A 56189-nucleotide genomic window follows, 5' to 3' on the forward strand; every position below is an offset into this window, starting at 1 on the left:
ACTATCTGTGGCGATCGATTTTCGACAGCTGCCCGTTCGATAGCGACCGACTGAACTACTGCTGGCGTGAAGCCTTCGCTTCGCGCACATCGCTACCCTCCCGAATCATATCTGGACATTCGGGACAGACTCGAACCGTTTCCATGTCGGCCGGAGCGAACACTCGGACATACTGCTCGGTGACGAACGCGCCACAATTCAGACAGTCAGGCATAGTAGAGTCGGTTAACCCTTGGAACTTCATTCTATCGCCCTCACTTCGAAATCTGCGTTGCGGACGACTATTCGAGACGCTGGGAGAGCGTGGGTGAGATGAATGATTTCTGGGTTCTCTCGTGTACAATGCCTCCTTCGCGCAGTTTTCGACGAGTTTGGAGGGTGAATCGTGCTGGATAGCACACTCGTTATCCGTCTATCGGTATATTTTACTACTAGAATAACCACCTTCGAGATATGTATGATCTGACTGGCTTCCAGCGGGATCTGCTGTACGTTGCTGCCAGCGAGGACGAACCGCATGGTCTTGCGCTCAAAGACGAACTCGAACAATATTACGAGAGTCAAATCCACCACGGACGGCTCTATCCGAATCTCGATACGCTCGTTGAGGAAGGGTTGATCGAAAAGGGCCAGCTCGACCGGCGGACGAACTACTATCAGGTGACGCAACGAGGTCATCGAGAGATAGAGGCCCGCCGCGAGTGGGAAGACCAATACGTCTCGCCGGAGGTCTGATTGCCCATGTGTAGTGTTTCAGTTCCTCGGCCGTGCGCTTTCGGAAGCAACTCCTCGGGAGTAATACTGATCGGCGATGGCGGTGAGGACGTCTAATGGTTGAGATACCCGATCGACTGGCGTGTCTGTTCACCGATTCAGTCACCGAGACGGGCGATTCCTACACGATTGAGGTTCCAAAGGAGGAGCTCGACGTGGGAGCGATTACGGCCGGCGAGACCTATCGAGTGGTGATCCTCGAGGATGCAGCGCCCGCGGGAAGCGACGATCAGCAGGAGCAATCGACGAACTCGCCAGCCTCAGCGACTTCGAAGCCACCAGTGTCTGAGGGAGCGATCCGCGAGGTGACCATCGAGTCGCTGGGCGATCAGGGTGATGGGATAGCGAAAACCGATCGTGGGTATGTGCTGATCGTTCCGGGAGCGCGTCCCGGCGACGAAGTGACTGTCGAGATCACAGAAGTCCGCGAGAACGTCGCGTTCGCAGAGGTTCGATCAGGCCGAGATCAGGGTGAGACATCTGACGATCAGTGACTCTCTTTCAACCGAAGCGGGCAGTATTTGTCGAGAGAAACCACCTGACGCAGGTACATTTATCACTGTGTCTGTACTGTGTTCGCTTGGGATAACTCATGGCCAGCACGTCAGACGACCCTCGAAATTTCACACTGCGCGAGGAGAGCGGCGAGGAAACGAGCGTTTTCACCGGACAGATGCCCCGACAGGCGGCACTCAAAGCCGCTCGCAAACTCGATCCAGCTGATAGCGAAGCCCAAGCGAGCCGAGAGGAGTTTCGCCTGCGGGAGAAAGGAACGAAGAAACTCCACATCTACGAGGGGTGGGCGTGGCACGAACAAGCACCGGAGGACAGGCCCGACTGGATGCCCGAGACGATAACCCAAGCGAACGTCTCGAAAGAGGGCATCGAGTATCTCGACGAGCTGTAGTTCGCGGGGGCAGATACAGATTCATATGCAGGCGGGTGAAACACTGCGTATGGACGAAGAGCGGCGGATACCGCCGTTCGCCGAAGATATTCTCACCGTGTTGACCGACGCGGCTGGTGGGACCGGCGAGGAGCTTCCGAGGGACGAGGCCATCGAAGTGATTACTGACAACGAGCGCTTCGACAAAGCCGACGCCGAAGCGGCAGTTGAGTCGCTTCAGAGCCGTGGATATGTCTATTACGTTGGAGAGTATATCCGGATCACGCCGACTGACTGAAGCAATTCGCCACAACCAGCAGAGAGATTCGTCCAAATTTCCACTTTCAGTACGGTTGGGAAGGTTCTATAACCGGCTAGAAGGTATCCACAGTGAGGACGGAACTGATCCGGAGCTTGAATGCACGCTGTCACACGGTTGTATGATATGATACAGACGATCAAACGGCTGCTCTCGCCCTCGACAGCCGAGTCGGTCGTCGAGTGTCGGAACTGTGGTGCGAGCGTCGACCCTGACAGCGAATGCTGCCCACGGTGCGGGTCGAGTGAGATCGCATCCTACGAGATCGGCGCCTGAGCCGAGGAGTTCCACCGGTTCGTGGTGTGCCCGTCCAAACGACGTGTCGTGGTAGGTGTAGTGTGGGAGTGAGACAGATCACAGGAGCCCGCTTTTCTCCAGAAATCCGGTGTATGGCCCATGGTTGTTTTCAGGTCTGCTCTCTGAGAGGATACATGGCAATCCCGTTCGGCGCGACGTGGGGGACACTGATCGAGCGGTGTGAGGAACTGCCCGCCGACGCGACGTTGATCACGCCGTTGGCGTCGAAGCGATTCCGGATCACCGACATCCAGGATCAGCGCGTCATCATCGAAGACGTCGATTCGGGTGACTCACAACCGCTGCAACGCGAGCAATTCGAAGCGCTCGCCGAGCACACTCGCGAGGCAATCGATGGCTACGAACTCTCCCGGCTGCCGACGCAAGCCGAACCGTACGCAGCGGTGCTCGCACTCCACCCGCGCTACGTACTTGATGAACGCGAGAACACGTTGAGCGAACTTGAGGAGGCTGACGAGAGTGCCGTGCTGGACGATGCACCACACTTGTCGATGAGTGCAGGCGCGGACGATGAACAGGACAGCGAGCGCGAAGAACCCGAGATCGACGTCTACTCGGACATGCTGCTGTTGATCGACGCACTCGAACGCGAGGACATGAGCGCTCTCGAAAGCGTCGAGACGCCCGTGCTGGTGAACCTCTACACGCTGCTGTCGGACGTCCAGCGTAACGCCAACGACCTCCGCAAAGACGTCGCCGACGTGCTCTTGGAACGCGTCGGGCATGACCGCCCGGTGCACGGTCAGTACGGTTCGGTCCAGCAGACGACGCGCCGGAACCGCTCGCTGAAAGACGACGAAGACGTGCTTACAGCGTTCGAAGGGACGGGCATCGATCGCGAGCAATTGCTCGGCGTCGATCGGGACAAGGTCGAGGAAGCACTGGATGTCGTCTCCGTGGCCGAATCGGCCGTCTACGATGTCACCGAAAGTGAGTACGTGCGCAAAGCCGAGGTGGACGACGAGCGCAAGGAAACGCGCTTGCAGGGACTGAAAGACCGGCTGGCGGTCAGCGACGATCCCGAGGCGGATGTCCTCCGCCAGGAAGTCGACCGCTTAGAACAGGAGATCGAGGAATTGACCGAGTTCTCGCCGGGTAGTGCGTTCGACACGCAGGCGGAATCCGGCTGAACTGAGTTGGTTGTATCGTTGTCGCTAAAATCTCATCACTGCCGAGCGGATGCATTATTCACCATCTGCTTTCATCTCATGGGGCTCAGTTAGCTGGGCATGGGATTTGCACGGAGTTGATGATGTCCCAACCGTTATTCCGCTGGAGCGACAATTCCCGACCGGAGGTACTACTCATGGCTCTACGACAACTCTGGGCAGATCGGCCCAGCAAGGAGAGAGCTCCAGACTTCAGCGAGGTAATCAACCGAATCCTGAACGGTGGAGACGATCCATCACCGACGCCATCTGGTGCGTGATACACTGATGTTGTCCCTTCCCCTCTCTGAGGGGTGGGGATTTTGAAGGAGCCACTATAGATCCAGAGCGGTCGCAAGCATGATAATCGTCAGCGTTTGCAGGGAAGACGCTTGATCTGTGATAGCGAAAGCGTTGGCTCGGCTCACTTCACTTCCACTGTCCTTTCCACGTCTTTTTGACTGAGAAGTGCCGAAAGCTACTGTCTCCCCACTCGTTATCGCTTTAGCGGACAATATTGGCTAGAATGTTGACTTATCCGGATAAAACAGATGCTAAACAGCGTACACCAAGTGTACGCAGTTTAGAATCGGTTAGAGTGTACCCTTCCGACGGCGGATGATGAGCTCACGGACTCGAGAGCCGTGTTCAACGTCTGATTCGAGATACGCCGTCAGGACAGCCTCGACGATTTCGGAGCGACTTGCGCCGAGATCAGCGCACTCATCAACCAGTTCGTCGATCTCAGAAGCGATCTCATCGTCGATCGAGACTCCGAATTTCGTTTTCGCCATTTCTAAGACAACCTTAGAAAGGCGTGCACTAAGTGTACGCCGATTTCAACCATTCATTTCGGGATTCGCTCCGGTTCCGATGATTTGTGGGCTAAAGCGATAACCAGTGCTGTCTCCCATCGAACACACGCGGAGGCAGATAGATCATGACCGAAGTGCATTCACACGCCGAAGAGATCCACGAGCAGTTCGCCGACCAGATGGAGATTACTGTCGAGGAGGTAGAAGAGCGCCTCGACACGCTGGTCAACGAGTATCAGGTGCCGATAGAGGAAGCGCGCCGTAGCGTCACCAGCAGCTACTACGACGAGACCGAGGTCGACCAGGAATCGCTGAGTGATGCGAACGAACAGCGCGAGATCGGCAGTATCAACACAGCGGAAGAATGGATTGACATCACCGCGAAAGTGGTCGAACTGTGGGAGCCACGGAGTGATGCGATCGGGCAGGTCGGGCTGGTAGGCGACGAAACCGGCCGGATCAAGTTCACTGCGTGGGCGAAATCCGATCTTCCCAGCATCGAAGAGGGTTCGGTGTACCAGCTCGGGAATGTCGTCACCGACGAGTATCAGGGCCAGTACTCGGTAAAACTCAACCGGACAACGACCATCGAGGAGGTAGACGAGGAGATCGAAGTCGGCGACAACTCGACTGAGGTCGAGGGTGCGCTGGTGGATATCCAGAGTGGGAGTGGGCTGATCAAGCGCTGTCCGGAAGAGGACTGCACGCGCGTGCTCCAGAACGGGCGGTGTTCCGAACACGGCGAAGTCGACGGCGAGTTCGACCTTCGGATCAAGGGTGTTCTCGACAACGGTGCCGAGGTCCATGAGGTGATCTTCAACGAAGAGATGACCGAGGAGCTGACAGGGATCACGCTTGCGGAGGCGAAAGAGCGCGCGATGGACGCGTTAGATACTACGGTCGTTGCCGATGATATCAGTGAGAAGGTTCTCGGTCGATATTATCGGATCAACGGACCTGAGCTCGGTCGATACGTGTTGGCCGACGAGTTCGAACAGCTTGGCGCGCGCACGGATTCTGAAGAAGTGCTGATCACAGCGAGGTCGCTGTAGATGAGCGCAAGTTCAGACGCGGGCGAGTCGACGGGACGGGAGGTCGCCAAGCGACTGTTCGCCCGGGAGTTCAACGACGCATCGTACACGTTCAAAGAGTCCGAGGATGAGCTCGCACCGAACTACACGCTGCTCCCGACGGGTGAGCGTGTCAACCGGCTGTTTTTCGCGGGCACGCTGACTGAGACGAACGATGTCGGGTCGGACTCGGAATACTGGCAGGGGCGCGTGGTCGATCCGACGGGGACGTTCTACGTCTACGCGGGCCAGTATCAACCGGAAGCGGCGAGCGCGCTGCGGCAGATCGAGACGCCAACGTATGTGACGGTAGTCGGGAAACCGCGGAGCTACGAGACCGACGACGGCGAGACGAACGTCGCCGTGCGGCCGGAGTCGATCACCCAAGTGGATGAAGCGACCCGGGATCGCTGGGTGGTCGAGACCGCTGATCAGACCATCGACCGCCTCCAAGCGTTCGACGCGGAGATCAACGATTACGCGCAGATGGCACGCGACGAGTACGGTGAGCGGCTCAGCCCGTATCGTGAGGCAGCCATCGAAGCGCTGGAAAGTCTCGATGCTACCGATGGCTCTACGAGTGCGGCCACAACCGAGGCAGAATCGGACGCTTCGGGGAGCGGCCCACTCGCCAGCGATACCGACCCGATCGAAGAGGACGAATACACTCCTCCTGAGAGCGAAGAGAGCGTCGGAACCGACGAAAGCGTCGAGAGCGAGGAAAGCAGTTCTGACGATGCTTCAGACGTTGAGGAGTCGTCCGAGGATACTGGACTCGGCGAATACGACTGAAGGAGGAGTAGGCTTCGTCGGCGGCTCGACACCGTCTGGGGTGTCTCCAAGTGTAGTCCAGAAATAGTCGTCTGTGTGTCTCTGACGCATTCATTTACATGGGCAATCATTAATATGACCAAAAGATAGATATGACTTCAACAACTACGGCCACTCTATGACAATCACCTCGGAGCACGTGGGACCATCGGTTGCTGAGAATCTTCGGACGATCCTTACTGAAGAGAGTGGTGAGGTCATTGCAGTGGGTTTCGACGAAGAGTCGACAGGCGAACTCGTCAAGATACTTGCCGAGAGCGAGGAGCCGCCGAGCGTGCGCTTGCTCGTTCGGGAAGGCGTACTGAAATGGCTGCGCGATGATTTCGTGCTGGCAAGCATAGCGGCGGAGCTGATCGAAGCGGAGACGCTGGAACTGCGAGCCGCTGCTGAGCGATTGGATAGGACACTACTGGTGACGGAGGAGACGGTCGTCTCGCTGGTCATCCCGGATGACGAGCACAGTGCGGCGCTGGTGACCGATGACGAGGAGTTCGTCGCAGCGGTTCGCGAGCGCTGGAGTGGTGTCTGGGAGGATGGCGAGGCGTTCAATCTGCGAACGCCGGTGTACTCGCGAGTGCTGGACTCACTTGGTGAGGAGTTCAACTCGGCGATGGAGTCGGACTTTCGGACGGTGCTGGAATCGCTCGAGGATATGGACGATAGCGGTGAACTGGACGAGGTGGGGCTGAGTCTGTTGATAGCGGCCAAACACGAGCAGTTGCTCTACGATATTTCGAAGTGGGGTGAAGATGTGGGTGTCGCAAGCAAGGCAACGTTCTCACGGACGAAAACTCACTTCGAAGAACAGGGACTCCTGGAGACGGAGAAAGTACCGATCGACGTGGGACGGCCACGGCTGCGTCTGCTGCTGGGCGAAGAGCGGCTCCGCGAAGCCGAGGCTGAAGAGCTGGCGAACGTGGCTCGTGACTTGCTCTCGGCGGCCCCGGCCTAATCAGAGACCGATCGAGAAGCTATTCGGAGGAGAGAGGAGGTGAGAACAGGGATATTAGATACCGTAGGCGGGTCACGCAGGGATTCTGGACAGTGAGGTACTCTTCGAGAAGACACGAGCCACCGACTGAAACGATTGTGGTTAGTCGTTCGCCGGTGTGACTCCTGTTCCGTCGGTGTTTTCGACATCGACACTGCCGGTAAGTTCGGTGTAGGGATACGGCATGCCGATGCCCTCAGCGTCGAAGCGTTTCTTGACCGCTTCGGTGAACTCAGTAGCGACTGGTTTGTAGCTGGTCTTGTTCGGGTTGATCCAGAGTCGCCCCGAGAGCACGACTGCGGAGTCGCCGAGGCTCGTCACGGGCGCAGATGGTGCGGGGTCAGGGAGGGTACCGTCGAGGTTTCGTGCTTCCTCGATGATAGCCGCTCTGGCCTCCTCGATATCATCGTCGTACTCGATGCCGAAGTCGATCGCCACTCTGAGTTCGTTGTTTCCTGTCGGATTGGTCACGACAGCGTCAGCGAGGTCGCTGTTCGGAACAGTGACTTCCTCGTTATCGAACGTGTTGAGCTTCGTGACACGGAGTTGGATCTCTTCGACAACGCCCTCATTGTCATCCCACTCGATCCAATCACCGATTGTGAATGGTTCGTCTTGGATGATGAAAATGCCCGCGACGAAGTTGGCGATGAGGTCCTGTGCAGCAAACCCAACAGCGAGCGAGAGTGCACCGAGAAGCGTCGCAAACGCCGTAAGTACGACACCAGCGCCTGCGATCGTCGCCGCTATCACAATCGCAAGCACGCCGATGAGAGCGACCGTGATACTCACCGCTAACCCCGCAAGCGTTTCGTCGACACCACGAGTATCGAGCACGGCTTTCAACGCCCGGATGATGACAGCTTTCCCGACGTAGTAGATGATGACGAACGCGACGACGAACAGGACGATTTTCACGGCCGCACTGACAAGTGCGGGACCGAACTGGTTGAGCAGGGATTGTGGGTTGAGTGAAAACCCTTGTTGCATCGGTATCATTGTATGCAGGTATTCAGACAGATGAAGCACCAATTAAAGTTGTGGCTCCTGGTCGGAGGATTCCATCGTGCTTTGGCTACACCCTCATAAGATTTGACATCCTCTCGTGCCTGTAGGACGTGTAGAGTAGGATCGTCAGAAACGTGAGGATGAAGATCGAACACGACACCCATCTCCACGTTCCCCCGGTATGATGAAGCGGGTGTACCGGGGGTTCAATCCACAGACATCGTCTCAAAAAGAGTTCTGGCCATCCATTGAAGATTCAGATTCGGCGACAGAGAGTTATCTTCGGGCGGGGGATCTGACGGGGAGCTGAGCTTGGGCATATCAGAAAACGTGGGGACACGAGCGAACGGAGAGACATGACGACCATTCCCCACGCTTGCTGTCTGACTCCGAGACAACAATCGCGTCTCAGTTGAAAGACCGTGATGGTAAATGGTTTGCGGTCGATTGGCATGCGTCCAAACCAGCGTGATGCGGTGCAGGCGTAGAAATCCCACAACTATAGGCGAGGTGATCGTGGACAACACGGCGGACTACAGCATTGTTGCTTGGTCCGCTGTGGTGTCTGCTGGTTGATCGGTGTCGTCGGGTGTCTCCCGGACGACCATCGTCCCGGCGAGACGGTCACCGATCCGCTGTCTCTTGTCGGAAGCGGCCATCGCGATGAACCCGATGAGGTAGTAAAACAGGCCGTCGATTATCTCGAGGAGATTCCGAACGAATGCGGAACTCAGTGAGCATTGCCCGCCGTCTTCCTCGACGACTTTGATGCCGAACAGTTTCTTGCCGACGGTGTAGCCGTCCCACAACCCCTCCAGCAGGAAGAAGTAGATGAAGCTGGCGACGACTCCGAGCAAGAGTCCAATCCCGCCGATCACGCTCCCTGCATCGCCACCGATCGCACCACCGATCGCCCCGATCACACCGGCGATGACGCCGATGATGAGGGCCACGGCGATACTGTCGACGATCTGGGCTCCGATTCTGGCACCGATAACACTCGTGTCGTCCCGTGTCGGTCGGGTCGGATATCCTTCCATACCATTCCATCTACAATATGGGACTTAAATCTATGTACTTGGGTTTAAGAGGAACCGCCAGCAACACGCTGGTCCACTCACGAGTTAGACAGCGGGCGTACTCAACCACGACGGTCGGTGTGACGTTGCGGTCGGCGTTCCGTCGGCAGAATGTCCGCTCTGGGAACACCATCCGATGGCCATGGCAGAATGATTCAGTGGCCGGTCTATGCATCGAGGAATTTTGCGTATCACGTGTACCCCGTCGCTCGGTACTCACACCATCGTCCGGACGACGGCGGATGGTTTGTCGCTCACCCACGACGTCTCGTGAGCCTTTCTGATGGATATTGTAATAGAGACCAACAGATCGGCTGGAAAGCGTGTCTATACGCCAACTAGTCGGCAAGGAGACTGAGATCGGCAAGCTGTTCGGCAACCGTTGCGACCGCCGTCTCGAGAGTCGTGCGCTCGGTCGCACCCGCCACGACGAGTTTCCCCGACCCGAAGAGCAACACGACTACTGTCGGCGAGTCGAGACGATAGACCAATCCCGGAAACTGTTCGGGCTCGTATTCGGTCTGCTCTAAGCCCAGCCCGATCGCTACCGGGCTCAGATTCAGCTGTTCATCGAGATCAGCGGTCGCAACGATGTTCTGGACTGTGATCTCGGGTGAGCCTTCGATCGAGACTCCGAGATCACGCACGGTCGTTACGAAATGTTCGAAGGCCGTCCGCATCTCGCTAGTGCTCGTCGCTCCTGTCACAGTGGCTTTCCCTGACTCAAAAACCATCGCCGTCGCTTCGTGGTCCGGAGCCTGATACAAGAGGCCGGAAAAGTTCGACGGCTGGTAGTCTGCGCCATTGAGATCAGACGCCAAGGTCGCCAAATCGACCTCCCGTTCAAGATCACCTGCACCGACCACGTTCTGTATCTCGACAGTGTCGGTCGGGTCAGTTTCCAGTGTCACGCCTTATCCCGTGAAATTTCAAACAGCGGCGGGATAAACCTGTCCGAATACGTGACACCGCACGATTTTTCTCCCGCGCTCATCTCGATAGATCGTAACGACTGATCTATTGAAAATGGGGTACGGCGGCAGGGTTCGTGGATTTGAACTGAGACGTCACACATTTGAGTCGGAAAGAATCGTGAGTTTCCTGTCTGATTTGGCAGTGATCGTCGCGATCAATCCAATTATATATACCAGATGCTTAATGAATTATATCGGGGAGAAATTGTCTAAACCATCAAAACCCTGCGCAATTGTCTATTTTCAATAGAGAAGACTGTTCGATTTCTTGTGCCCATGCTCCGCGCAGGGATAGCAGGATTTCCACCGAGTCACAAGAGTGTCCCCAGAGTACACCGGAGAGCAAACCTGACTAAGCGTCGACAACGATCAACATCCGCTTCGTGTGGTCGAAGTCATCGGTCGTGACGAGTAGCCTATGGGTGGCAGTGCGGGCGGGTAGTTCACACCGTGACGGTGCTTTCAGAGCCGCCACTGATCGTCAATGACAGCAGCATATCCTCTACTTGCTGGCCAACCTCCGAGGAATACACCATCTCTGGGATGGTACTCGCAGCGGTATAGAGGGTATCACCAACGAGCGTGAGAACCGCATTTTGTCGGATGTTCATGGAGGCCTCGGCCGAGCTGAGTCGCAGATCGAGAAAGGTCGCGCGGCTGTCGTTTGGAAGCGTGACTTCCCGTCGATCGAGCGTTTCATTCGTCATCTCGTTCTCTCCGGCAGACTGTTGGTAACCGCTCAAGAACTGCTCTGTCGCCTGGTCGAGCGTCACTGACGATGGCGCACCTTCGCGGAGGAACACAGTCAGGCTGCTTGGCATATTTGCAGCTGTGAAAGAAACCTCCGTGGGGTCGGTTTCATCCACTTGCCAGTTGCTCGGATATTCGATCGTGTACGGGTAGGAATCACTGCTGTAGGTCTCGCGATCCGAGAGGTCAAGACTTCCCTCCCCCATCGCTGCCGTTCCGGCAGCTGTGGGTTCTGCTGTGGGCTGGGATGTAGCTGTCTGCATTGGGGTGGGAGTTGCAGTGGCTGTTTGGGTCTGTGTCTGAGTTTGAGTTTGAGTCTGAGTAGCGGTCTCTTGTGCGGTTTCGGCCATTGTGGTCGCAACTGTCGTTGCAGTTGTCTCACCGCCTGCCGACGTGTTAGATCCGTTTGTGGACTGGGTAGAGTTGTTCCCGCTACTGTTGTTGCCTGTACTACCATTACAGCCAGCGAGGAGTGAAAACCCTGCTGTGAGACCAACCAAGACGCGTCGTCGTTGCATATTATTGGTTCTCACATACGATATATGAAGATTTCTATTTTCGTATTGGAATATCAAAACGGCATATCTCGTGATCAAACGCGACAGCTCCTGATTTTTCTGCTCTATTAAAAATGCGGCACAGAGTTGGAGTTGAGGATTCTAGACGAGTAGAACAAGCGTCTCCAGACATTCTATCGACAACATTCTTTGAAGGCTGCTCAGATTGACGAATTTCCAATGTCGTGAGCTAACTTGACAATAATAAAGAAATGCTGCATGAGCGGCTCCGAAACCGGACATGGGTGAAGATCTACTGCTCGACAAAACCACCCGACGCACAACGGATGAGTATGGGTTGAGCAGGCACTGAAAGTGGGCCGAGAGGTGCTCGACGACCGAGATCGAATCTACTACGTCAACGATCAGGTCTAGATCATGTCGACCGACGAGTAACTCGAAATCAAACTCTTTCACGGGTCGGTCCGTCGGTTTCACGCAAATTGCTGTGGGAACCCCTCTATGACATGTTTTCAGCAGTTGCGTGACCGACGCAATACAGTGGTAACTGCTAGCATGAACCAGAAACGTTCTCGAATATGTAACGATAAATAGAATGAGGTAATTCAGGAAAGAAAGGGCTATATTCCCCTATCGAGTAGTGTCTTTGTACATAGTGGTCCGTCTTTCAAACCCTCTCAGAGTAGTCGTACTGTATATCGGTCTTGCGCTCGTGCGTGCCGATCTCATCGAACCAGAGCGGGCACGCCGGACGACCCACCTCGCGTGGCCACGCATCCTTACCGGCATCGCCCGGATGTCGAAAAACGCCGTCGACATCGCGATGGTCGGGGTCGCGGTTGGCTCCGCTGGCATCGCCGGTGTGGGCTTTGCGAGTCCCTTCTGGGGGCTCGCGTTCGCCGCCGGCGGCGGGATCGCTGCCGGGACGATCGCGCTGGTCTCCCAGCGCTACGGGGCCAAGCGCCTCGGTGCGGTCGATCGAGCCGTGCGATCGAGCGCCGTCATCGTAGTGGCGATCACGCTCCCGCTCATTGCGATCTTCTGGGTCTTCGGCGGCGATCTCGTCGCGCTGTTGAGCAACGATACCGAGGCGGTCGCGCTCGGTGCGACCTACCTCCGGATCGTGGCGTTTGGCATCCCCTTTGCGGCGCTCAACCTTATCGGGAGTCGGGTGTTCCTCGGCGTCGACGACGCCAAGACACCGATGATTCTCCGTTCGGGTGGTGCGATCGCAAACGCCGTCATCAACGGCGTCATGATCTTCGGGCTTGATCTCGGAGTCGCCGGCGCGGCGATTGGTACTGTGCTCTCGAACGCACTCGTGACTGGGATCTTCGCGGGCGGGCTCGTCGCGGGGCGGCTGCCCGGTCTCGGCGAGCTTCCGGTGCAGATCGATCCGCGGGGGAGTTACCTTGGCGATGTCCGCGAACTCGTCGACATCGGAACCCCCGTGGTCGGTCGGAAACTCGTCTGGACGATCGCGCAGTTTCCGATGCTCGCGATCGTTGCGCTGTTCGGCCCGCAGGTCGTGGCGGCGTACGTGATCGCGCGCCGGATCTGGGGGCTGATGAATACGCCCGGCTGGGGGTTCGGTCTCGCCTCCTCCAGCCTCGTGGGCCAGGCGCTCGGCAGTGGCCACGAGGAGACCGCCGAGGCGTACGGCCGCGAGATCGTGCGGTTCGCGGTCGCGGTCTACGTCGTCTCGGCCAGTATCGTCTTCGTGCTCGCCGACCCCATCGTCGCCACCTTCGCGGGCGGCGGCTCCGAGACCATGATCTCGGTCGCGGTGTCGTTGGTTTCTGCGGCCTGCGTTGCAATCGTTCTCAAGGGTGTTTCGGAGTCCGCTGCCGGCACGCTCGATGCGAGCGGCGACACCGAGTGGCCGTTCTACAGCCAGGTGCTCGGCATCTTCGGCGTCGCGATCCCGCTGGCCTACCTCGGCGCGACGACCTCACTCGGTCTCTACGGCCTGTATCTTGCCTTCCTCGCTGAAACGACGGTACCGGCGGTGCTCAATTACTACCGCTTCGCCACCGACAAGTGGAAACAGGTCAGCCGGCGTCACCGCCCCGACACCCCAGCGTAATATCAGTACCTCACAAAGTGGGTCGCTCTTGTGTAGATTAGCGGAATACGTTGACAGCGACGCAATCGACAAGGCTGTGGATGGGTGCTTGAACAAGATTCAGGGAGCGAAGAAGCCCGAAGGTGCGAGCGGCCTGCTCCAAGCCTTGCTTGGACAGGCCGCGGAATTTCGCCAGCCACGGTTGCACTAACGACCAGAGGCATTCGACCTGATTCGTGTGGATACCTTCCTCTGAGACGTACTCATCATCATGGACAACGGTTCGATGCTCGTGTTCCATTTGCTGATACGCGGGAAGCTCGTCGGTCCAGATCTCTCCCAGCGGCTGGGAGAGATCGCCTGCTTCCTCAATCACTGGCCCGAGGTTCTCGTCGTATTTCGACCCCTCTTCGGCTGAGATCACCTGGAGCACGTCGCGGCAGGCCGCGACGAGCGTCATCTCATCGCCCTGCTCTCCTGTCCATCGCGCCCGTCCGGGTCCAGGGGACCCGCCGCGGGACAGTCCGTCCCGCGGTGGGTTCTGGCCTTTGAACCCCGAGCACACCCGCTGAGTTTCGTCCACCTGTGTCGGCCCAGCAATCGTGTGCTCGATGCGTTCCCAAACAGTCGGGAAACCGCGAGCGAACGCGGTTTCCACGTCGCTAATTGCCTCGAAGACGGTTTTGTAGGTGCGGTCAAGCAGCGGTGCGATTTGGTTGATGCTGAGGAGGGAATCAGCGTACAGGACGAAGGCGACGAGGAACTCGCCGGGGGCGAGTTCCGAGTCATAGAAGGGTGTGCCACGGGTGTAGGTGGTTTTCCAGTCACAGCGGCCACACCAGATACGGGCCGAACCATCGAGGGCGTGGAGGGCGTCGGCGTCACAGCTCGGGCAGGTACGGGTGGTCCAGATGGCTTTGAGTCGCCGCTCGACGATGGCGTCGAGCGGCTCCGGCCGAAACTCTATTGCTCCGAGGTCAACGAGTTGCTCAAGCATTCCGCCGAGAGCAGCGCGTTCATTGGTCATGTACGACTGCTGTCGGCGGGATGCCGTAATCTCCGTGACTCGGTTCCGCTACACTACACAAGAGCGAAGTGGGTTGGGTGAACGGGCTGCTTGATCGGTTGATGCAGCCAGACCAAGCAGCCAACGAACTCACCAGCAGGTGCTTAACTTTCTCGTCAACACTCTGGATGAAGAGATCGATATCGAACTCGGCGAGAACGCCGATATCGACTCCGAGGACATCTGGGACGTCCTTGACGTGCCGTCCCAGACGATAGTAGGTGGACTATTTATGACCTTCCCCCGTTGACGAACTGCTATGTACGGAATCCTCACGAGCGACCCAACGCTAGCCCGCGCGGACGTCGGGGAGTTCGTTCATTTCGTCACTGACGATGTGAGCGGTCGACGTGGCACTCCACTCGACGGCGTCGTCAATGCCGTCGCTTGCTGGGGGAACACAGAGATCGTTCGAGACGACCCAGACCGCGCCGCAACCACCACCAAGGGAACACGGGCGACACCCGAGACGGAGGGTCACCACTGGGGAACGATCTGCCCGACAGACCCCGACTATCGCGCTGGACTCCTCGACCGGATTGAGACGGTCGGTGACAACGGGGACGTCAGACTCACCACACCCGGCTTTCCCGGTGGCGGGTTCTGTCGCTGTGTGCGCTGTGAGCGACAGTTCGCAACGAGCGAGTTCGACGACCGTGTCGCGTGGCGGACGGCGACCATCACACGGTTCGTCAGGGAAGCGAAAAATCGGATCACGGGAGACCTTATCGTCACACTGTACCCGGATCCGTATCCCGGCAATCTCCGCGCCCGCGCCGGGATAGACCCACAAGCTCTCGAATCGGTGGCTGACGGCTTTCTCGTCCCGCTCTGTAGTATCAGCTACGAGACGACGTACTGGGTCGAGTCGCTGGCCCGTGGCTTCGCTCACGAACTCGGTGACCTCGACATACCACTCACGTTTCAGCTATCGGCGTCCGAAGCCGGAGTCGACCGTCTCGTTGATGTGACCCATCAGATCGAATCGTACGCCGATGCGGTCGTCTACGGGACCTACGAGGGCGACTTTGAGACTGTTCGAGAGGTCATCCATCGTCGCGGGACGGCTACACCACGGTCTCAGCCCGTTTGAACGTTCCCGAGGTCTCTTCGTCGCGTCACTATTGATCGTCTTCTTCGAAAGCACTGGTCGTCTGATCGGTTCCATTGAATCGCCATAGGAAATAGAATTTTCTGCCTGACCTCAGAGCGTGTTCTGAAACCACTCTTAGTGGGCTGGCTTTCGATGCAGAGAGTCAGTGCTGAATCTTCCTCGATGATTTTGTCTTGGCTTGGATGACTGTGTGTGAAACCACTCAGCAACATCCGGCCAAACGTCCTCATGTGAACTGTTCGAAAACAATAGGCCGATATGTCCGGTAGGGTGTTCGATAGTGCTCACGTTGTCGGTGCCGATGACGGCATTGAATGGCTGTGACGCTTTGGAAGGGATGAGATGATCATCCTCACCGGTAATCTGAAGCACGGGCATATCGATCTCCGTAATATCGACGTGTTCACCGTTGAGATAGAAATCATTCGTGAATAGCTTGTTGTCCTGATATATATCTTCCACTAGTCGGATGTAGGTTTTGCCTGCCACGTCGATACCGTCCGAGAACCATCGCTCCATCCGAAGGAAGTTCTTGACGAACTCTTCGTCGTCCAGATTCTCGTACAGCCGGATGTACTTGCCAACCGTGCTATCGACAGGATCCATCAGCGTAAAAATCACGTAGAGCAGTTCCGACGGCATATTTCCATATATATCGATCACGGTTTCGGGATCGTAGTACGTCTCATCGCTCCACAATTCGAGCAACCCGCCAGTATCGTTGAGATAGAGTGGGCTGGCTATCAGCCCAAGTGCGTTCACCTTCTCGGAGTGGAGTGCAGCGTACATCGCTGCCATCGTCCCGCCCGTACAGTAGCCAAGGAGATTGATCGACTCCTCTCCTGAGCGCTTGCACACCTCGTCGACGCTATTGGCGATGTAGCGGTTGACGTAATCACCGAACGTCAGTCCCGTATCATACCGCGTGGGTTCGTTCCACTTGAGAAGGTACACGTCGTGACCGTCTTCCAATAGATGGCGAATAACGCTCCGAGCAGGTTGTAGATCGAGGATATACGATTTGTTGATAAGTGCAGCGATAACGAGAATCGGCACGTCGTCTTGCTCGTCCGTCTGTGGTTCGTAGTGGTGCAACTCCAGCATGTCCTCAGTACAGACGACCTCACTCGGTGTCTGACCCACCTTAACGGCCGAAACTTCGTCGAGTCGCTCTTTTGTAACCGAGAGCTTGTGGAGCGATTCTGTGAGTGTATCCACTATCTCGCACGAGCGGTTACGCATCGGTACGACTGGGTCGCCCGGTAAATCAGTGATTGTTGACATTGGTGTCTGGATAGTATGAAATGGTTGGCTGAATGTGATTCGCGTTGTTTGTGCTGATTCGGCGTCGATTCATCGCATGTAGCGTCAGTTCGCGAGCGAAGTCAGCTCCTCGACATCGGGAATGTGTTCGCTCGCAGAGGTGATCTGTTTCATGCGCTGTTCGTGTTTGTTGGTTGCGTACTCGGTGAGTTCTGTCGGCGTGACGCCTTCGTCACCGGCGCGCTCGTAGCTTGGAATCGCTGCCTGCACCAACGGCAGGAGGTCGCCGACGGTCTCTTCGATGATGGTTGGCTGTATGCGCTCGGTTTCGACGAGTTCTTTGAGCTTTGCCATCCCGAAGCCGACGTGGCGGCCTTCGTCGCTGCGAATATAGGTGAGGCCCGAGACCAGTCCTGGCAGGTGGGGGATGTCAGGATAGGTGTCCTCGTCGAACTGGCGCGTGAGTCCGTAGTAGCCAGTCTGGGCGAGGATTCCCTCGACGGTCATGTGGTAGTGTGAGTACGCTTTCGCGCGATTTTCAGGGGTATCCTCATCGAGTAGTGCGGCCATTGCGGCCTCGTTGCGCTCGAACAGCTCGTCATATTCGTCAGAGAACCACCGCTCGTCAGCCGGCGAGGAGTGTTCCTGACCACGGTCGTCCTCCGCCGCGTGGATTACTTCGCGCCAGTAGCGGTCGAAGAAGTCCGAGTGTTTGGCTTCCTCGTAGAGTTGGGTCGTGATGAACAGTTGGTCCTCAAAGTCATCGAGCGCGACCGCCAGCGGTGCGAGATCCTCTGCAACGGCATCCTCACCCGCGCCGAACAGCGCGAGCGCGCGCTTCAATCCATCGAATGCCGCATCGTCGAGTTCATTGAGCGCCTCGCGGTCGGCATCGAGGTCGATGTCGTGGGGGTCCCAGTGTTTCTCAACGGCGTGGCGGTAGTATCTGAACGTCTGTGCATCAGTATCGATCTGCATCGATGCGTCGGTGGTCGCCATGACAGCTATGAGTAGGTCCCGTCGATGAACGAATGTTGAGCCTAATTCGTTGTGGTGTTTATCAATGGTTCTCGTCGAGAGCGACAGTATGCTGAATGAGTCGGTCCTGCGCGCGGCGAAGCCGTTCGGAGACCGACGGTGCGGACACGCCGAGTTCAGCGCCAATCTCTGCTAGGGAGCCGGTTCGAGGAATCGAGAAATAGCCCGCTTCGTGGGCTACAAGCAGCGTTTCGCGCTGTTTTGGCGTGAGTCCATATTCGTTGTCGGTCTCGGGTGAGGCTTCGAATATCTGGTCGAGTTGAAACGTAATACCGTACGTCTCACAGGCGTCGTGGAACTCGGCGAGCGCCTCACGGTCGGAAAATCGGATACGTGCTCGCCATCCCGTCGGCGTGATCATCGCGTTGATTGGGGCGGTATCCAATCGAACGAACTCAGTATAGATGGCTGGCGGTTGGTCGGATAATTCCACCCGATAGAGACGGCGATTCTCTGTCGTTCCGAGGACACTGTACGTCGCCACCGCTGTATCGTCGAGTGCCGCTTCAAGGGTATCGAATGTCTCGCCTTCGGCCCAGAAAACGATCACCGGCCGGCTGCGCTCGGAGGTAAGAATATCATCAATTCTGAGAGTTGAATCCGAAGCAGTAGCGGCAACCGCTGTTAGCGGTAATCGGTCCGAGATCAGATCGAACTCGACAACGAGAGCCATCGGTATTCGAGAGAAGGGACGGTCTCCTCAATAATAATTCGACTTTGAACGTTTATAAGTGGTGTTGAATCACACCGATTTAGAACCTCAAGCGACGAATCTATTCTTCGATTCGTCACCCGGTTGAGCACGTTTGTGGCCGGAAAAACGTCACATAGTCGGCGATCACCACCCACGTGATCGCCTCGCTATGGACGGTCATACCCAAACTCTGGGATTTCAAGCTGTCTCCACGACGTTCTGAGGATGCCTTATAAATATGCAGAGCCGAGTAAGATAATCTATCTTTTAACCAGTCTGATCAGGAACCCTCATTTCTGGCCATGCTGACATTCCCCACGGATCACTCTGTTGCCTTTGTTCGAGCCAACTTCGGCGAGATTCTGTATCACGAGGCCAAACAGCCATCGCCGTCACGACTTCCCCTGCTTGAGGAGGCAAATGCCGAGCTGTGTGGCGGTTTTCATCTCAATCAAACACGACTGCATCAAAGGTCAGTCACCCTCACGTGCTCTGACGTGCATGTCATAGATCGACCTTTGTGAGTCCCTGATGTACTTCACACTCCGGTGACTTCAGCGGGATTCTCATGGAGTCACCCGCTGATGTATAAAACAAATTTCATGACACAGGTGCTTTTATAATAATCGTAGGAGAATCGGTGGCCACTGGTGTCACGCAGGTCCGGAAGACTACGGATGCGTGACACCGGGGAGTCATCATGACAGGACTACACACGCTCGGCGGTGGAATAGTACTTCAAGCAGTCCCACAGCCCCTCCAGCCGCTGGTGCAGGGCTTCCTTTCGGCGATTCCGTCGATCATCGCCGCGATCGTCATCCTCATAATCGGCTGGATCGTCGGCATCGTTCTCGGCAATGCGGTCAAACGCGTCATCAGAAGTATCAGTCCCTCACAGTACGTTTCGGGGACGCCGCTTGAACCCGAGGGCGACGCCGACGAGTCCCTTGCGGGCGGACTCGGTAAGCTCGTCAAGTACATTATCATCATCTTCGCACTCCTCCTCGCGCTCCAACAGCTCCAGCTCCCGATCCCTGGCGATATACTGTCGAGTATCGTCTCGGCCGTGCTGAAAATCGTCGTGGCGGCCATCATCCTCGGCGTCGGGTTCGCCATCGGCCGGTTCGTCGGTGACATCATCGGCAGTGTCCTCGGTGGGTTCGATGTCGACCGCTATCTGGAAGGGACGCCGCTCGCGCGCATCACGGACGCGGTCGGCGGGGTCGGCAACGCCCTCGGGACGGTCGTCGAATACATCATCTACTACTTCGCGCTGGTTCAGGCGGTGGATGCGCTCCAGTTTGCCGTCCTGACCCAGATGTTCACCGGCCTGACGGCGTATCTCCCGGTGCTCATCGGCGCGCTCATCTTCCTCCTCATCGGCATCTACGTGGCCGACCTGCTCGGTGACGTCGTAGCGGATATCAACACGAGCCAGGTGACCGACTACGCCGGTCTCGGTGTGAAGGTGTTCGCTTACTACTACGTCATCACAACGGTGTTGAGCAGACTCGGTCTCGGCGTCGATATTCTAGAAACCCTCTTCAACACGGTTGTCGTGTCGGTCTTCGGGGCGCTCGGTGTCGGGCTTGCCCTCGCCATCGCAATCGGTCTCGGCTGGGGCAGCAAGGACTACGTCGCCGAAAACATCGGCGACTGGCTAAGCAGTGCGCGAAGCAGTGCCGAAGACCTCGTTGAAGAGGACGAAACTGCCGACAGCACTCGCGACACCGGCAGCACCGGCGGTACTGGGGACACCGAGGACATGTTCGATGACGACAGCGGTCCGGGAGGCTCCGGACCGAGCGGCGCGGGTGGCTCCGACGACTGACCACCCGTCTCTAGCCAATCGGCTTGTCCGATCAACTCTTTTCGTCACTTCTCGGCGGCCGCTGCGAGAGGCGGTCGAATCGTGACTGGGCCTGCTCGGCCTGCTTGCGTGTCTCTTCTGGGCGGTATGAGATGGTTTGGACCGTCTCGCCTTCCATCTCGATCGTGAAGATCGCGTCCCGATGACGACCGTCTTCGGGCAGTTGCTCTCGAGGAACCGCAATATCCCCCACCGTCTCCCCATCACGTTCGAGTAGCACCACTGCGAGGTCGTCCTCGAAGCGGTCCAGTACCCCGCGGTATTCTTTGGTCACCATCAGTACTCCTCCTTGAGGACCTGTTCGTCCTGCGCGTTTGTAACCGTGATCGTATCACCGCCGTTATTCCAGATCGCACTGCCAGACCCCCAGTACAGGTCGTTCCCGGCATCCGTTCCCTCGCCAGTGTAGAGCGTGAGCGTCTCGCCGGCCTCTATGACAGTCCCGGATGAAATCGTGTACTCGCGTGAGCTCCCATCCTTGACGGTCCACCCCGAGACGTCAAGCGATGTTGACCCCGTGTTTTCGAGCACGAGGTATTCATCGTTGAGGTTCTCTCTATCGTCACCTTCCGCATCGGCATGGATGGTCGTCACTTCGAATGGACCACTCTCATTCACCCCCGATTCCGTGCCACCATCACTCGCAATCCTCGTCGTGGCTGGTGTTTCCGAAGACTCCGAGGTCGGTGTCGATGTTGATGAACGCACTGGTGTTGGTGTGTTCGCGGCTGGCGTCGATGTGCCTTCCGGAGGATTTTGCGATAACCCGCTACCGACCGTGATGCTCTCGCGGTGGCTGACTGGTCCGTCCGTGCCCGGTTCGACCGGGTCTCCATCTCGGAGTGACGTCGGGTCGGTTGGCGCTTTTTCCTGGGTCGCAATATCGATCGTGTGGCCATCACTCGTTACGACGATGTTGCCGTGGGTTGCCGTCCAGTAGACTTCGATGTCATGCTCCCCAAACCGATGAAGCGCCTCCGGGGATGGATGGCCGTATTGAGACTTGTACGCGCTCGATATCAGCGTCACTTGTGGGTCAACTGCATCGAGGTATGGATTCGTACTACTGGTATCGCTGCCATGATGGCCGGCCTTCAGTACCGTCGAATTGAGTCGGTCACCGTACTCGTCTGTGAGGTGGCTTTCGGCCCCTTTCTCAGCATCCCCCGGCAGGACGAAACTTGTGTGACCGAACCCGAGTCGTAGAACAATGCTGTTCTGGTTGGGGTCTTCGCCTTCGATGTAATTCTCGGGAGGACTGAGGACCTGTGTTTGGACACCATCGAAGGGGATCGAGTCCCCAGCGTGGGTCTCATACAGCGTGATGTCATACTTTTCGACCGCGTCGAGATAGTCTTCATATGTTTGTGAACTGGAGCTGATTCCAGGATCATAGACTGCGCCAATCCCGTTGGCTTTCGTCTCGTAGTATTTGATGACGGCGGCATTGCCCCCGATGTGGTCGGCGTCGGGGTGGGTCGTCACGAGATAGTCGATACGGTCGATGTCGTGTTTTTTGAGGTAGTCGAGCACGAACTCGCCGTCATCGCGGTAGTCACCCGTATCGATCAGCATCGTCTGATTGGTCGGCCCGATGATGAGCGTGGAATCGCTCTGGCCGACGTTGATCGAGTGGATCTCGAACGTGCCGTTGGCCGCTGGTCCTGACTGCCGTGACTCACTCGTATTCGCGGGACTATTGGTCGAGGGAGTCGTGGCGTTGATTGGTGTGTCACCCGAGCCGGCGCTATCGGGAGCACTGCTTGGCTGCGTCTGATTTGACGAGGGTGAACTGCTCGCACATCCCGCGAAAACGATGAGAAGTGTGACCACCACAACGCCGAGTGTCCGCCGCTTCATGTGTGTCTATCCACTGGTTCGCCAGATGAATCCATCGGTCAGCGACCCATGTTTGGCCGTTGCATCCAGAACACACCTCTTCCGAACGGCTGCTCCTCCAGAGATAAGTGTTCGAGCGGGTTCGATCTCGTTCAGAGCCCGAGGTTCTCACCAACGTCACCGAGATCACCACTGGTGACTTGTGAGAGCAACTCCTGTCGTTTGTCTTCGGGCAGATTTTCAACCAACTCAACGAGGTTATCAACCGAAACGTCTTGGGGGGTCGGGCAAATTTCCACTCATTGTTGAACCACAGTGCCGTCTCTCGGAGCACTACTATAATTCTTGCCGTGTTGAACGGCTATTATGCAGATGCACATCTATGCAACAAGTCTGAATACAAGGTTATTGAGCAACAAGCACCCGAATTCCTGCGTTAATTCTCAATACAAAATGGCGAATCCAATTTTGAACGTGCTGTATGCAGAGCAGGGATTCAGCAGGGCTGGACGGTGGCAATCGACTGTTGCGGGAGTTCTAACTGGGTGCGGATTTACTGGATGGTCCACTAAATCAGTCCTGGCGCGCACCGGGGCTCCCGCTCACACCAGCGACGTGAGAATCCGCAATTCGGCCTTCCGGAGGTGTTCGTCGACCGTGCTCGCCGCACAGCCGAGACCGTCGGCGATGTCCTCATGGGTCGCCCGCCGCGGGATGTCGTAGTAGCCGTTTTCGACGGCCGTTTCGAATACTTCGAGCTGGCGGTCGGTCAGCAGCGTGAGTACGTTTCTGCTGTTCGGTGAATACTCGCCGACCTGCTCGACGGAGATATGTGTTTCTTCGGGCAGTTCTTCCAGCGCCTGCTGGAGCATCTTGTGGGTGCCGACGATGGTGATCTGGAGTCCACCTTCGATGAACGAAAGCGGCGGGATGATCATGAGGGCGTACTTCTGGGCGACGGCCATCAGCCGGCCGGCGGGCTGACCCGGCTTGACGTGGACGTAGAAATGGAACGTCTCGCCCTCAATGGCGACTGGCGCACACGAGAGTAGTTCGGGATGGCCATCGAGGCGCGTTTCGAGGTCAGTGACGTCGCCGCGGAGGCGGTAGAGCATCACGCCCGTGCCATTGGCGAGCGCGTTGATGTGGACGAGCGCCTCGCGCGTGACGCCGGGCGTCTCGATGATGGCGTTATCGACGGGATGAATCGCTCCATCGTCTGGTTTGATGGTGAACTCGAAGTACCTCATGAGGCTCGTCTCATCACGATGACCCATATTGCTTCGAACGATAGTATTTTCGAATGGTAGAGGCCCGTCATTGATTCTCGGTATACATTCGGCAAATTTCAATACGATTTCGCATGGATATTTGAGACGATCATTCGCCCTCTTGCGGTCTTGGTTCGTGGTGATTTCCAAACACGCTCCTGAATAGCCCTGTATGGCTGAGGATCAACTGCTCAATGTTTGCCTGCAGATGCTCACGAAGACAAGAATAACTGAGTCTAACTCATGGGCACATGATTGGCGTTACGTCACAAAAACCGTCCGTACCGTTCGATTATTTCGTTTCAGTGATTGTCAGCGTATAGTCACCAGACCCGCTGTATGAATCGACGTCGATCTGCATGGCTGCCGAGTCGTCGGGGTTGTCGATGGTGATCGTCTCCTGGCTGTTGGTCGACCGAGAGGTGTAGTCATAGTTGTTCGGTGAGGCACTCTGGCTTGTGCCCGTGTTGACGTAAAGGTCGAAGTCGGCGTTGGTCGGTCCATCGAGTTCAACGGCGACCTGGCTCGGCGAGGAGTACGTCCACGACCACGTGTAGTCGTCGTAGTCCGAGGAACTGTACAATGTGCCGCTGACATTCCCGGACGTGGTTTCGCCGCCGCCTCCGCCGCCACCACCGCCACCGTCCGACGGATCGGTGGTGACAGCTGCGAGGGCATCGACCTGACCGCTCCCCTGCTCGTTCTCGGAGAGGCCGATGTCCTCGGCGGTGTTTTTGAGGTGTGATCGAAGTTCGGAATTGGTGAGGTTCCACTTTGCGAGCGTGAGTCCGGCGACGCCGGAGGTCACCGGTGTCGCCATCGACGTGCCCGAGAGCCGCTCGTAGGAGCCGCGCGTTTCGGTAGTCGTCGAGAGCACGTCCACGCCCGGTGCACACAGTTCGACCTTCTCGCCGTACTGGCTGAAACTCGCCAGCTGTTCGTTGTCGTCGACCGCCGAAATCGCGACGCACTCGCTGTAGGCGGCGGGGTAACTGACGGAACTAGAGCCGCTGTTCCCCGCTGCGGCGATAACGAGTGCGCCGTTGTCGGTCGCGTAGCTGACGGCATTTTTCATCGTGCTCGTGTAGCCGCCACCGCCAAGCGAGAGGTTGATGATGTCGGCTCCTTGGTCGGCCGCCCACTCTATGGCGTCAGCGATATCTGATGTGGAACCGCTCCCGCCTTCGTCGAGTGCGCGGCCATTAATGAGCGAGGAGTTGCCTTGGCCAGCGACGCCGGTGCCGTTGTCGATCACGGCGGCCGCACAGCCCGAGACGTGGGTACCGTGGTACTCGTCGCTCGGTACATCGGGATACGGGTCCGAATCGTCATCGGCAAAATCCCGACCGGGGTTGGACTTGTAGTTCGATTGGAGGTCGGGGTGGTCGTACTGGGCACCCGTATCGACGACCGCGATAGTGACCGACGAATCGCCGAGCGTAGTGTTCCACGCCTGATCGGATTTGACTTGTGTCGGTGCGTACTGGTCGCCGAATCGTGGATCGCTCGGTTCGTAGAGCGCTTCGTGGGTCGTGTTCGGCTCGGCGTACTTGATGTGATCTTTCTTCGTGATCGCGTCGATGAAGTTCTCCTTCGCACGGTCTGCGGCTTGGCTCGGGAATTTCACCGCGACATAGCTCAGTGTCTCGTTTCGGTGAACGATCTCCGCATTGCTGGGGACGGCCTGTGTGACTGTCTGGTCCATGTCGGCCGCCGACGCCGACACCCCGACGAGGATTTCGTCTTTTTTCGGACCGGGCTGACGACCCGGTGTAGCCGATGCGACGCCGCTCAATCCGCCGAGCAGCGCCCCTGCACCGATTGCTTTCAGGAACGATCGCCGATCTGGAGTGGGTTTTTCAACCATATCCAGACCTATCATTAATACACCACCCCTTAAATCTTCCTATATAATCATGTAGGAATTGCTCTCCTCATCTATTCCGTTATAATTGAAAGTTGGTTAGTTTGGTTTCAGTCGGATGTTGAGGATAGAATACACTACAGAAATGCTGGTCGTGGATACGTTTCTTTTGCTCGTTCAGCAACATCGAGATCGACATCGATGGTGACGAATGGCTGACCCTGTGAGGTACGAGCGATCATCGTTCCATCGGGATCCACGATCCATCCCTCGCCGCCAAATATCACGTCCGATTGGTCGTCTTCGATGGTGACGCGATTCGATGACGCGACGAACGACCCTGAAACGACGCTCATCGCTTGACCTCCAGCACGCCATTTTTCGAGTGTACAGGCTTCAGTTGCTCGGGGATTGGCGATGAGATGTGCACCACTCTGACCATACGATCGGGCCTTCTCAGCGGCCCACAGGTCCGTACAGATAAGAAAGCCCGTCAACGCTCCAGCACATTTCACTGGCGTGAACTCACGTCTCCCACTATCGTACCAAGATGCCTCCCAGAAGCCTGGCTCCTCCGGGAGATAGCGTTTCTCGTGTGTCGTTTCTATCCCATCGGCTGGGGTCCACATGAGGCCCTCGTTGAGCCGCCGATCGTGGCGGATCGTTGGACGTGACAGAAGTACAGTTGCCGGTGCAAACTCATCTAAGCAAGTAATCCACTCGTCGTGAGCGGTGACTGCCTGTTGCCACGCAGCCGAATCATCGTCGGGGCTTGCCGGAAGCCATTGGGCAAATGGCATCTCTGGGAGCAATACGAGATCGCTCTCCTCAGCAGCAACGTGATCGACGAGGTCGTTCCAAGCACGCTCAAACGCTGAACGATCTTCGGGGAGTTCACACACAGTGAGGCGCATTCTTCCAGTGATGAGAAGAACCACCACATAAATATTCCTTAATCATCTTCTCCGTAGGATCCCACTTTCAGTACCTGCTCAACTCGATCTCATCCTTTTTGTGCCGGCGATTTCGCCGGATAGTAGCTTTTCATTCATTTCGGATTGCGGGATCAGACGCAGAGCTTCTATGGTGTCACCAGGCTTAGAGAATGCGATCAAATCAGCAAAATCCTGCTCTATTGAAAATGCGGTACGGGAGTACGATCATAGCGTCTTGGCGAGTTTCCTGATGTTGTTGAGCGCGAACAGGAGAACGATCTCACGGAACTGGCGATACCAGAACCGCGAACGCAGGGCGAGTCCTGCGTTCGCTTGACCGTTGAGTAGGAGGTACTGAAGGTGGGGTCAATAGGCACTCCCCTAATTACAGGGTGCTCTAAGACTGCCACTCAGCTCGATCGAAAGTATATCCGCCGCACTCGCGACACACTTGCGGTTGAAGCCTGAAGCACGCCCCACAGGTCTTGCACTCGTATGGATGGGATTCGTCAGGTTCAGCGTCCGTGAATACCGTTTTGACACGATCTAGTGTGCTCATTGTGAACCATCCTTGTACCTGACCGTAGTATCTCAGAACATGAATGTCTTCTCTCCGCCTGTAACGAGGGGAAATCTACTAACAGAGGAGCGCTCCTATCCGATTGACGCAACCAATCCCGGTTGCACGCCCGGACTCGCCTTGGCGCTCGCGGCGAGTGCCTCGCAGTACCGAAACAATGTCCAGCACGCTCGATCCGAGAGTTCTGGTCGCTTACGTGTCTCGACATCGAAATGGCAGTTCTCACCGCCCACGGGGCGGAAGTATTACGGTTGTGCGTTTTGGATGCACACACGATGGACCGTGATAGCGAGCGCGTCGGCGGAGCTGGTGGGATGTATTCTCGGAGTGGCGTCCGAGTCGAGTGAAGAGCAGCTCCGTGCTACCCACCACCGAAAACCGCACGTCCCGGCGTGCTCGCCACGACAGTCCGCTTCTCCGGCCACCAGTCCTGTCGTAATTGTCTCCTCTCACCGACAGTTCCATCTCTATACCATCCTTGAAATACTCATAGAGTCAGATCTCCCTCCCCGAAGGGGCCGTGAGGCACCACGGTGGGGAAATGCTCACGCTTGTCGATCTCATATCCAATATCCATCGCTTGTTAATCAGCAGATGAGAATATTCACTACCTGATGTTCGGTTGTATTCTTGAATCATCAAGTAGCTCAAGATTGAATTGCCAGTATAGAATGAGCAGTCCGGTGTAGAAGCCCGCCCACGCATACCATCCGGGCGGTCTCTGTTGGATGAGAGGCTCCGCCGCCCAAAAGACAAACAGCAGCAATGAGAACCCCAACCATCTCAGACGGCCCTTTTCCTCGGCCTTGATATCTGTGAGATAATCAACTGCACCGATTATGCCGAGCATTCCCCAGCCGAGCCCACGCAGTCGAGGGGATGATCGCTGCTCCTTTTTCGCTTCTCGATAGACGTACAGACCGATAAGCATCCAGAAAAATAGAAACAGCACTCCAGTATTGAGGATTGTTCCACCGGATACGCCCAACCATTCCATGCTTGTCATTAGCCTGCTGTGACATTAAATCCCCTAGGTGTGGTTTGCTTATGTTCGCTGATGAGGGTGAATATCCAACCCCTGTCAGCAGCCACATGACAATTGACAGACTGTCAGTAGCCCCACCTCATTCAATGCAAAATCCCCTTGTCAGCAAGAGCGGCCTATCGGGAGTAGCGTGCTGATCACGCCGAGCCACCTCCCATCAACGATCAACCATCTATTGACGGGAGCCATCGAAACCAATTTCTGCGTCATACGACAGTAAGACCCCATGCCATCCTATCCTGACCTGTCAGGTTATCACCGACCGTACCGTTTTGAGTATCCGATTCGGTGGCTGCAGGTCGGTGGTACTGTTCTGACTGTCCTCTCTCTCGGTGTGTTTCTCGGCCTCGCGGCGGTACTCCGTGGTGGCGAGGTCGCTATTGTGGTTGGCCCGTCTAGTGTCCTTGCGTTCGTGGTCGCCATTCCAGTAACGCTCGTGACTCATGAAACAATCCATGGAGCGCTCATGCGCCTACTCGGCTATCGGGTTACGTTCGGCGTCGCCTGGTCAATGCCGGGGGTATACGCGGCTGCGTTCGGCCAGCCCATTACACGTCGAGACAATATACTCATCGCAGGTGCACCATTGATCGTTATTACTGCATTTGGGGTAGCAGTTCTCCCGGTCATGAGCGAGACATTGCTCGTAGCCGTCCTCGTTGCGCTCGTCACCAACGCGGCGGGCGCGGTCGGCGATATGTATGCACTCTATCGACTCGCTCGGATGCCTCGCGAGACGATGTTGTACGATGTGAGCATTGGAGAAATGTTGATCTACGAACCGTCAGCAGTCAGTGTATCCTCTCATACCGAATAGCTTCGAAGGACTGACTCTATGGGATCGATCTCAAGGATGCAAGATAAGCGTGAATCAGCCCAGTTGAAAGGAGAATGGCTATCGATGGGCTGCCCAGAAAGGAGCCTTTCTGGGCAGACTGGTTAGAAGATGCTGAATTGAGATATCCCTCACCCCTTTTGTCTATGAAAACCCTTCGTGCTGCGTAGGTGTTTAGCGGAACAGTCGAGTCGAAACCGTAGCTCTCAGGGAAGAGCAGGACGAACAGCCGCTAATCGTGCTTTCCGGGCCTGACGGATCGCCGGGTCGTTCGACCCCGGCGATCCGTTCTGTGGGTCGAATGATCCTTCCCCAACGAGATCTCGCTCTTCTCGCTGAGAACGCGTTTCTTCGCCAGCAAAACGCCGAGCAGAACGAACGAATCGAAGAGCTCGAAAACCGCCTCAAGAAGTACGAAAACGCCCACACACCGTCCAGCAAGCAGGGCGGTGCTGGACAACAGCCACAGGACGACGATTCCGAGCAAAACGACGAGAACGACGAAGCTGGCGGCGACGCAGACGCCGCCAGCGACTCCTCGTCCGGACCCGGACGCAACTCCGGTCACGACGGAACGACCCGGCCACCACCCGAACCGGACAGGACCGTCCGGGTCGGGGAGGCGTACTGTCCCGATTGCGACTGCGTTCTCACCGATCCCGATGAGTACGTCTCCCGCGTCATCGTCGATATTCCGCTTCCCATCCCGACCGAAGTCACGAAATACGAGCTCGGAAAGCAGGAGTGCTCCTGTGGCAACGAAGTTGTCGCCGAACATCCTGATTGCCCGGAGACCGGGCGGTTTGGGCCACGCTTGCTGGCCCAAACCGCTCTCCTCCGCTATCACGGCCGGCTTCCGCACCGGAAGCAGGCCGAACTGTTCGACTGGCAGCTCGACCATCCGGTTTCACCGGCAACGATCTACAACATGACCGAGCGGGTCGCAGACCGGCTGCGACCCGCGTACGAGGACGTTCGAGCCAGCGTCCGTGACAGCGACGTCATCTACTGCGATGAAACTGGCTTTCCGGTCGACGGCGACCAGCACTGGGTCTGGACGTTCGTGACCGACGAGGACGTCTTCTATACGATCGACGAGAGCCGCGGAAGTCAGGTACTGGAGGACGTCCTCGGCGACGAACTCGCCGAGGACGCCACTTTGAGCTGTGACGGCTGGTCGGCGTATCCGAGCTATCACGGCAAACTCCAGCGGTGCTGGGCGCACCTTCTACGAGAGGCGAAGTACGTAGCTGAACGGCACGAGGAAGCAGAGCCGATCTCGGAGGTACTACACGACCTCCACGAGGATTTGACCGCGTTCGACGAAGAGGACCCGCCCGCCTCCGTCCGCGAGCGGAGGCGGGCACAGGCCTCGCTGTGTCTGGAGGAGTTAATCAGAGCGGGCTACGAGACCGAGGAAGTGACGCAACTAGTCGAGAAGATCAGGAACGGGCTGGGAAGTTGGCTGACGTTCGTCACGGAACCGGACGTTGATTCGACGAATAATCGCGCAGAGCGCGCTCTACGCGAGCAGGTAGTGATGCGGAAGATGTTCGGCGGACTCCGGTCGGAAACCGGAGTCCGCATCCACGAAACGCTCTCGACGATGGTAGCGACGTGGGAACGACAGGGACTCGATCCGCCGGATCAACTGATGTCGATACTCGGAGGAGAGGAACCAGAATCACGTGCAGAGGCATCTACGAACGGACTGCGCTAAACACATACACCATGCTAACGGTTTTATGACACCCTGTCGTTTCCCGAGAAATATGCATAAAGTCAGTAGTATGCCAATCAGCCACAAGCTATTTGCTACTCCTCCTTGTTGTACAAATCCCGGTACTACCACCTGCATGGTTTGACCGGGAGAACGTGGGTACACATGGTACCACTCACTCACCCCACGTTTTCTGAATGAGCTATATCCGAAGTTCAGCCGTCAGATTCGCCCGCTTGATGGTAACTCTTTGTTGCCAAATTTGAATCTTCAATGGACGGCCAGAACTCTTTTTGACACGGTATCTCTGGATCGAACCCCGGTACGACCCGCTTCATCCTACCGGGGAACGTGGAGGTGGTGTCGTGTTCGATCTTCATCCCCCACGTTTCTGACGGTACTACTCATAGCCTTAATTGTATGTTAATTGGCCACAACGTTTTCGTATTTCGGATTCTACGATTGAATCCCGGTTGCGATCACTGCATCCATTGACTGGGGAACGTGGGATAGCGCCCACTCCACTCGCGTCTCCCACGTTTTCTAAAATTATGTCCAATTAATGAGATCTTCCGGCCAGAGAAAGACATTTTCCCTCAATATTATCAAATAATGAACCTACGATTTGTTTAGAAAAAGCCTATATGATACACGCTCCCTGTCTGAATCGACTGGTAGGGTAGCGGACCAGTCAACGCGATCCGAAGGGGAGAAAGGGTGATGCCACGCAACGGTTCTTTATTCTCCCTTACCGAAGGACATGATGCCTTGGTTATAGCTATGCCGTATTGATGCTTGAATCCGACGCACCTCCTGAGATAGAGAGCAATAGCCAAGTTCTGTATCGCAAAAGGACAGAGAGCACGCGACGGGGTGTGATGCTACCTGATGTTTCTCTGTCCCACCGGATGATTGATTCATTCTGGTTTAATTATTGCTATTCTCGTTGTAGAATGTTGGATCGACCACAATTACTCATAGCATCACTATGGGAAATCAATGGGAAAAGGATGAATGCCACGCAACGCTCCCTCTCGTATCGACCAGAATTCACTGTACACTCAGCCTTCATCGATTAATCCCTCGGTTGCTACTTAGTGTGAGTGTGGGCCAGGGAATGTGAGAATATCTATCAGACTTGTTCACCCATATTTCAAGATCGACAAAATCGATGTGAAAACTTGGCAGTATGCTAATTGGCCACAAGCTATTTGCTACTTCTACTCGTTGCACAAATCCCGGTGCAACAACCACCTGCATAGGCCGGGAAAATGTGGGAGGGCATCATGGTCGGTCCTCAATCCCACGTTTCTGAAAGGGTACATCTACAGAGTCACGTAAAGATCACTCAATCAAAAATGTATAACACATCACATGCCTGCCTATCGCGCTCTCAAAAGAGATCGATGTGGCATTTGCATTCCGGAGAGCATTGTGCTGTCCGGTGAGGATTTCGTCGGTCGTTCATTGACGGTCACCTCGGTTGCGAGCAGGTCGCGCGCTTCCAGGACTGGCAGGCCGTCGGAGTGGTCAATATGAACGTGGGTGAGCAATACTGCGCCGACGCGCGTGTTCTCGCCGAGCAGACCGGCGACGTTGTCGACAAACTCCTCTCGATAGGCAAACTTGCCGTCTGTTCGGATTCGCATGACAGGCTCGGACACACGAGATTCTCACACCCGTGCTGGTTGACCGAGCAACTGCCGCGATGGCGTGCGTTTGTCGTACGTGCGGCTGACGTCTCTCGGTGAATGGATACGAACCGGAGCTCCAACGGCGAAGATTCACACGAACTCGGTGCTCTCGTGTGACTTTCGAGGATCGCCGTTCTGTCGACGTGAAACCCCGTAGAGTTGCGTGAGAAACTGTTCGCGTAAGATGATGGAGTATAGACTAGTGGTTTTATTTACGTATAGAGTCATATCCGGTTGAGAAATAATGACTTCGAATAGCTATCTTTCTCGCCAATCCAAAGAGACGTGGAAGTACGCCTTCATTGGTGGCTTCATCTCGATACCGTTTACATTTGGCCTCTATTGGTGGTCAGGGATGGGGGATTATCTCTCACTGAACATGATACTTCTCGGTGGAATTCTCGCCGGATTCCTTGCTAAGAATGGTTCAGTGAGCGCTCGGAATGCCGGTATCAGTGCGGGGGTGATCGGTGGATTACCGATCGTAGTCTGGGGGTTGTCTACACTCATAGGTATTCCAGATGGTCCCCTGATAGTATGGTCAGCCCCGATTCTAGAGGCTGTGTTTTTGATATTCGTCGGGTTCGTTATCCTCGGAATGTCTGCACTGGCAGGATTGATTGGTGGAATGATTGGCGGATGGTTGTCGAAGAAACTCGGCACACAGAAGACACCTAACGTCAGTAGCTAATGTCACGTTGTATCCATAAATTGTATCGCCTACTCCCGGATCATGTTCGGAGTTGCTCTGTCAGCAGACTAGTATCTATTGACGGGGTAAAAGAGTGTTCTCTGGTTGTGAGTGATCCTTGCGGTTAGTCCTCGATAGTAGAACGGTTCACATGAGACAATCGTTTGAGCGTTTGGGTAATGTTTTTCACACCTATGGTGTTGTTTTGAAATATGGTGCTAGAAATCAGGCGTGCGCTCGGTAACGGTGTCTCGAAAACACTCACGAAAGCCGGACTTGTGTTTATCGTCCTGCTTGGTGTCGGACAGATCGTGCTTCTCGCTTCGACCAACACACTCACTGAAGCATTTCTCGCAGGACTTGATCTCCCTGCTGGTGCTACTCAATCTCCATCTGTACCGCTTTCATTACCTGTGTCGGCGACGGCTGCTGGTATACTCGCTTTTGTTGCCCTTCTTGTATTTCAGGTGATTACTGTCGTCTTGATCCGTGTGATGGCTGCGGATCGGCAAACTATCACGCATGAGAGCTACACACGACGGATGGGCTGGGTCGTTCTCAACTCGATTGTTGCCGGGATCGTCGTTGGCTTACTGACGATGATCGGATTCATCATCTTAGTGATTCCGGGGCTGTTCCTGACGGTGAATTTGCTGTTTACGACGGTGTATATCGCCGATGAAGATGAGGGGTTCATCAGTGCGATACGGGACAGCTGGAGTCTTACGTCCGGGAATCGCTGGCGGTTGTTCGGGCTGTTTCTTGTGGTGATAGTCCTCTTCATGATCGTTTCGTTTGCATCCGGGCTCGCCGTGCCGTCCGGATCAGCATTCTCGCAAGTCATCACGGCTGTCCTCACCACAATTCTGGTCGTCTATCAGATGGCTGTCCTCACTGACGCTTATCGCCAACTCCGTAACGAGAATGGCCTGAGACAGAGATCGGACCCAAGCTCGGATGCCACCGATATGTGAGCGTGGTGAATGACAATGAGTCTACTGTAGTTTGACTGGGTTCGGTCAAGAATCAGGGATACTCTGGCAAGGCGTAAGTTCCGACACGACAACAACAGCGAAATGTTTCCTCTGTAAATAGGCCATGTTGAATAGAGGGATGGCGCGGTGATCACAGCTTCTCACAGTCTTGATCGATATTCGGGATGGCGAACATCAAGATGATCTCGCGGAACCCACGACACCATTCTTGAGAATTCTCAGGGAGTCAGCCCTCCGACCCGACAGGGCCATGAAGGTTCGACCATCTTTATGCATGGAAGTTGCAGATGGCGTATGGCTGGTGCAAAGCAGTTGTACGGTCGTCTCGACCGGTGGGTTAGGAATTTATCTCGGATTGAATATGCCCTCTTTGCCGGCGGTGTCTCACTTGTCTCACAGCTCATCATCGATATTTTTCTCACAGAACTACAACTTCTCGACGCAGTAATCCCTGCTCTCACCATCACTGCGGTGTTTTATTTCCTATCTGGAAGAATTCCGCGCAATTGATAGTCGTCTCTGTAGCTCCGATAACTCACACCCTGTCACCTATGGAAATCCTGCTGGCTGAGTAAACCACCGCTATCGATATAGATTTTAGGGTGATCTACTGCTGATACGGCTTGGTGAAGAAAACCACCGGAGGGCGTTGCGGTCTATCCTCATGCGGTCGGTGCTGTGTGGTGCTGTTTGTGGCCTCTGGAGGGCTACCAGCCGCTCATCGACCGCATATGCCCGCTCAGTGAGGGACGCCGCTCAGGCGTCCCTCACGCACTCACACCTGGTGGGTCATACACCTCCTTACGATCGAGCATGTGAAATATCGAGACGAGCAGTTTCCGGGCCGTTGCGACGATTGCTTCCTTTCCGCTCTTTCGGTTCTTTAGCCGCTGATAGAACCGACTCAAGTACTCGTCTTCGCTTCTGTGAACTGCTACGCGCGAACACTGGACGAGAATCCACCGCAACTTCTCCGACCCCTTCTTCGAGATGCCACCTTCGAACCGCGAGTCGCCAGACTCGCGGATCACTGGATTTAGTCCGGCGTAACTCACCACCTGTTTGTCTTCGTCAAACCGATCGATCTCACCGACCTCGGCGTGGATCAGGAGTGCCGAGTAGTAGCTCACTCCTGGGATTGTCATCAAGAGCTGCGTCTCTTCGCGAGACGCAGCTCGATCCTCGATCGCAACCTCGAGACGTTCGATCTGGTCGGTGAACGTCTCGATCACTTCGAGATACGTCTCAAGCAGCGTGTCCCACGGTGCTGGGAGAGTGAGTTCCTCAAGGAACTCACGACCACCCACGCTCAACGGCTTCACCTTCCGTGTGATACCGTGATCAGTGAGTAGCCCGTGAATCTTGTTCGCGTAGTCTTTGCGGTTCTCGACCAACTTGTGTCGGCCGCGCACGAGTGCGCGGCACTCTCTGATCTCTTCAGATGGGACGTAGCTCTCTGGAACAGATCCCAACCGGACCAGTCGAGCGAGTTCTTTCGCATCAACGCGATCAGTTTTCGTATCCGCATTAGCGATGAGGTTCAGCTCTGACGGATTGGCAACGACCACATCCAGATACTCCGAGAGAGTATCATGGATGTGGTAGTAATTGCCAGTTGCTTCGATCGCGGCTTCCGACCCAGCGTACTCTTGGGCGATCTCGTCGAGGTTCGCGTTCTCGACGCGAACCTCTCGGTCAATCTCACCGTTTTCGTCCATTACAGCGACTTGAGCGTACTGTTTGTGGATGTCTATTCCAAGGTACATCTGCTATCACTCCGGGACGCCGGTGCGTGAGGCAGAGAATCACCTATACGGGCTTTCCCGGGTGCCGCGCGGCGCGGCACCCGGGCTGTAGCGCCCAGTTCTCGGGTTCCTTCGCACTCGGACCAGTCAGCAACACGCGCTTTGAAGCGCTGACAGGGGATGGTCGGTCTCTTGCGTCCCATACTTGCCTCACGCTCTCATGGGATAGCAGGATTTCCATCGAGTCAGCAAGAGCGGTCGTTTCCCGACTGATTTTCACTCCGAACGAGGGGTGTCGTCGCGCCGATCACGCCGGAACGCCACCGTCAGAAGTCAAGTGGCTGCTTGTAGGCCAGAGATAGATATATGTCACTGGCACAATGATCAATAGCATGGTTTCAAAGCCTACCCAACAGACGCTAGGCACTGCTTGGACGATGGTCGTCGTCGGAATTTCGACGCTTCTGATAATACTCGCCTCCAGCAGCGACGGAGCCGTCTGGGGTATGCTTGGAGTGGTCGTTGGAACCGGCTGCGCGCTGCTCGGGCTATATGCTGGACAAAATGGGAATGGCGATCCGGCCCGTGCGTGTCAGAGTTAGAGGACGATTGCGACAGCTACATTTCGATACCGGGGTGCTGCCGCGCCGATCACGCCACCGGGACCCTGTAAACAGGGGAGTGACTATTGACAGGGTAAACCCTGAACAACCAAGCATATACACTATAATCAGGCAGAAACACGCCTTAGTATGCCATACCATCGAAACTACTGTGCGGAATGTGGTTGGTCTGCTAGCACAGAGACCTACAGTAGGAAGGAAGTCGTCTCTCGTGCCATCGAACATTTTACCGAAACGCGTCACACTATCGAGGGCGAACACACTGCGGAACTGGACCAGATTCCACTGAATGATGCCCGCTGAGGTGCGAGCAAGACAATTAGCACCGCAACCACAGACTGCACCGTGGTGCCTCACGGCCCCTGTCGGGGCCGGAGGTCAGGCAGGGTAAGTATGAGACGCGAACTGGATCAGAGCGTTAACCGTGGAAATGATGCTACTCGGTAGCATGGTCAAAACGAGCCTTTCTGGGCAGACTGGTTAGAAGATGCTGAATTGAGACATCCCTCACCCCTTTTGTCTATGAAAACCCTTCGTGCTGCCGAGAGACAGCATTAGGCACTAACTTTTACACTCATTCGTACGCAACGAGATGCATGGGACGGTTCGCCGAGAGAGAATGAGAACGGTATCGCGTCATCGTTGAACGATCGGGTGACAACGATGATATGACGATGGAAATCGAATCAGGGCCGACTGAACTTCCATCGGTAGTCGGCGACGCCATAGCAGGTCTGACGCACTGCGACGTGACCGCGTATCGGTTGGACGAAGACGGAAACAGAGTCGGCGAACCAGCCTATGAGGAACGAATCGAAGACCCGTACGAAGACGAGCGGGAGCTATCGAATACGAATTCACCCTACTGAGACGGGATATGGATCCTCTTTTCAGAGTTCGTCATTCGATCAATAGCTGGGATGAGCGATCAGCGGCTACTGCCGAGATGATTTCGCCTCGCGTACCTCACTGCCCTCTCGAATCATATCAGGACAGCTCGGACAGACGCGCACGGTACCCATCTCGGTTGGGGCAAACACACGAACGTACTGCTCGGTGACGAATTCACCACAATTCAGACACTCAGGCATAGTAGAGTCCGCCGGCCCTCGGAACTTCATTCTATCGCCCTTTCTTCAGACCTGTGTTGCGGATGAACATTCGAGACGCAGCTTTCCGACGAGTTTGAGGAATGAGTTGGGCAGGAGGGCTCATCCGATATCTCAACACCGATGTGTTTTACTGACAGACCGACCATCGCTGGGACATGTATGATTTGACTGGGTTCCAGCGCGACCTGCTGTACGTTGCTGCCGGGAAGGATGAACCGAAGGGACTCGCACTCAAAGACGAACTCGAAGGGTACTACGAGAAGGAAGTCTACCACGGGCGACTCTATCCGAACCTCGACACGCTCGTGGACAAAGGACTGCTCGAAAAAGGTGAACTCGATAAGCGAACGAACTACTATCAGGTGACTCAACGGGGCTATCGCGAGATCGAGGCCCGTCGTGAGTGGGAAGAGCAATACGTCTCGCCGGAGGTCTGAAACCCCATGCGGAGTGTTTCAATTCCTCGGCTTCATGCTTTCGGAGACAGCCTATCGAGAGTCCAGGTGACTGTCGATGGCAGTGAGGACGTCTAATGGTCGAGATCCCCGACCGACTGGCGTGTCTGTTCACAGGTTCAGTCACCGAGGAAGGCGATTCCTACACGGTTGAGGTACCAAAGGAGGAGCTCAACGTGGGAGCGATTACGGCCGGCGAGACCTATCAAATCGTGCTCCTCGAAAATCCCCAGCCGGCTGATAGCACCGACAGCGACGACCAGCAAGAGGGGTTATCGACGAACTCGGTGGGCTCAGCGTCCCGGGAGCCACCTGTCTCACGGGGAGAGATGCGCGAGGTAACAATCGAGACGCTAGGTGAGCAGGGCGATGGGATAGCGAAACTTGATCGTGGATACGTGCTGATCGTGCCCGACGCACAACCTGACGATGAGGTGACAGTCGAAATCACCGAAGTCCGTCAGAACGTTGCGTTCGCAGAGGTTCGCGATCGGGCCGATTTCTGAGAGTTAGTAGCTCTCTTCAGCCGGAGAGTGTCGTATTTGTCGTAAGAAATCGCCCGGCGTAGGTACATTTATCACATTGTCCGCACTGTGTTCGCTGAGGAGAACTCATGGCCAACAGATCAAACGACAAGCGAAATTTTGCATTGCGGTCAGAGACTGGCGAGGAGACGAAGGTCTTCTCCGGGAAGATGCCACGACAGGCAGCACTCAAAGCCGCTCGGCGGCTTGAAGCGGCCGATAGCGAAGAGGAGTCGGCTCGCAGCGAGTTCCGCCTCCGGGAGAAGGGAACGAAGAAACTCCATATCTACGAGGGATGGGCGTGGCGCGAGCAAGCACCCGAGGACAAACCTGACTGGATGGCCGAGACGATAACCCAAGCGAACGTCTCGAAAGAGGACATCGAGTATCTCGACGAGCTGTAGTTCGCGGGGCAGATACAGATTCATATGCAGGCGGGTGAAACACTGAGTATGGACGAAGAGCGGCGGATACCGCCGTTCGCCGAAGATATTCTCACCGTGTTGACCGACGCGGCTGGTGGGACCAGCGAGGAGCTTCCGAGGGACGAGGCCATCGAAGTGATTACTGACGACGAGCGCTTCGACAAAGCCGACGCCGAAGCGGCAGTTGAGTCGCTTCAGAGCCGTGGATATGTCTATTACGTTGGAGAGCATATCCGGATCACGCCGACCGACTGAAGCAATTCGCCACAACCAGCAGAGAGATTCGTCCAAATTTTCACTTTCAGTGCGGTTGGGAAGGTTCTATAACCGGTTGGAGGGTATCTGTAGTGAGGACGGAACTGGTCCGGAGCTCGAAAGAGTGTGTTACACGGTTTCTTTATGATATGATACAGATGATCAAACGGCTGCTCTCGCCCTCGACAGCCGAGTCGGTCGTCGAGTGTCGGAACTGTGGTGCGAGCGTCGACCCTGACAGCGAATGCTGCCCACGGTGCGGGTCGAGTGAGATCGCATCCTACGAGATCGACGCCTGAGCCGAGGAGTTCCACCGGCTCGTGGTGTGCCCATCCAAACGACGTGTCGTGGTAGGTGTAGTGTGGGAGTGAGACAGATCACAGGAGCCCGCTTTTCTCCAGAAATCCGGTGTATGGCCCATGGTTGTTTTCAGGTCTGCTCTCTGAGAGGATACATGGCAATCCCGTTCGGCGCGACGTGGGGGACACTGATCGAGCGGTGTGAGGAACTGCCCGCCGACGCGACGTTGATCACGCCGTTGGCGGCGAAGCGATTCCGGATCACCGACGTTCGGGAGCAGCGAATCATCATCGAGGACGTCGATTCGGGTGACTCCCAACCGCTGCAACGCGAGCAGTTCGAAGCGCTCGCCGAGCACACTCGCGAGGCAATCGATGGCTACGAACTCTCCCGGCTGCCGACGCAAGCCGAACCGTACGCAGCGGTGCTCGCACTCCACCCGCGCTACGTACTTGATGAACGCGAGAACACGTTGAGCGAACTTGAGGAGGCTGACGAGAGTGCCGTGCTGGACGATGCACCACACTTGTCGATGAGTGCAGGCGCGGACGATGAACAGGACAGCGAGCGCGAAGAACCCAAGATCGACGTCTACTCGGACATGCTGCTGTTGATCGACGCACTCGAACGCGAGGACATGAGCGCTCTCGAAAGCGTCGAGACGCCCGTGCTGGTGAACCTCTACACGCTGCTGTCGGACGTCCAGCGTAACGCCAACGACCTCCGCAAAGACGTCGCCGACGTGCTCTTGGAACGTGTCGGGCATGACCGCCCGGTGCACGGTCAGTACGGCTCGGTCCAGCAGACGACGCGCCGGAACCGCTCGCTGAAAGACGACGAAGACGTGCTTACAGCGTTCGAAGGGACGGGCATCGATCGCGAGCAATTGCTCGGCGTCGATCGGGACAAGGTCGAGGAAGCACTGGATGTCGTCTCCGTGGCCGAATCGGCCGTCTACGATGTCACCGAAAGTGAGTACGTGCGCAAAGCCGAGGTGGACGACGAGCGCAAGGAAACACGCTTGCAGGGGCTGAAAGACCGGCTGGCGGTCAGCGACGATCCCGAAGCGGATGTCCTGCGCCAGGAGATCGACCGCTTAGAACAGGAGATCGAGGAACTCACCGAATTCTCGCCGGCAAGTACGTTCGATGAGCAGACCGAACAGGGCTGAGACGTCTGTTCGGTTGATCGGGGTTCACCGGCCGGAGCAGTTGGAAGACGCCGAGGAGTCTCGGTCTGGGTTCACTTCCACTGTCCTTTCCGCGTCTTTTTGCCTGGGAGGTGCCAACCGGGGCGTGTCTCCCATCGAACACACGCGGAGGCAGATAGACCATGACCGAAGTCACTGGTTATCGCTTAAGCCCAGAATGAGCGGTGAGCGCGGAAGCTGGTTTGCTGAGTGCTGTGGGATTTCTCAGAAGTAGAGCATGAACCGCCGAGTAGAGATCGATATTGCTGGAATCGACCAATCACAGATTCGTTTCCGTTCAGAAACGCGCCTAATCGAGAGCGTTGCCACTCAACGCGAAGCTTTCCCGGCTCGGCTGACAGTCGTCAGCCGGGCCGGATCGTCGCCAGTTCACCCGCGTTTTGCAGGTTCGGATCGACACTTCCGTGAGCCACTCGCTCCGTAAGCGCGTGGCGAGCCACGTTCGGATCGATTGCTCCTTCGATGATCACGATCCCGACGCCGTCCCACCCATACCCGAGCTGTTCAGCCAATATCCGCAGCAAATCACCGCTGAACAGCTGGATTCGCTTCGAAAAACGGATCGGCTCGATTCGGTCTTCTTCCTCGACTGATCGCTGTGAGGCGGGTCCGAGCCGTGCTCGTACCCGCCGCAGCAAGTACCGACTCACCAGCACCATCAACAGCGCCGCCATCATGAAACACTTCACCGCTGCCTCCCGCCGTACCGACATCTCGTCCAACTCGAACACCGACTTCAGTTCATCAATGACTGTTTCGACGCTCCAGCGGTTGCTGTACAGCGCCGCGAGTTCTCGCGGCGCGAACGCATCTGCCGGGAGATTCGTCGCATACAGGTGGTAATCGTGATCGGCTTCGACTTCCTCCGTTCGGTGATCATCCTCGTCGTCCTCATGGCGGACGCCGACGACTCGGACATCGTAAGGAAGGCGCGGATCGTTCTGATCCGCACCGACCGTCCCCGTCACATCGATGATCTGCCGATAAAGGTCGGGCAGCACCTCTTGGAGGTGCCTGCCCTCCAGATCGATCGTATCACCACACCAGGTTCGGAGTTCGTCGATGATCTCAGGGTTTGCGTCGACGTTAAGTCGGCTCACGAACCAGCCGCCATTGCGGTCGATCCGTGCTAACCTCGCGTAGTCGAGGTAGCCAAGATCGAACAGGACCAAGGAATCTTCGACCCAGTCACCGATCTGGAGCTGCGTGGTTTCTTGGGTACGAGCGTCGGTGATCGATGAGTAGATCGGAGCCCGCGAAGCAAGTGATTCGATCACGTGGAGCTTTGCTCCAGCGTGATCGTCGCTTAATCCGGGGAACTCATCGAATGATTCCGCCGAGAGCGTACAGATGGTCCCATCTGAGACGAAGACATCTCGGAAGCGCTCGAAGCGGCCTTCGAGCGCTGATTCTGTCCGTCCAAGCTCAACGCTGATGTAGCCGCAGATGTCGGTAAGTAGTTCGGTGAGATCAGGAGTGACCCACTGTTGGACGGATGAATACGCAACGGAATCGCTGGTGAACGCCTTGTAGAGGTCTTGAGCAGCAGCAAGAGACCCGTTGGATTGGGTAGTGCCAATCGTGAACGACCAGAAGAACGCGAACGCATCGATGTGCCGGTTGCGTTCAACGAGGTCGGTAGCGCGAGCGTGCTCGCGCACCGACCGTGGCGGGAGCAGATATCGAAGCTCTTGACCGAGAATATTGAGCCATCGATCCATGAGTCCCGACTGACGCGGGAGACAGTAGCGCCTGCTGATTCAGACAAATCCTAAAGCGATAACGAGTGATGTGACGGTAGTCGGAAAACCCCGGAGCTACGAGACCGACGACGGTGAGACGAACGTCGCCGTGCGGCCGGAGTCGATCACCCAAGTGGATGAAGCGACCCGCGACCGCTGGGTAGTCGAAACCGCTGATCAGACCATCGACCGCCTCAAAGCGTTCGACGAGGAGATCAACGATTACGCGCAGATGGCACGCGACGAGTACGGTGAGCGGCTCGCTCCGTATCGGGAGGCGGCCATCGAAGCGCTGGAAAGTCTCGATGCCACCGATGATTCTGTGAGTGGCACTACAAGCGGGGCTGCACAGTCGGAGGCTGCAGGGAACGACTCTCCTGGTGATAGCAATACCGAACCGGTCGAAGCGGACGCGGAGGGTCACTCCGATGCCGAGAGTGAGGAGAGCAGTCCTGACGAATCCGGAGGCGCTGAGAACCCATCCGAGGGTACGGGCCTCGGCGAATACGACTGAGGACGGGACGTCGAGGCGGTTCTCAAGAGAGGCATGACATTCTGCGGTAAACGAAGAACGCAAGAGGACGTGCTTGCAGGGACTCAAAGACCGGCTGGCGGTGAGCGATGATCTCGAAGCGGATGTTTTGCGTCAGAAATTCGACTGTTTGGTACAGGAGATCGATGAGTTTACTGAATTCTCGCCGGTGAGTACGTTTGAGACGCAGCCAGACAGCGGCTGAGGCAGGAGCATAGGATCGCAGGTTTCGGTGGTAGGATCAGCCCCGTGAGTACAGGTTTGTCTTAGCAAGTGATATCGAGAAAACAGTCGCATGTGTTTCTCTGTCATATTTATTCGTGTTTAGTATCGCTAATATGATGCGGAAAGACGATATGGCTTCAACGACTACCACACTCTATGACAATCAGCTCGGACCACGTGGGACCATCAGTTGGCGAGAACCTTCGGACGATCCTTGCTGAGGAGAGTGGAGAGGTGACTGCAGTGGGGTTCGACGAAGAATCGACAGGGGAACTCATCGAGATACTCGCCGAGAGCGAGGAGCCGCCGAGAGTGCGCTTGCTCGTCGGAGGAGACGTGCTGAAATGGCTGCGAGATGATTTCATGTTGGCGAGCACAGCTGCGGAGTTGCTCGACGCGGGGACACTGGCAGTACGAGCCAGTGAGCAACTGGATGGGACGTTGGTGGTGGCAGATGAGGCGATTATTTCGCTTCTCAGGTCGGATAGTGGACACAGCGCTGCATTCGTTACCGATGAAGAGGAGTTCGTCGCGGCCGTGCGCGAGCGCTGGAATAGCCTCTGGGAAGATGGCGAGGCATTTAATTTGCGAACACCGGCGTACTCGCAAGTGTTGGACTCACTCGGCGACGAGTTCAGTTCGGAGGTGCAGTCGGACTTTCAGACGATGCTGGAGTCGGTTGAGAACATGGATGATGATATGGACGAATTGGACGAAGTGGGGCTGAGCCTGCTCGTCGCGGCCAAACACGAGCAGTTGCTCTACGATATTTCACACTGGGGTGAGGATGCGGATGTCGCGAGCAAAGCGACGTTCTCGCGCAAGAAGACCCTGTTCGAAGAACAAGGCCTCTTAGAGACGGAGAAAGTGCCGATCGATGTGGGACGGCCGCGGTTGCGTCTGCTGCTGGGCGAAGAGCGTCTCCGAGAAGCGGATGCAGACGAACTGGCGAGTGTCGCACACGAGATGCTCTCGGCGGTTCCAGCCTAACCACCGAGTCGTTCTTTTCAACTACATTTTGGTTGGAGTGGATACTGTGCAGTCGGACGAGATTCGCAATTAGCAAATGGATTGGAAGATTGTGCAAACGACAGGTGCGCTGGGCTGAACTCCGATAGTTGAAAGCGACCCTACCAAGTCTGGTGTTGTTGAGAGGGAAGACAAGGCCGTTACAGCTAGTTAGCTGATACGTGTTGCGGCCGGGAACGATACTATTGACCGATCCAATAGATGAGTAAAGTGGTTTGTGTTCATTTCTATTATTTCTGCGAAGGTATATTTACGTCACGACAGCGCAGCCGCTCCGTATGGAGCGGCTCGCGTACCTCTTCCTATCGATTAGCCTGCCTCAAGATCACGGCTCCACAGATACCGCTTCTTTGTCTCGGTGAGGAGCGGGATCACTGCCTCCATCTCGATGTCTGGAAAGAGCTCGCGCATTCGCGCGAGCGATGCCTCCCGCGAGATGTAGCCGTGTTTGACAGTCCGCACGGTCATTTGGGTCTTGAGGAACGACTGGACGCCCTCATGCGTCCGAAATCGACGCTTTACCTGCGTCGATTTCGTGTGGCTGAAGTAGCGCTCGGCGTTGTTCGATGTGCTCGGGACCCACTCATCCCGAAGATGGATGGCGAATTTGTCGAAGTTCTCCATTACCTCCTCGACATAAGTCCGGACCGCTGGCGGCAGGTGCTCGATTTTATCGAGCACCGCCTCAAACCGCCGGAAAGCCGCTGGATACGACGGAGCCGCGAACACGCTCTTGAATTCACTCCAGACGATCGTGGCGTGAAGCTTCTCCGCGTTCGAGTAGCGAACGCTCCGGAACACCTCGTTCCGGAGCTTCTTCTCGCCGTTCTTCAGGAAATGGTAGTGACACCGGTGGTGGAACGCGCCGAGATCGTCTTCCACGATCTCGGCATAATCCGAGCGTCCGTCCGTGGTCACGACGAAGACGGGTTTGTTTTCGAGAGCGGTGGTGAGAAACTCACGGACGGTGGCCTTCTCGCACCCGTCGACGACTTGTTCGGCGACGGGTGCTCCCATGAGGTCATCGTAGAGCAACAACCGGTATGCGCGCTTCCCATCGATGCGGAGATACTGCTCGTCATAGGTGTAGATGCCCGAATACGTGGGGAGATCGTTTGCGACGATCTCCCCGGTGTCTTCGGTAATCCAGTTGCGAATCTGTTCGTCGGATGGTCGAACGCCGAAATGAACGGTACAGATATCCTGAAGCCGTTCAAGGGACGCGTCGGTGAACGCGTTCACGACGCGTACCAGCCGTCTAACCTCGTCGGGGTACTGGTAGTCATCCTTGATGTAGGACAGACTCGGTGAGAACGTCCCTCCACAGATACGACACCGATACCGCTGCACCCGCACGGGCGAGTGCCCGCGCGGGTGCCTGCCGTAGGTTCCGTGTTTGTTCGCACGCTCTGACCCACACTCACAGACCAGTGTCGAGTCCTCGACGAGTGAAGGTTCATGAGGCGTGGTCTCGAATGATCCGATTGGTGCGGTGGGTCTGTGTGTCATTACAGTCACTACCGCACCAACCTTCTAAGAACATGATGTGTTGCGTCGCTGCGCCGCAGCGACGCCACGGTAATCCGAGACGACCTCTCACTATTCGAGCATAGTTGCGCTCGTCCTCACCAACACTCTACTTGGTAGGACCTTGAAAGCATCAGTACTTACTACGGCGAGAATCCATGGCCTACCGTGTATTTCGAATCTCTGACACCCCCATCTGACGATGTGACGGTGGCACAAATTCCTATAGATGGCTTCGGTGGGCTACAAGCAGCGGTCGAAACCGCGACAGGCCCGATCGGACTCCTGATCATCGCTGTCTACTCGTTTCTGATCGCGTTCGTACTGCCACTACCCAGCGAGATCGTTCTCGTTGCACCACTTGATCTCGGCTTCGCAGAGTGGATAGAGACGGGACTGATCATACTCGTGAGCGGATTCGGGAAAGCTGCCGGCAGCGTGGTCGCATTCTATGGCGGTCAACGCGCGAAGCAATCAGGACCCATCGTTCGATGGTTAGAGCGTTCGCGTTTCGATGTGGTAGCGTGGACTGAGCGTCGGACTGTCGCACTTGCACGCCAATACGGCTATGTCGGACTCGCGGGCGCACTTTGTGTCCCTGGCTTCCCTGACACGCTTTCGATCTATGCATTTGCTGTGCTCGAACAGGACTATGTCAAATTCGCGATGGCGACGTTCGTGGGTAGCGTCGGACGGCTTCTTCTCTGGCTGATGGGTGTTGAAGCACTTGTCACCCTTTTCTGAAACTAGATCGTGTTTTACCGATGGAGGGCTCTCTCCTCAATTCCCGGCTGCTTGAACGTTTTCCACGTCAGTGGGATCTTCGAGTTCGCCCATAACCTCTTCGAAGGCATCGGTTGCGGTCAGCAATCCGACGATCGCGCCGTCCTCTTCGACGAGTGCGAGTTCCTGATTTTTGTCTTGGAACCGATCGATCGCATCGCTGACTTCCTCGTCGGCCGGTAGCGTCATCGATGGTACGGCAATTTCTTGCATGTCAAGGTCGTTGTTCATGAGATCGTTGAACCGCGTCGTGATTGCCGGAAGGTAGACGACGCCGCGGAAGTCTTGGAGATCTTCGCCGACCAGCGGATACCGAGAGTGAGAATATTCTTCCATGATGGCGAGGTTCTCCGTCGGCGTGTTCTCAGTCGAGAGCGCGACGATCTCCTCGCGCGGCACCATGATCCCCTGGATCGGTACGTCGCCGGCCACGAGCGCGTTCATCACCTCGGTGCGTCGTTCCTCGTCGATGTCGCTGCCGTCGAGCACCGATTCGAGGCGCTTGTGCAGGTCCGCACGGCTGTCGACGTCCTCCGCGCCGGATTCGAGCCATGCGCCGGTCATCTCGACGCCGAACAGTCCGAGCGTCCACTTGGCGAACAGATCGCCGAGGCGGAGCAGCGGCCAGATAAGCCACGTGAACCAGTACAGCGGCGTCGCGCCGTACCGACAAACCTGCTTCGAGCGCTCGACGCCGAGATAGGTGGGTGCCTGCTCGCCGTGTGTGAGATGCAGGAGATTGATGATGAGAAAGCCGAGGATCGCTCCCGCACCGACCGACGCCAGCGCGGTCCCGCCGAACAGCGGCTCGAAGATGGCCGCGAGCGCTGGTTCGGCGATGATGCCGACCGCGATCGAGGAGGCGGTGATGCCGATCTGACAGCCCGTGAGGTAGATCTCGAGGTTCTGGGTCATCTCCCAGGCGCGTTCGAGACCGGGCTCGACGAACTCCGATTCGGTGTACTGCTGGGCACGCGTCAGCGCGAACTCGACGGTGACGAAGAAGCCGTTCGCGAGGATCAACCCAATTCCTGCAAGAAGCCGAATGGTGATTTCGGGTGCGTTCATTGGAACACCCTCAGTGGCAACCGCCGCTGGAAGGTGATTGGACGCTCGTGATCTATCGCCGGACGAAATCCGACACTCCGTATCGATCGGCTTTCAGCTCGACATCGTTCGGTCACGTCAGATCACCTGCTGAGTCGCCGTTCAGCGAGTCCCCTTGGCTCCTTGACCTCTCATAGATATCGATAGGGTCCTCAAGTTCGCCCATAACCTCTTCGAAAGCGTCCGTTGCGGTCAGCAGTCCGACGATCTTGCCGTGTTCCTCGACAAGCGCTAGTTCTTGATTTTCGTCTTGGAACCGATCGATCGCATCGCTGACTTCCTCGTCGGCTGGCAATGTCATCGGTGGCGCGGCGATCTCTTCGATGGCAAGGTCACCGCTCTCGAAGGCGCTAAAATTATTTGTGAGTTCAGCGAGGTAGACGATTCCCTGTATTTCCTCTCCGTCCGCACCTAACAGTGGGAATCGGAGGTGCGGGTTGTCCTCAATGATTGTGAGATTCTCCGCGGGTGTGTTCTCGGTTGAGAGTGCAGCGATTTCTTCGCGGGGGACCACAATATTTCGGATTGGCATATCACCCGCGACTAGAGCGTTCATCACTTCGTCGGATCGCTCCTCGGGAAGATCACCTTCGTCGAGTAATGATCCAAGCTGTCGGTGAAGGTCTGCGCGGCTCTCGATCACGTCGGCTTCGGAATCGAGCCATGCGCCGGTCATTTCGACACCAAACAGTTGGAGCGTCCACTTCGCTACTGCGTCACCGAGGTCGAGGATCGGCCTGACGACTCTTGTAAACCAGTACAATGGAGTAGCACCGTATCGGCAGACTTGTCTGGATCGTTCAACCCCGAGATATGTCGGGGTCTGCTCGCCATAGACGACGTGGACGAGGTTGACGATGACGAACGCGAGCAACGTGCCAGCACCGATTGAGGCGAGTATGGTGTCTCCAAAGAGTGGCTCGAAGATCGCTGCGAGCGCTGGCTCGGCCACGATTCCCAGGGAGATGCTGGCAGCGGTGATCCCGACCTGACATCCTGTCAAGTAAATCTCGAGTTCTTCGGTCATCTTCCAGGCGCGTTCGAGGCCGGTGTTACCCGGCACCACGAACTCCGATTCAGGATACTGGCGGGCGCGAGTCAGCCCGAATTCAATAGCGACGAAGAAGCCATTAGCCAGGATGAGTGCTGCACCGACAACAAGTCTCAGAAGTATTTCAGGTGGTTGCATCGATACTATCTCATAAGTATGATGCGCAGAGCGAAAGGTCGGTTTTTTGCTTGCACTCGAAGGTAGCCACCTTAAGTATTGGATCGAAGACATTGGCGGACAGCAAACATCTCACCGCTTACCGAGTAATGAACGAGGATATCCTTCTTCCATCCAACGGTGGTGAAGGCGTGGCTGAAATATTCCATCACACCAGTCAAATGCACATGCAAAAGTTCCGCGATTGAGGTGAGATCGCTGAAGTTTTTGACCAACATCCAGACGCACGCGTTCGTCTTGTTGAGAGCGCTGATGGAATCCATGATCTAGCTTTCGACAAATAATCTCCAAGAAAGCCGATGAGAATGAACTGAGTCAAGCGCTCGCTTAAATTTGATCGTGTGCTTGACCTATCGCTGGGATTCCCGGAGGATCAGCGGCTCGATGGCGAGCGTCCGTTTGGCGAGCGTCACGAGGCGTGAGATGTAGGAAATGAGCAACAAGAACGGCAGCAACGTGATTGTCAGTGCGGCCCCGATCAGCAGCGCGATGTTCTCGATGCCGAACGTGCTGCCGGGGAACGTCCCTGCCTCGCCGATCACCATCATGATGCCGGCGACGGCGAGTGCCGGCAGCGCCGCGTAGAGGATCAGCTGCGAGAGCGACGTCAGCGCCCACTCGAAGTAGAGCGTCTTGACGTGCTCGCGTGCCGGGCCGAACATCGACAGCGCGGTCTTCAGTTCGTTCAACAGTTCGTTCTCGCGTTCGCCGAGATCTTCCTCATGCTCGTTGAGCAGTCGTTCGACCTGGAAGATCTTCCAGCCGTAGTTGTAGTTCAACGCACCGAACACCACGTCGAAATTGCCGAACGTGCCACCGTCGAGTTGCTCGCGCACGGTATCGGAGTTGCCGATGACGCTCTGGGTGAACTGGTCGACCTCCCAGCGGAGCTGGTCACTTTCGATATCACCGAACCCGTCACGAATTGCCTCGGCGCGGTCCTGACAGACGTCGATGATATTACGGAGGAACGCCGAGGGATCGGCCGGGCTCGGCGCTCCAACCAGTTCCTCGGTGTAGTCTCGGAAGTCCATCGAGTCCTCCATGCGTTGTCGCTGTTCGCCCAGCGGACCGTTCTCCTGGGAGAGCACGAGCTGGGAGATGGTGACGACGAGCGTCACGCCGGTGATGACCGCACTGATCATCCCCGCGAATAGGGTGTCGATCGTGTCGCTGCTGTTGAGCTGGGGGATCAGCGGCGGCGGCAACACTGTAATTCCGATGACGAAGACGACGAAGAACGCGACCGCAAGCACGGCCGTGACGAGGAGCCGGTTGGCCTTGAGCAGTATCCAGAGCTTGAGGCGACTCTCGTTGGCGCGCTCGCGCATCGTGTTCGCCGTGCTCACGTCGAGATCCTTGTCAACCGCAGAATCGTCGACGTCGGCTGTCACGGGACGTCCCCATCGTTCGGGCGGGGTCGCTCGAAGATGATGTACTTGGTCCCCCCACTGGAGTAATCGATCGTCTCGACGAGTTGCCAGCCCTCGTCGGCCAGTTCGTTGATCTCGGCTTTCGGATTGGCGGCCTCTTTTTTGGTCTCACCGCGCGGCGGCCTGAGAATCTCGTACTCCCACCGCCGGGAGTCTTGGTCGTCCATGTGCCGTCCAGACTCGTCGGTGCTAAAAGTCCCCCCGTCTCTCTTGTTCGGCGCTACTCGTTTCACGGAAGTTGGTTCCCACCGGTCGAGACGTTGAGCGAGTCGAGTGTCGTCGAATTCACGCTGTTGGAGGCGACGAGCGTCGCGTTCCGGCCCGTGGGTATCCAGAGCGGAACGACGCTCTGGCCCGACGCGACGCTCACCGTGTCGTATTTCTGTTTGTTCTCGCCGATGATCGTGATCGTCGTGACGTTGCTCGCCGCTGGCGTCGAGCGCAGCGTGGCGTTCACGCGGACGTGCTCACTCGCCCACGGCTCTTCAACCGAGAGGCCCTCGAAGACCGCCGAATCGCCCGTATCAGCCGATATCGACGGCCCGAGCGTGAGACAGCCGCTGGAAACGAGAACGACGACGAGCACGATCGCGAGGGCACGACGCGGGGCTCCGGCCATACGCGTCGTTCACCGGTCGTGAGGAAAACGATTCTGATCACCACAAAGCTGCCTGCTCTACAATTCGGCCATCCAGTGGCTGGTGATGGCATCTCGTAGAATACAATCAGGAACCACACAGCGGATACTTCGATAGGGTAGATGAAATTGCGTAATTGAAGAGGCGGCAAGTGCATGCACCATGCATAGGGGTGTACCGGCTGTGATGGAATATGCATGGCAACTATTGCTGAAGACGATGAAGGCAAAACCGTCGTCAACGCTGACGGCGATTCGGTTGGCACAGTAGTCGACGTTGATAACAATACTGCCAATGTCGAGCCAGATCCGGATCTCACCGACGAACTCGCCGCGGAGCTCGGATGGGGCGACGCTGACGAAGGAACATATCAACTGGACAACGACGCGGTAGAGGCCGTGACGGACGATGAAATCCGCCTCGAACAGCACCACCAATCGTAGGGCGCTTTTCTGGTTTGGATACTGTATTTACCTGTAGTCAACTGATCAACTGCTGAGAAAACGTTCCCTCCAGCCAGCAGTGGGATCATGAACCGGCCTAGAGCTTCATCGCCGACAGATCCATTAGTTGGCAGGCGTGTCGTCACTTTCGGAAGGCTCGTCAGATGCGTTTTTGCCGGGAGGAATATCACGTGCCGATTGTGGATCAGTTCCGACACCCTCTCCGAGTGAAACGTCCGGAGTGAGTGCTTCGCCACGAACCAGTTCGGGGAGGACGATCCGGACCGCTTCGAGCATGAGGATGAACACGATCGGCAGGAGGAAGAACCCGTACCAGCCGAACAGGATCGGTCCCAGGATATAGCCGAACATCAACACCAGCATATCGAGCTGTCGACCGGTGATGTACGGCTGCAAGAACGTCTGCGGAAGAATATCGAGGATCAAGAAGTACGCCACCAACGCCCCGCCGACGAACAGGAAACTCCCGCCCGAACGCACCGCCTGAAAGCCGAGATAAGCGACGATCGGGAGGTAGATCACCTTACCGACGACGATCGGGATGAGACTGGCGATACCCGTCAGGACCCCCAGCACGAGCACCATCGGAACGTGGAGTGCTCCGGGGGCGAGCAGATTTGTCGCCTCGTAGGTGATCGCGGCGATGACCGACATCGCGACGACGAACAAGAGGTTCCCGAAGAACACCGATTCCATGTCCTCGTCGACTGCGATGGCATACGCGTACGCGGTGGTATCACGGCCGCCGAACAGCTCACGAAGTCCGCGCGAGAGAGCCGCGTCGTTTTGCAACAGAAAGAACGAAAACGTGACTGTAAGTCCCAGAAAAACGAGCGTTCCACCGACGGCGCTGGCGACCGTCCCACCCAACTGCAGCACGGTTTGGAGCGTCTGCTGGGGCTGACTGATGAACTGTGTCGGGTTCTGGAGCAGCGTGGTTGCGGTTTCACGCTGAGCAGGCGGGAGTGCACTGAGATCGACGAGTCCGAACGCCCCCGAGCCACCGGCACCGATCGCTTGCTGGAGCTGCTGGAAGAGGTTGAAGCCGACGTAGCCGATGAGCAGGAGGATCGGCACGACGACCACCAAGACAGTGATGCTCGCCGCAATACTGTTCGAGTCCACCGTGGTCCGGAGACGGCGGTTGACCGGCCGGGTCGCGTAGTAGCCGAAAACGCCAAGCACGATCATGCCGACGAACGAGTACGCGAGAAACGCGGCGACGATGGCCAGTAGTACGATGAACAGCCACCAGCCGAGCCGTGTACGATCGGATAGGAGCTCAGGGGTGCGATCAGACATCCTCCCGAAGCATATCGCCAGCCAGCGGGAAACGGTTGCGCCTGCGAGTCCTGAGAATTACTGAGTCTATATGTCGATACTAAATGTGTCTTTATTCTGTGCGCTGCATCGCTTACCGAGTGCGGAATCGTTTGTAGACCTCGATAACCACCCGTGCGAGCGCCCCGAGGAGACTCGAGTAATACGAGAGGGCGGCCGTTCCGAGTTGCAACGCTGCAAGTCGCATATCGCCTTCATAGAGGGATATCCCTGCTTCGACGACTAACGATACGACGGCCCAGTCCTCGGCGGAGGTTCGGCTCATCGTGTCTGTGAAACTCATGCTCAGATACAGCTCCCGAACAGGGAAGTCGTCTTGGATTAGTTCGATCGTAGACACTCGCAACCCAGTAGAGCCCAGGATTAGTCTCGGAGTTAACCAGCAGCTTTGTGATGCTTACTCCCGAGAATCGACCATGGCTGACCGACCGAAATGGGAATATCGTATGATAGAACCGTCGAAGGGGCTCACCAAGCGTGAAGCCATCAACTCCGAAGACAAACTCAATGAACTCGGGGCCGACGGCTGGCGACTCGTCGAAACCGTCTCGTACGACCAGGGTGGCACCAAGCTCTTCGTCCTCGAACGCCGGGTGGATCCCGATTTGGACTCGGATCACGACGAGGGGTCGTCGTGAGTCCCCCTATTGGTTCGTCTGACGGAGGCCGATAGTCGGTGGACCTCTCGACGGAGAACACGATGCAAGAGCGGGTCAGTGCGAGTCGTTGGCGTTTTTGGGTGCTTCTCGGGGCAAACCGCTGGCTCCTTGCGGGAATTCTCGGTGCGTGCGTATTCTTCGCGTTCGTGGTGCTCGGGATTCTAGATTTTCCGACGCTCCGGACGACGATGGAAACCACTGACCCTGTCGATACGATCTTCCAAGGTCTCGTTGGTGCGATCATCACGGGAACAACGCTTGTGGTCTCGATCAATCAGCTCGTTCTCTCCCAGGAGATCGGCCCGCTTGGCGAACAGCGAGCGCGGATGGACACTGCGATGGATTTCCGCCAGAACACCGACGAACTCTTCGGGTCGGTCAGCCCCGCGAAGCCTTCACTATTCCTCCGTCAGATCATCGAAACCGCCCGAGATCGTGCGGCAGCTATGAAATCTGCTGTCGACGATAGTGAGGATCCTGAGATGCGAGAAGAAGTCAGTACCTACGTCGACGATCTCGTCGACAACGCCGAGACTGCAATCGATGAACTCGATGGAGCAACCTTTGGAACGTTTGACGTGCTGATGGCAGCGCTTGATTACAACTACGCGCGGAAGATGCACGACCTTCGTCGCCTCGGTGAGGAGTATGAGGACGATCTCTCAGATGAGCAACGTCGCACGTTCAGGGAGACGCTTGAAGCGCTGACGATGTTCGGTCCGGCACGCGAACACATCAAGACCTTCTATTTCCAGTGGGCGTTAGTGAAGCTCTCGCGGGCGATTCTCACGGCCGCGGTGCCAGCGCTTGTGGTCGCGGGCGGAATGGTCGTGTTCGTGGATGCGACATCGGTTCCGGGCTATCTCTTCGGCGTGGATTACATGATCTGGGTAGTTGCGCTCGCGTTTACGATCGCCGTAATGCCGTTCCTGCTGTTCGTCTCGTACATTCTGCGGGTTGCGACAGTTGCGCAGCAGACACTCGCAATGGGGCCAATGGTACTTCGGGACTCGGAATCTCCGAACGACGAATAAGCGAATAGGCTGGTCACATCACTGTATCGCCGGTAATAGTGGCGTTTTGAGTTTCGACGACGGTTCCATTGACCGTGTTGACGGCAACGATGGTTGCAGTGCCGTTCGTAGGAGTCATGATGCTCACGTTGGATTGCCCGCTGTCGACGGGTGTCGTGTAGAAGGTCTCGCCATCTGCTGCTACGACATTGATCTGGCTTACGCCCCGATCAGTCGTCGCGTTCGGGGTAAGGGAGAGCGTCCCGACGATACGCCCGTTTGCCCATTCCCCGGACGAAGACACATCATGAAAAACCGTCGAATTCTGGGTGGCAAGGTCCATTCCCGGATTGAGTGTGAGGCAACCACTCCCCGCAACCAAGACGAGGACCGCTACAACGACTACGCGCCCCCGATGTATTTCAATCACTGCTCGTCGCAATGGGAGGTTGAGTCTTAGAGACTTCGGTGGGAGTCCTGGAAATCAACTGCACACGGATCGCCCAATTCTCTGTGCGAGATCAAGACCCCATTCGGTTTCGTCCAACCGTGGAGTTGCGTGAGAAACGTCGTTCAGACGGTTCATGCTCATCTTATCCACCAATCTCGTGGCCCGAACGGCCGTAAAGCACTCTGTGTGGGATGCACCGAGCAGTCTCCCCGCTTCAATCCTTCGGCTTTTATGTATACTTGCAATTGCTTGTGTATGGCCACGATAGCGGAATTCACCATTCCCGCCAGCGAGTTCGCGCTTGCGGAAACCCTCGAACGCCGTCCCGATCTCACGATCAATATCGATCGCGTGGTCGCTCACAACACCACACAAGTAGCGCCATTTATCAGGGTGACACAAGGAGAAGTCGAGGGATTGACTGAGATTCTCGAGGACGATTCGAGTGTCGAAGAGGTTGAACTGTTTGGCGAGACCGATGACGAACGCTTCTACCGACTGGTCTGGAACGAGACTGCCCAAGTCATCGGATACATGATCAACGAACGCGCTGCTACCGTCCAGGAGGCCACTGCCACCGACGGTGAGTGGCAGCTCCGCGTACTCTTCCCCGATCGGGACGCTCTCTCGGCGACCAACGAATACGCCCGGGAGAACGATGTCGGATTTACTCTCGAACGGATCTATGGACCTGAGAACTTCGAAACGGCTCGCCACAACCTGACTGAACCACAACACGAGACGCTTGCGTTAGCCGTCGAAATGGGCTACTACGAGGTCCCGCGCGATATCGATGCTAAAGGACTCTCCGATGAACTCGGCATCTCTCATCAGGCGCTCTCCGAGCGCCACCGGCGAGCGACCAAGAACCTCGTGGTGAGTGCACTCGCCACCGTCGATGAAGAGAACGATGAAACGCCAAAACCAGGATCACCACCTTGGCAGTCACCGTAGCTGTCTGTCCAGAATCATCACCTTTCTTGACAGTAACAAACCGTCTACTCGCGGAGCAAATCAAAGCTGCGGAACAGTCAGTAGCAAAGCCACTCGACAGTGTCGGAAGATTAATTCTACGGGTGGGACGAGCCTATGATACACATGGCAAAGCTTGTCTACGAAACTCGTGACGGAGTAGAAACCCAGGAGTTTGATCGTGGTGAACTGACTTTGAATAGAGAAACCGGATATGTCGAGTTTCAAATCGGTGAAACTAGTATGGAAAATCCCATTAGGAAGCACATCCCGAGAGAGCGGGTATACTACATCGAAGATGAAAACGATATAGAGATGAGATAGTCATGGCATACA

General features: G+C 56.4%; 62 protein-coding genes and 2 pseudogenes. 31 read left to right on the forward strand and 33 right to left on the reverse strand.

Annotated features, from left to right (window positions below; genetic code table 11):
• Window positions 1-55 precede the first annotated feature (55 nt).
• A complete protein-coding gene (locus tag MUK72_RS20530) occupies window positions 56-214 on the reverse strand; it encodes a DUF7563 family protein (RefSeq protein ID WP_425311113.1) in 159 nt (52 codons plus the stop codon).
• Window positions 215-453: 239 nt separating this feature from the next.
• On the opposite strand from MUK72_RS20530, the gene MUK72_RS19495 reads away from it, so the two are divergent.
• The 5 genes from MUK72_RS19495 to MUK72_RS19515 all read left to right on the forward strand — a co-directional run bounded on the left by MUK72_RS19495 (window position 454) and on the right by MUK72_RS19515 (window position 3427).
• On the forward strand, window positions 454-735 hold the full coding sequence (locus tag MUK72_RS19495) for a PadR family transcriptional regulator (protein ID WP_244706900.1): 282 nt from the start codon (window positions 454-456) through the stop codon (window positions 733-735).
• 95 nt (window positions 736-830) lie between these two features.
• Complete coding sequence (locus tag MUK72_RS19500) at window positions 831-1268, forward strand: TRAM domain-containing protein (RefSeq protein WP_244706902.1); 438 nt, start codon at window positions 831-833, stop codon at window positions 1266-1268.
• Between the two features lie 98 nt (window positions 1269-1366).
• Window positions 1367-1681 (forward strand): non-histone chromosomal MC1 family protein, encoded by a 315-nt coding sequence (locus tag MUK72_RS19505; RefSeq protein WP_244706904.1) that lies wholly within the window; start codon window positions 1367-1369, stop codon window positions 1679-1681.
• A gap of 49 nt (window positions 1682-1730) precedes the next feature.
• Window positions 1731-1958, forward strand: coding sequence for a hypothetical protein (locus tag MUK72_RS19510; RefSeq protein ID WP_244706906.1), 228 nt, complete (start codon window positions 1731-1733; stop codon window positions 1956-1958).
• 452 nt (window positions 1959-2410) lie between these two features.
• The gene (locus MUK72_RS19515; RefSeq protein ID WP_244706908.1) at window positions 2411-3427 is read left to right on the forward strand and encodes a DUF7983 family protein; all 1017 of its coding nucleotides are present in this window, start codon (window positions 2411-2413) and stop codon (window positions 3425-3427) included.
• 611 nt (window positions 3428-4038) lie between these two features.
• Here the strand turns inward: MUK72_RS19515 and MUK72_RS19520 are convergent.
• Window positions 4039-4239, reverse strand: coding sequence for a ribbon-helix-helix protein, CopG family (locus tag MUK72_RS19520; protein ID WP_244706910.1), 201 nt, complete (start codon window positions 4237-4239; stop codon window positions 4039-4041).
• Window positions 4240-4385: 146 nt separating this feature from the next.
• Between MUK72_RS19520 and MUK72_RS19525 the strand changes: the two genes are divergently transcribed.
• The 3 genes from MUK72_RS19525 (at window position 4386) to tbsP (MUK72_RS19535) (ending at window position 7113) form a co-directional block, all read left to right on the forward strand.
• The gene (locus MUK72_RS19525; protein ID WP_244706912.1) at window positions 4386-5312 is read left to right on the forward strand and encodes a replication factor A; all 927 of its coding nucleotides are present in this window, start codon (window positions 4386-4388) and stop codon (window positions 5310-5312) included.
• On the forward strand, window positions 5313-6122 hold the full coding sequence (locus MUK72_RS19530) for an RPA family protein (RefSeq protein WP_244706914.1): 810 nt from the start codon (window positions 5313-5315) through the stop codon (window positions 6120-6122).
• Between the two features lie 157 nt (window positions 6123-6279).
• Window positions 6280-7113: a transcriptional regulator TbsP gene (tbsP, locus tag MUK72_RS19535; RefSeq protein WP_244706916.1), complete on the forward strand. Its 834-nt coding sequence runs from the start codon at window positions 6280-6282 to the stop codon at window positions 7111-7113.
• 141 nt (window positions 7114-7254) lie between these two features.
• Here the strand turns inward: tbsP (MUK72_RS19535) and MUK72_RS19540 are convergent, their stop codons facing one another.
• From MUK72_RS19540 to MUK72_RS19555, 4 genes are all read right to left on the reverse strand, one after another.
• The gene (locus MUK72_RS19540; protein ID WP_244706918.1) at window positions 7255-8151 is read right to left on the reverse strand and encodes a mechanosensitive ion channel family protein; all 897 of its coding nucleotides are present in this window, start codon (window positions 8149-8151) and stop codon (window positions 7255-7257) included.
• A gap of 542 nt (window positions 8152-8693) precedes the next feature.
• A complete protein-coding gene (locus MUK72_RS19545) occupies window positions 8694-9200 on the reverse strand; it encodes an RDD family protein (protein ID WP_244706921.1) in 507 nt (168 codons plus the stop codon).
• A gap of 377 nt (window positions 9201-9577) precedes the next feature.
• Complete coding sequence (locus tag MUK72_RS19550) at window positions 9578-10144, reverse strand: TATA-box-binding protein (protein WP_244707209.1); 567 nt, start codon at window positions 10142-10144, stop codon at window positions 9578-9580.
• Between the two features lie 512 nt (window positions 10145-10656).
• Window positions 10657-11313, reverse strand: a complete 657-nt coding sequence (locus tag MUK72_RS19555) for a hypothetical protein (protein WP_080503136.1) — start codon at window positions 11311-11313, stop codon at window positions 10657-10659.
• A gap of 880 nt (window positions 11314-12193) precedes the next feature.
• On the opposite strand from MUK72_RS19555, the gene MUK72_RS19560 reads away from it, so the two are divergent.
• Window positions 12194-13567 (forward strand): MATE family efflux transporter, encoded by a 1374-nt coding sequence (locus MUK72_RS19560; protein ID WP_004051348.1) that lies wholly within the window; start codon window positions 12194-12196, stop codon window positions 13565-13567.
• A gap of 37 nt (window positions 13568-13604) precedes the next feature.
• Here MUK72_RS19560 and MUK72_RS19565 read toward each other — a convergent pair whose 3' ends face one another.
• Complete coding sequence (locus MUK72_RS19565; protein WP_244703527.1) at window positions 13605-14573, reverse strand: IS1595 family transposase; 969 nt, start codon at window positions 14571-14573, stop codon at window positions 13605-13607.
• A 139-nt stretch (window positions 14574-14712) separates the two neighbouring features.
• Between MUK72_RS19565 and MUK72_RS19570 the strand changes: the two genes are divergently transcribed.
• Window positions 14713-14862: a hypothetical protein gene (locus MUK72_RS19570; protein ID WP_004052553.1), complete on the forward strand. Its 150-nt coding sequence runs from the start codon at window positions 14713-14715 to the stop codon at window positions 14860-14862.
• Window positions 14863-14871: 9 nt separating this feature from the next.
• Window positions 14872-15705, forward strand: a complete 834-nt coding sequence (locus tag MUK72_RS19575) for a type 2 periplasmic-binding domain-containing protein (RefSeq protein WP_004052552.1) — start codon at window positions 14872-14874, stop codon at window positions 15703-15705.
• A gap of 135 nt (window positions 15706-15840) precedes the next feature.
• On the opposite strand, the gene MUK72_RS19580 is transcribed toward MUK72_RS19575, so the two are convergent.
• The 3 genes from MUK72_RS19580 to MUK72_RS19590 all read right to left on the reverse strand — a co-directional run bounded on the left by MUK72_RS19580 (window position 15841) and on the right by MUK72_RS19590 (window position 18700).
• The gene (locus tag MUK72_RS19580; protein WP_004052550.1) at window positions 15841-16968 is read right to left on the reverse strand and encodes a PHA/PHB synthase family protein; all 1128 of its coding nucleotides are present in this window, start codon (window positions 16966-16968) and stop codon (window positions 15841-15843) included.
• A 126-nt stretch (window positions 16969-17094) separates the two neighbouring features.
• Entirely contained in the window at window positions 17095-17988 is an 894-nt protein-coding gene (locus tag MUK72_RS19585; RefSeq protein ID WP_004052548.1) for a ribonucleotide-diphosphate reductase subunit beta, read from the reverse strand.
• A gap of 61 nt (window positions 17989-18049) precedes the next feature.
• A complete protein-coding gene (locus tag MUK72_RS19590) occupies window positions 18050-18700 on the reverse strand; it encodes a helix-turn-helix domain-containing protein (protein WP_049916087.1) in 651 nt (216 codons plus the stop codon).
• A gap of 721 nt (window positions 18701-19421) precedes the next feature.
• Between MUK72_RS19590 and MUK72_RS19595 the strand changes: the two genes are divergently transcribed.
• Window positions 19422-20552 carry a mechanosensitive ion channel gene (locus MUK72_RS19595; RefSeq protein WP_244706924.1) on the forward strand — a complete coding sequence of 377 codons (1131 nt, stop codon included), beginning with the start codon at window positions 19422-19424 and terminating at the stop codon, window positions 20550-20552.
• Window positions 20553-20583: 31 nt separating this feature from the next.
• Here the strand turns inward: MUK72_RS19595 and MUK72_RS19600 are convergent, their stop codons facing one another.
• The 8 genes and pseudogenes from MUK72_RS19600 to MUK72_RS19635 form a co-directional block, all read right to left on the reverse strand.
• Window positions 20584-20868, reverse strand: a complete 285-nt coding sequence (locus tag MUK72_RS19600) for a DUF3006 domain-containing protein (RefSeq protein WP_004051518.1) — start codon at window positions 20866-20868, stop codon at window positions 20584-20586.
• Window positions 20868-22451 carry a lamin tail domain-containing protein gene (locus MUK72_RS19605; protein ID WP_342346254.1) on the reverse strand — a complete coding sequence of 528 codons (1584 nt, stop codon included), beginning with the start codon at window positions 22449-22451 and terminating at the stop codon, window positions 20868-20870. The genes MUK72_RS19600 and MUK72_RS19605 overlap by 1 nt, the downstream gene beginning before the upstream one ends.
• 581 nt (window positions 22452-23032) lie before the next feature.
• Window positions 23033-23680, reverse strand: a complete 648-nt coding sequence (locus MUK72_RS19610) for a helix-turn-helix domain-containing protein (RefSeq protein ID WP_049916022.1) — start codon at window positions 23678-23680, stop codon at window positions 23033-23035.
• Between the two features lie 313 nt (window positions 23681-23993).
• The gene (locus MUK72_RS19615) at window positions 23994-25568 is read right to left on the reverse strand and encodes a S8 family serine peptidase (RefSeq protein WP_004051521.1); all 1575 of its coding nucleotides are present in this window, start codon (window positions 25566-25568) and stop codon (window positions 23994-23996) included.
• Window positions 25569-25702: 134 nt separating this feature from the next.
• Window positions 25703-26479 carry a carbon-nitrogen hydrolase family protein gene (locus tag MUK72_RS19620; RefSeq protein WP_152415497.1) on the reverse strand — a complete coding sequence of 259 codons (777 nt, stop codon included), beginning with the start codon at window positions 26477-26479 and terminating at the stop codon, window positions 25703-25705.
• A 246-nt stretch (window positions 26480-26725) separates the two neighbouring features.
• Window positions 26726-26853 (reverse strand): annotated as a pseudogene (locus tag MUK72_RS19625) (IS5/IS1182 family transposase); the annotation flags it as partial.
• 834 nt (window positions 26854-27687) lie between these two features.
• Window positions 27688-28077, reverse strand: a complete 390-nt coding sequence (locus tag MUK72_RS19630; RefSeq protein ID WP_244706926.1) for a hypothetical protein — start codon at window positions 28075-28077, stop codon at window positions 27688-27690.
• 295 nt (window positions 28078-28372) lie between these two features.
• Window positions 28373-28570 carry a hypothetical protein gene (locus MUK72_RS19635; RefSeq protein WP_244707230.1) on the reverse strand — a complete coding sequence of 66 codons (198 nt, stop codon included), beginning with the start codon at window positions 28568-28570 and terminating at the stop codon, window positions 28373-28375.
• Between the two features lie 21 nt (window positions 28571-28591).
• On the opposite strand from MUK72_RS19635, the gene MUK72_RS19640 reads away from it, so the two are divergent.
• Together MUK72_RS19640 and tnpC are read left to right on the forward strand one after the other, a co-directional pair.
• Entirely contained in the window at window positions 28592-28942 is a 351-nt protein-coding gene (locus MUK72_RS19640; protein ID WP_004054591.1) for a DUF3267 domain-containing protein, read from the forward strand.
• Window positions 28943-29261: 319 nt separating this feature from the next.
• Entirely contained in the window at window positions 29262-30680 is a 1419-nt protein-coding gene (gene tnpC, locus MUK72_RS19645) for an IS66 family transposase (protein ID WP_244699194.1), read from the forward strand.
• Window positions 30681-32062: 1382 nt separating this feature from the next.
• Here tnpC and MUK72_RS19650 read toward each other — a convergent pair.
• The gene (locus tag MUK72_RS19650) at window positions 32063-32329 is read right to left on the reverse strand and encodes a DUF7692 domain-containing protein (RefSeq protein WP_004052021.1); all 267 of its coding nucleotides are present in this window, start codon (window positions 32327-32329) and stop codon (window positions 32063-32065) included.
• A 289-nt stretch (window positions 32330-32618) separates the two neighbouring features.
• Here MUK72_RS19650 and MUK72_RS19655 point away from each other — a divergent pair, with 289 nt between their 5' ends.
• From MUK72_RS19655 to MUK72_RS19665, 3 genes are all read left to right on the forward strand, one after another.
• Window positions 32619-33065 (forward strand): DUF5518 domain-containing protein, encoded by a 447-nt coding sequence (locus MUK72_RS19655; protein ID WP_160162773.1) that lies wholly within the window; start codon window positions 32619-32621, stop codon window positions 33063-33065.
• 212 nt (window positions 33066-33277) lie between these two features.
• Window positions 33278-34039 (forward strand): DUF7847 domain-containing protein, encoded by a 762-nt coding sequence (locus MUK72_RS19660; RefSeq protein ID WP_239640516.1) that lies wholly within the window; start codon window positions 33278-33280, stop codon window positions 34037-34039.
• A gap of 315 nt (window positions 34040-34354) precedes the next feature.
• Entirely contained in the window at window positions 34355-34570 is a 216-nt protein-coding gene (locus MUK72_RS19665; protein WP_152415514.1) for a hypothetical protein, read from the forward strand.
• Between the two features lie 257 nt (window positions 34571-34827).
• Here MUK72_RS19665 and MUK72_RS19670 read toward each other — a convergent pair whose 3' ends face one another.
• A complete protein-coding gene (locus tag MUK72_RS19670) occupies window positions 34828-35826 on the reverse strand; it encodes an IS110 family RNA-guided transposase (RefSeq protein WP_049916040.1) in 999 nt (332 codons plus the stop codon).
• Between the two features lie 1270 nt (window positions 35827-37096).
• Between MUK72_RS19670 and MUK72_RS19675 the strand changes: the two genes are divergently transcribed.
• Window positions 37097-37297, forward strand: a complete 201-nt coding sequence (locus tag MUK72_RS19675) for a hypothetical protein (protein WP_244706929.1) — start codon at window positions 37097-37099, stop codon at window positions 37295-37297.
• A 66-nt stretch (window positions 37298-37363) separates the two neighbouring features.
• Here the strand turns inward: MUK72_RS19675 and MUK72_RS20535 are convergent, their stop codons facing one another.
• A complete protein-coding gene (locus MUK72_RS20535; protein WP_425311114.1) occupies window positions 37364-37519 on the reverse strand; it encodes a DUF7563 family protein in 156 nt (51 codons plus the stop codon).
• Window positions 37520-37695: 176 nt separating this feature from the next.
• On the opposite strand from MUK72_RS20535, the gene MUK72_RS19680 reads away from it, so the two are divergent.
• From MUK72_RS19680 to MUK72_RS19700, 5 genes are all read left to right on the forward strand, one after another.
• A complete protein-coding gene (locus MUK72_RS19680; protein ID WP_244706931.1) occupies window positions 37696-37977 on the forward strand; it encodes a helix-turn-helix transcriptional regulator in 282 nt (93 codons plus the stop codon).
• 95 nt (window positions 37978-38072) lie between these two features.
• A complete protein-coding gene (locus tag MUK72_RS19685; RefSeq protein ID WP_244706933.1) occupies window positions 38073-38501 on the forward strand; it encodes a TRAM domain-containing protein in 429 nt (142 codons plus the stop codon).
• 107 nt (window positions 38502-38608) lie between these two features.
• The gene (locus MUK72_RS19690) at window positions 38609-38923 is read left to right on the forward strand and encodes a non-histone chromosomal MC1 family protein (protein ID WP_244706935.1); all 315 of its coding nucleotides are present in this window, start codon (window positions 38609-38611) and stop codon (window positions 38921-38923) included.
• Window positions 38924-38971: 48 nt separating this feature from the next.
• Window positions 38972-39199, forward strand: coding sequence for a hypothetical protein (locus tag MUK72_RS19695; RefSeq protein WP_244706938.1), 228 nt, complete (start codon window positions 38972-38974; stop codon window positions 39197-39199).
• A gap of 454 nt (window positions 39200-39653) precedes the next feature.
• Window positions 39654-40670, forward strand: a complete 1017-nt coding sequence (locus MUK72_RS19700; RefSeq protein ID WP_244706940.1) for a DUF7983 family protein — start codon at window positions 39654-39656, stop codon at window positions 40668-40670.
• Window positions 40671-41053: 383 nt separating this feature from the next.
• Here the strand turns inward: MUK72_RS19700 and MUK72_RS19705 are convergent, their stop codons facing one another.
• A complete protein-coding gene (locus MUK72_RS19705) occupies window positions 41054-42430 on the reverse strand; it encodes an IS4 family transposase (RefSeq protein WP_244698251.1) in 1377 nt (458 codons plus the stop codon).
• 70 nt (window positions 42431-42500) lie between these two features.
• Here MUK72_RS19705 and MUK72_RS19710 point away from each other — a divergent pair, with 70 nt between their 5' ends.
• The 3 genes and pseudogenes from MUK72_RS19710 (at window position 42501) to tbsP (MUK72_RS19720) (ending at window position 44198) form a co-directional block, all read left to right on the forward strand.
• Window positions 42501-42965, forward strand: a complete 465-nt coding sequence (locus MUK72_RS19710) for a hypothetical protein (protein WP_342346255.1) — start codon at window positions 42501-42503, stop codon at window positions 42963-42965.
• A gap of 46 nt (window positions 42966-43011) precedes the next feature.
• A pseudogene (locus MUK72_RS19715) lies at window positions 43012-43188 on the forward strand (DUF7983 family protein); the annotation flags it as partial.
• Between the two features lie 176 nt (window positions 43189-43364).
• Window positions 43365-44198, forward strand: a complete 834-nt coding sequence (tbsP, locus tag MUK72_RS19720; RefSeq protein ID WP_244706944.1) for a transcriptional regulator TbsP — start codon at window positions 43365-43367, stop codon at window positions 44196-44198.
• A 348-nt stretch (window positions 44199-44546) separates the two neighbouring features.
• On the opposite strand, the gene MUK72_RS19725 is transcribed toward tbsP (MUK72_RS19720), so the two are convergent.
• Window positions 44547-45746: a transposase gene (locus MUK72_RS19725; RefSeq protein ID WP_244700560.1), complete on the reverse strand. Its 1200-nt coding sequence runs from the start codon at window positions 45744-45746 to the stop codon at window positions 44547-44549.
• Window positions 45747-45968: 222 nt separating this feature from the next.
• Between MUK72_RS19725 and MUK72_RS19730 the strand changes: the two genes are divergently transcribed.
• Window positions 45969-46508 (forward strand): YqaA family protein, encoded by a 540-nt coding sequence (locus MUK72_RS19730; RefSeq protein WP_244706946.1) that lies wholly within the window; start codon window positions 45969-45971, stop codon window positions 46506-46508.
• A 36-nt stretch (window positions 46509-46544) separates the two neighbouring features.
• Here the strand turns inward: MUK72_RS19730 and MUK72_RS19735 are convergent, their stop codons facing one another.
• The 9 genes from MUK72_RS19735 to MUK72_RS19775 all read right to left on the reverse strand — a co-directional run bounded on the left by MUK72_RS19735 (window position 46545) and on the right by MUK72_RS19775 (window position 53023).
• On the reverse strand, window positions 46545-47615 hold the full coding sequence (locus MUK72_RS19735; RefSeq protein ID WP_244706947.1) for a CNNM domain-containing protein: 1071 nt from the start codon (window positions 47613-47615) through the stop codon (window positions 46545-46547).
• Window positions 47616-47727: 112 nt separating this feature from the next.
• Entirely contained in the window at window positions 47728-48843 is a 1116-nt protein-coding gene (locus MUK72_RS19740; RefSeq protein WP_244706949.1) for a CNNM domain-containing protein, read from the reverse strand.
• 71 nt (window positions 48844-48914) lie between these two features.
• Window positions 48915-49145, reverse strand: a complete 231-nt coding sequence (locus tag MUK72_RS19745; RefSeq protein ID WP_244706951.1) for a hypothetical protein — start codon at window positions 49143-49145, stop codon at window positions 48915-48917.
• 87 nt (window positions 49146-49232) lie between these two features.
• Window positions 49233-50276, reverse strand: coding sequence for a DUF7972 family membrane protein (locus MUK72_RS19750; protein ID WP_244706953.1), 1044 nt, complete (start codon window positions 50274-50276; stop codon window positions 49233-49235).
• Complete coding sequence (locus MUK72_RS19755) at window positions 50273-50482, reverse strand: DUF4177 domain-containing protein (RefSeq protein ID WP_244706955.1); 210 nt, start codon at window positions 50480-50482, stop codon at window positions 50273-50275. Before MUK72_RS19755 ends, MUK72_RS19750 begins: the two co-directional genes overlap by 4 nt.
• A gap of 62 nt (window positions 50483-50544) precedes the next feature.
• On the reverse strand, window positions 50545-50934 hold the full coding sequence (locus MUK72_RS19760) for a hypothetical protein (protein ID WP_244706957.1): 390 nt from the start codon (window positions 50932-50934) through the stop codon (window positions 50545-50547).
• Between the two features lie 57 nt (window positions 50935-50991).
• A complete protein-coding gene (locus tag MUK72_RS19765; protein ID WP_244706959.1) occupies window positions 50992-51387 on the reverse strand; it encodes a hypothetical protein in 396 nt (131 codons plus the stop codon).
• A gap of 132 nt (window positions 51388-51519) precedes the next feature.
• Entirely contained in the window at window positions 51520-52719 is a 1200-nt protein-coding gene (locus tag MUK72_RS19770; RefSeq protein WP_244706961.1) for an AI-2E family transporter, read from the reverse strand.
• 112 nt (window positions 52720-52831) lie between these two features.
• Window positions 52832-53023, reverse strand: coding sequence for a hypothetical protein (locus MUK72_RS19775; RefSeq protein WP_244706963.1), 192 nt, complete (start codon window positions 53021-53023; stop codon window positions 52832-52834).
• A gap of 181 nt (window positions 53024-53204) precedes the next feature.
• Here MUK72_RS19775 and MUK72_RS19780 point away from each other — a divergent pair, with 181 nt between their 5' ends.
• Together MUK72_RS19780 and MUK72_RS19785 are read left to right on the forward strand one after the other, a co-directional pair.
• Entirely contained in the window at window positions 53205-53396 is a 192-nt protein-coding gene (locus tag MUK72_RS19780) for a hypothetical protein (RefSeq protein ID WP_342346256.1), read from the forward strand.
• 38 nt (window positions 53397-53434) lie between these two features.
• A complete protein-coding gene (locus MUK72_RS19785) occupies window positions 53435-54451 on the forward strand; it encodes a DUF7972 family membrane protein (protein WP_483306174.1) in 1017 nt (338 codons plus the stop codon).
• Between the two features lie 13 nt (window positions 54452-54464).
• On the opposite strand, the gene MUK72_RS19790 is transcribed toward MUK72_RS19785, so the two are convergent.
• Window positions 54465-54860 (reverse strand): hypothetical protein, encoded by a 396-nt coding sequence (locus tag MUK72_RS19790; protein WP_342346257.1) that lies wholly within the window; start codon window positions 54858-54860, stop codon window positions 54465-54467.
• Between the two features lie 276 nt (window positions 54861-55136).
• Between MUK72_RS19790 and MUK72_RS19795 the strand changes: the two genes are divergently transcribed.
• Both MUK72_RS19795 and MUK72_RS19800 read left to right on the forward strand, forming a co-directional pair.
• The gene (locus MUK72_RS19795) at window positions 55137-55835 is read left to right on the forward strand and encodes a helix-turn-helix domain-containing protein (protein ID WP_244706968.1); all 699 of its coding nucleotides are present in this window, start codon (window positions 55137-55139) and stop codon (window positions 55833-55835) included.
• Between the two features lie 144 nt (window positions 55836-55979).
• Window positions 55980-56177, forward strand: a complete 198-nt coding sequence (locus tag MUK72_RS19800; RefSeq protein ID WP_244706970.1) for a hypothetical protein — start codon at window positions 55980-55982, stop codon at window positions 56175-56177.
• Window positions 56178-56189 lie beyond the last annotated feature (12 nt).

Source organism: Halococcus dombrowskii (assembly GCF_022870485.1).
In the GTDB taxonomy this organism is placed as follows: domain Archaea; phylum Halobacteriota; class Halobacteria; order Halobacteriales; family Halococcaceae; genus Halococcus; species Halococcus morrhuae.

Coding starts and splice junctions, on each gene's coding strand:
- MUK72_RS20530 (WP_425311113.1), bottom strand. CDS start 214: ATGCCTGACTGTCTGAATTGTGGCGCGTTCGTCACCGAGCAGTATGTC.
- MUK72_RS19495 (WP_244706900.1), top strand. CDS start 454: ATGTATGATCTGACTGGCTTCCAGCGGGATCTGCTGTACGTTGCTGCC.
- MUK72_RS19500 (WP_244706902.1), top strand. CDS start 831: ATGGTTGAGATACCCGATCGACTGGCGTGTCTGTTCACCGATTCAGTC.
- MUK72_RS19505 (WP_244706904.1), top strand. CDS start 1,367: ATGGCCAGCACGTCAGACGACCCTCGAAATTTCACACTGCGCGAGGAG.
- MUK72_RS19510 (WP_244706906.1), top strand. CDS start 1,731: ATGGACGAAGAGCGGCGGATACCGCCGTTCGCCGAAGATATTCTCACC.
- MUK72_RS19515 (WP_244706908.1), top strand. CDS start 2,411: ATGGCAATCCCGTTCGGCGCGACGTGGGGGACACTGATCGAGCGGTGT.
- MUK72_RS19520 (WP_244706910.1), bottom strand. CDS start 4,239: ATGGCGAAAACGAAATTCGGAGTCTCGATCGACGATGAGATCGCTTCT.
- MUK72_RS19525 (WP_244706912.1), top strand. CDS start 4,386: ATGACCGAAGTGCATTCACACGCCGAAGAGATCCACGAGCAGTTCGCC.
- MUK72_RS19530 (WP_244706914.1), top strand. CDS start 5,313: ATGAGCGCAAGTTCAGACGCGGGCGAGTCGACGGGACGGGAGGTCGCC.
- tbsP (WP_244706916.1), top strand. CDS start 6,280: ATGACAATCACCTCGGAGCACGTGGGACCATCGGTTGCTGAGAATCTT.
- MUK72_RS19540 (WP_244706918.1), bottom strand. CDS start 8,151: ATGATACCGATGCAACAAGGGTTTTCACTCAACCCACAATCCCTGCTC.
- MUK72_RS19545 (WP_244706921.1), bottom strand. CDS start 9,200: ATGGAAGGATATCCGACCCGACCGACACGGGACGACACGAGTGTTATC.
- MUK72_RS19555 (WP_080503136.1), bottom strand. CDS start 11,313: ATGGCCGAAACCGCACAAGAGACCGCTACTCAGACTCAAACTCAAACT.
- MUK72_RS19565 (WP_244703527.1), bottom strand. CDS start 14,573: ATGACCAATGAACGCGCTGCTCTCGGCGGAATGCTTGAGCAACTCGTT.
- MUK72_RS19575 (WP_004052552.1), top strand. CDS start 14,872: ATGTACGGAATCCTCACGAGCGACCCAACGCTAGCCCGCGCGGACGTC.
- MUK72_RS19580 (WP_004052550.1), bottom strand. CDS start 16,968: ATGCGTAACCGCTCGTGCGAGATAGTGGATACACTCACAGAATCGCTC.
- MUK72_RS19585 (WP_004052548.1), bottom strand. CDS start 17,988: ATGGCGACCACCGACGCATCGATGCAGATCGATACTGATGCACAGACG.
- MUK72_RS19590 (WP_049916087.1), bottom strand. CDS start 18,700: ATGGCTCTCGTTGTCGAGTTCGATCTGATCTCGGACCGATTACCGCTA.
- MUK72_RS19595 (WP_244706924.1), top strand. CDS start 19,422: ATGACAGGACTACACACGCTCGGCGGTGGAATAGTACTTCAAGCAGTC.
- MUK72_RS19600 (WP_004051518.1), bottom strand. CDS start 20,868: ATGGTGACCAAAGAATACCGCGGGGTACTGGACCGCTTCGAGGACGAC.
- MUK72_RS19605 (WP_342346254.1), bottom strand. CDS start 22,451: ATGAAGCGGCGGACACTCGGCGTTGTGGTGGTCACACTTCTCATCGTT.
- MUK72_RS19610 (WP_049916022.1), bottom strand. CDS start 23,680: ATGAGGTACTTCGAGTTCACCATCAAACCAGACGATGGAGCGATTCAT.
- MUK72_RS19615 (WP_004051521.1), bottom strand. CDS start 25,568: ATGGTTGAAAAACCCACTCCAGATCGGCGATCGTTCCTGAAAGCAATC.
- MUK72_RS19620 (WP_152415497.1), bottom strand. CDS start 26,479: ATGCGCCTCACTGTGTGTGAACTCCCCGAAGATCGTTCAGCGTTTGAG.
- MUK72_RS19630 (WP_244706926.1), bottom strand. CDS start 28,077: ATGGAATGGTTGGGCGTATCCGGTGGAACAATCCTCAATACTGGAGTG.
- MUK72_RS19635 (WP_244707230.1), bottom strand. CDS start 28,570: ATGAGTCACGAGCGTTACTGGAATGGCGACCACGAACGCAAGGACACT.
- MUK72_RS19640 (WP_004054591.1), top strand. CDS start 28,592: ATGCGCCTACTCGGCTATCGGGTTACGTTCGGCGTCGCCTGGTCAATG.
- tnpC (WP_244699194.1), top strand. CDS start 29,262: ATGATCCTTCCCCAACGAGATCTCGCTCTTCTCGCTGAGAACGCGTTT.
- MUK72_RS19650 (WP_004052021.1), bottom strand. CDS start 32,329: ATGCGAATCCGAACAGACGGCAAGTTTGCCTATCGAGAGGAGTTTGTC.
- MUK72_RS19655 (WP_160162773.1), top strand. CDS start 32,619: ATGACTTCGAATAGCTATCTTTCTCGCCAATCCAAAGAGACGTGGAAG.
- MUK72_RS19660 (WP_239640516.1), top strand. CDS start 33,278: ATGGTGCTAGAAATCAGGCGTGCGCTCGGTAACGGTGTCTCGAAAACA.
- MUK72_RS19665 (WP_152415514.1), top strand. CDS start 34,355: ATGGCTGGTGCAAAGCAGTTGTACGGTCGTCTCGACCGGTGGGTTAGG.
- MUK72_RS19670 (WP_049916040.1), bottom strand. CDS start 35,826: ATGTACCTTGGAATAGACATCCACAAACAGTACGCTCAAGTCGCTGTA.
- MUK72_RS19675 (WP_244706929.1), top strand. CDS start 37,097: ATGACGATGGAAATCGAATCAGGGCCGACTGAACTTCCATCGGTAGTC.
- MUK72_RS20535 (WP_425311114.1), bottom strand. CDS start 37,519: ATGCCTGAGTGTCTGAATTGTGGTGAATTCGTCACCGAGCAGTACGTT.
- MUK72_RS19680 (WP_244706931.1), top strand. CDS start 37,696: ATGTATGATTTGACTGGGTTCCAGCGCGACCTGCTGTACGTTGCTGCC.
- MUK72_RS19685 (WP_244706933.1), top strand. CDS start 38,073: ATGGTCGAGATCCCCGACCGACTGGCGTGTCTGTTCACAGGTTCAGTC.
- MUK72_RS19690 (WP_244706935.1), top strand. CDS start 38,609: ATGGCCAACAGATCAAACGACAAGCGAAATTTTGCATTGCGGTCAGAG.
- MUK72_RS19695 (WP_244706938.1), top strand. CDS start 38,972: ATGGACGAAGAGCGGCGGATACCGCCGTTCGCCGAAGATATTCTCACC.
- MUK72_RS19700 (WP_244706940.1), top strand. CDS start 39,654: ATGGCAATCCCGTTCGGCGCGACGTGGGGGACACTGATCGAGCGGTGT.
- MUK72_RS19705 (WP_244698251.1), bottom strand. CDS start 42,430: ATGGATCGATGGCTCAATATTCTCGGTCAAGAGCTTCGATATCTGCTC.
- tbsP (WP_244706944.1), top strand. CDS start 43,365: ATGACAATCAGCTCGGACCACGTGGGACCATCAGTTGGCGAGAACCTT.
- MUK72_RS19725 (WP_244700560.1), bottom strand. CDS start 45,746: ATGACACACAGACCCACCGCACCAATCGGATCATTCGAGACCACGCCT.
- MUK72_RS19735 (WP_244706947.1), bottom strand. CDS start 47,615: ATGAACGCACCCGAAATCACCATTCGGCTTCTTGCAGGAATTGGGTTG.
- MUK72_RS19740 (WP_244706949.1), bottom strand. CDS start 48,843: ATGCAACCACCTGAAATACTTCTGAGACTTGTTGTCGGTGCAGCACTC.
- MUK72_RS19745 (WP_244706951.1), bottom strand. CDS start 49,145: ATGGATTCCATCAGCGCTCTCAACAAGACGAACGCGTGCGTCTGGATG.
- MUK72_RS19755 (WP_244706955.1), bottom strand. CDS start 50,482: ATGGACGACCAAGACTCCCGGCGGTGGGAGTACGAGATTCTCAGGCCG.
- MUK72_RS19760 (WP_244706957.1), bottom strand. CDS start 50,934: ATGGCCGGAGCCCCGCGTCGTGCCCTCGCGATCGTGCTCGTCGTCGTT.
- MUK72_RS19770 (WP_244706961.1), bottom strand. CDS start 52,719: ATGTCTGATCGCACCCCTGAGCTCCTATCCGATCGTACACGGCTCGGC.
- MUK72_RS19775 (WP_244706963.1), bottom strand. CDS start 53,023: ATGAGCCGAACCTCCGCCGAGGACTGGGCCGTCGTATCGTTAGTCGTC.
- MUK72_RS19780 (WP_342346256.1), top strand. CDS start 53,205: ATGATAGAACCGTCGAAGGGGCTCACCAAGCGTGAAGCCATCAACTCC.
- MUK72_RS19795 (WP_244706968.1), top strand. CDS start 55,137: ATGGCCACGATAGCGGAATTCACCATTCCCGCCAGCGAGTTCGCGCTT.
- MUK72_RS19800 (WP_244706970.1), top strand. CDS start 55,980: ATGGCAAAGCTTGTCTACGAAACTCGTGACGGAGTAGAAACCCAGGAG.